The organism is Streptomyces sp. 4N124 (assembly GCF_052245395.1).
Lineage (GTDB): Bacteria > Actinomycetota > Actinomycetes > Streptomycetales > Streptomycetaceae > Streptomyces.
The window spans coordinates 1-56,364 of sequence record NZ_JBQQBS010000064.1; the positions used below are offsets into that span (position 1 = coordinate 1).

Consider the following 56,364-nt stretch of genomic DNA (forward strand, 5'->3'; position numbering starts at 1 on the left):
CGCATGCGCGGCCGCGACCTCGGACGGGTTCCCGCCGCCAACACCGGGGAATGACCAACATCAACTGAGAACACGAGGTCCACTTTTCATCTGCTGCCCGTGGTCCACGATTCAGCCGTTACCGACATCGTTCGCCGCTCATAGACGACCCAACTTGGGGTCAAGGGGTCGCAGGTTCAAATCCTGTCGTCCCGACCAGCTTTGATGCAGGTCGGAGGCCGTTCTCTCGTTTGCGGGAGGACGGCTTTTCGTGTGTCTGGGGGCTGGTGGTCGCGGTGTGGTCGCAGGCCGGGTGCCGGACCGGTTCGCGGTGGTGCAGAGGCCGGGCGGGGTGGGGGAGCGGAGCCGGTTGAGAGCTTCGCGGAGTCGTTGGATGTGATCGCGTGGTGATCGCAGCTGCTTGAGCCGGCCTGGCGGCCGGCTCTCTGCTCGGCCCGGGTGAGCGTCTGTTCGATGGTGTCGACGGCTTCGCGGGCGGCCTGCCGGGTGAGGTGGCTGTAGATGTTGGCCGTGGTCGACAGGGTCGAGTGGCGCAGGGTCTTGGAGACCAGGGTGAGCGGCACTCCGGCGGTGATGGTGAGGGTGGCGGCCAGGTGCCGCAGATCGTGAACGGACACTCGGGGACGCCAACACCGGGGCCGGGGTATGGGGCGTTCGGAGCGTCGGAGAGGTTCTGGCGCTTGCCCAAGCGCCGCGGCTGGTGGAAGACATCGCGTATGGCTCGGGTGCCGGCTGAGCTCGGCGACTCACGCGGCGCCGACCTCCTCCATGTCCTCGCCCAGGCCCGGCCTTGTCCGTGTGCGGGCGGCCATAGCGTTGGCTGGGCTCGGTGACTCGCGTGGTGCCGACCTCCTGCACGCCGTCGCCGATGACACCACGGAAGCCAGCTATGACCCGGGCACCGGGCGGGCCGCGGCCACCACCAGGCGCATGTCCGTTAGCCGAAGATGAGCTCAACGTCCTTGTCCACGCAGAACCGCAGGACGGTGATCAACTGCCTGACGTCTTCGATGCGCCGCCGGAGGATGGGGTCGCTGTCGTCAGGCTGATGGTGGTCGAGAATCGCTTCCAGCCGGGGCAACATGGCCGCACATTGAGCGGGTGCGAGGTCGGGGCCATCGTCGTCTGGATGCTTGAGTAGTGGCGCCAGCGTGGTGGAGACGCCGCACCACTGACGATCTCCGCCGAAGCCGTCCATCTCGGTGAGGGTGATCCCCTCGACCTGGGCCAACCACTTCCTGAACATGCTGAAGCCGGTGTAGGACCAGGAGATCTCCGGGCTCGTCACGTCGTCGTCCCCTGGAAAGAGCATCAGTCCCAGGTGTCGGCAACTGAAATGATCTCCGGATGGCTGGCGTGATCACGGCGGCGGAGCCGTCCTGGACAGCCCCGTTCACCGGACTGAGCCCGCGCACCTTGAGCAAGCTGGTGACCCAGCTGCGTAGGGACGGTGTGGACGCGCCGGGTCGCGGGCGGCCGTGGAAGCTGCCGCTGGCGGACCGTGTGCTGCTGGTCGCCACGTACTGGCGGACCTACCTGACATCGCGGCAACTGGCGCCACTGTTCGGTGTGTCGAAGTCCGCAGCCAGTCGTGTGATTGACCACCAGGCCCGTGTGGTGAGGGAAGGCGTCATCGCCGTCATCCGAGCGGGTTCGTCGTACCAGCAGGGGACCCGCTCGGCCGGTCTGTACTGCGTATTTAGTAGTGCGAAGTGTCGGCAGGCGTATGACGACGGGATGGCCCGCTCCCGGAGAGCCTTGGGGAGACCGTTAGCGCCTGATGGGGAGACCTCCTGCCGTGGCTACTTTCCTTTACCAAGTGGGCCGTCTGGCCTTCCGACGACGTTGGTACGTCACGCTGGTCTGGGCGGCTGTCCTGGCTGTTGCCGGACTCGGTGCTCTGAAGGCCCCGGGGGCTTCGGACGAGGGGTTCTCGATGCCGGGAATCGAGTCCCAGAAGGCGTTCGACCTGCTGGAACAACGCTTCCCCGGCTTGACCGCCGACGGCGCGACCGCCCGCGTCGTGTTCGTCGCGGCAAGCGGTGAGAAGGTCACCGCCAGTGAGAACAGGCAGGCTATCGAGAGCGCCGTGGGCGAGGTGACCGAGGGGACGCAGGTCGCGAGTGCCGCGGACCCGTTCCAGTCGGAGTCGGTGAGCAAGGACGGCAGGACCGCATACGCGACCGTCACCTACGAGGTCGGTGCCAAGGAACTCACCGACGCCAGCAAGACCCAGCTGGAGCGCGCCCTCCACATGGCCCAGGATGCTGGGCTGACCGTCGAGGCGGGCGGGAGCGCGATGGACGAGGGCGGCGGGCCCGGCGGTGCGGCCGAGCTGATCGGTATATCGGTGGCCGCGCTCGTACTGCTGGTCACCTTCGGTTCGCTGGCTGCAGCCGGGCTGCCGCTGCTGACCGCCATCATCGGGGTCGGCGTGAGCATGGCCACCATCTTGGCCTTGGCCCACGCGCTGGGTCTGTCCACGACGACCGGGATCCTGGCGATGATGCTGGGCCTGGCGGTCGGCATCGACTACGCCCTGTTCGTCGTCTCCCGCTATCGCGAGGAGCGCGCCAAGGGCCATGAGCCCCAGGAAGCAGTGGGTCTGGCGGTCGGCACCGCCGGTTCCGCGGTGGTGTTCGCCGGACTGACCGTGGTCATCGCGTTGGCCGGACTCGCGGTAGTCGGCATCCCGATGCTCACCAAGATGGGCCTGGCGGCGGCCGGCGCGGTCATCATTGCCGTGCTGGTCGCCCTGACGCTGGTCCCGGCGTTCCTCGGCTTCTGGCCGAAGGCCGTGCTGGGGCGCAAGGCCCGCAAGAGCGGACAGATCAAGGAGGATGGCAGCCTGAACAACGGGGGCACCCGCTGGGCGCGGTTCGTGCTGCGGCGCCCGCTGCCGGTGCTGCTGCTGGGCGTGGTGGGCCTGGGTGCCCTCGCGGTGCCGGCCATGGGCCTGCAGCTCGGCAACCCCGGAGACGAGGCCAAACCGACCTCCACCACCGAGCGACGGGCTTACGACGCGCTCGTCGAGGCGTTCGGGCCCGGCTTCAACGGGCCGCTGACCGTCGTGGTGGACGCCAAGGGCAGCCCCGACGCGAAGAGTGCCGCCGAGACGGTCGCACAACGGATCGGCGGCACCGAGGGTGTCATCTCCGTATCTCCGGCCCGCTTCGACGAGGCCGGTGATACGGCCGTCTTCCAGGCCGTGCCGTCCACGGCGCCGACCGATGAGAAGACCAAGGACCTGGTCACGACCATCCGAGACGAGCGGTCCGCGGTCGAGGCCGAGACCGGGACGATGTTCAAGATCACCGGCACCACCGCAGTCAACATCGACGTCGCCGCCAAGGTGCAGTCCGCGCTGGTCCCCTACCTGATTGTCGTCGTGGGCCTGGCGATCGTGCTGCTGCTGCTGGTCTTCCGGTCCCTGCTCGTCCCGCTGAAGGCGGCCCTCGGCTACCTGCTGTCGGTGCTGGCCTCGCTCGGCGTAGTCGTTCTCGTTTTCCAGCAGGGCCACGGCGCCGGACTGGTGGGAGCGGAGCACACCGGCCCGATCATGAGCCTGATGCCGATCTTCCTGGCGGGCATCGTTTTCGGCCTGGCCATGGACTACGAGGTGTTCCTCGTCTCGCGGATGCGGGAAGCGTACGTGCACGGCGAGCGGGCCGGACAGGCGATCGTCTCCGGCTTCCGGCACAGCGCCCGCGTGGTGGTGGCCGCCGCGCTGATCATGATGGCGGTGTTCGGCGGGTTCATCGGCGAGAGCGACTCCATGATCAAAATGATCGGATTCGGACTCGCCTCGGCGGTCCTGTTCGACGCCTTCGTCGTGCGGATGGCGATCGTGCCCGCCGTGCTCGCCCTGCTCGGCGACAAAGCGTGGTGGCTGCCGAAGTGGCTGGACCGGCTGCTGCCCAACGTCGACGTGGAGGGCGAAGCACTCACCCGCCGACCCGAAACGGAACAAGCGGACCCGGAACCGGAAGCGGCCGATGCGACGACCTGCAAAGAAGTGGCCCGCACCTGAATGCGACCGCCCCACCCCCACCGGGGCCGTCCGTGGCGCACGACACGGGCGGCCCCGCCAGCCGTTCGCGCGGGAAACGGTCACGATGGTCCAAGAGCACCGACCGGAGAACCGGATGGCTACCCGACCTGAGCGTTACACCGATCGATTCGCGCGGTACGCCGACCGCCATCCCCACGTCGTCGACGGGGTGCTGGTCCTGGCCCTGATGGTCTGCGCGATCATCGGCAGCAATCTCACCCGGCCCGGCACGGCCCCGCCCCATCAGGACACGACTGCCCTCCTGCTGATGGCCGTCTCCTGCCTCGCCCTGCTCAAGCACCGCAGTCATCCGCGCGCCGTCACCGTCGTGGCCGCCCTGTGCACCGTGATCGTCACCGCACTGGGGTACCTGCTCACCCCCTTGCTGCTGGCCCCCCTCATGGCGGCGCTGTACTGGCTGACCACGCTGACCAGCCCCAAGACCACACGCCTCTACAGCGTCATCACCCTGGTCGCGCTGATGGTCACCTCGGCGGTCGCCGACTCCACGGACACGCTCTCCCTGGTACTGCGAACCATCGGCTACTGCTTCTGGCTGCTGCTGCCGCTCGCCGCCGGCAACATGACACGCCTGCGGCGCGCCTACCTGGCCTCCGTGCAGGCCCGCGCCGAACACGCCGAGCGCACCCGGGAGGAGGAAGCACGGCTGCGGGTCACCGAAGAACGCATGCGCATCGCCCGCGAGCTGCACGACGTCGTGGCCCACCACCTGGCGCTGGCCAACGCCCAGGCCGGAACGGCCGCCCACCTCGCGCTCACCAACCCACAGCAGACGAAGGAGATCCTCACCGACCTAACCGGCACCACGTCCGCCGCGCTGCGCGAACTGAAGGCCACGCTCGGACTGCTGCGCCACAACGACGACCCGGCCTCCCCACCATTGGAGCCGGCGCCCGGCCTCGCCCACCTGCCCGACCTGGTCTCGGCGTGCGCATCCGCAGGGCTCACCGTCACGGTCACCACAACAGGTGAGCCCTGCCCGCTGTCCCCCGGTGTGGACCTGACCGCGTTCCGGATCGTGCAGGAGGCGCTCACCAACGTCGCCAAGCACGCCGCCGCCGACTCCGCCCACGTGCACCTCGCCTATCTGGGATCACGCCTACTGATCACGGTCAGCAACGACGGCCCGGACGACGGCACCGCCAACGCGGTGAAGACTGAGCCGAGCCGAGGTTTCGGCATCATGGGAATGCGCGAACGCGCCCACAGCATCGGCGGCGAACTCCGCGCGGAACCCCGTCCGCACGGAGGCTTCGACGTCACCACCACACTGCCGCTCCAGCCCCCTGCACCCGAAGCGGGCACCGATGCCACAGACATTCCAGCAGGAGGAGAACAAGCATGACCATCAGGGTGCTGCTCGCCGACGACCAGGCCCTGCTGCGGGCCACCTTCCGGATCCTGATCGACTCCTGCGAGGACATGACGGTGGTAGGCGAAGCCGCAAACGGCGCGGAAGCACTGGACCTGACCCGCACCCACCACCCCGACATCGTCCTCATGGACATCCGGATGCCCGGCACCGACGGCCTCGCCGCCACCTCCGCCATCTGCGCCGACCCGGAACTGGCCGCCACCCGCGTCCTCATCCTGACCACCTTCGAGACCCATGACCACGTCGCCCAGGCGCTCCGCGCGGGCGCCAGCGGTTTCCTCGGCAAGGACGTCACCGCCGATATCCTGCTGGCCGGCCTGCGCACGGTGGCCTCCGGCGAAGCTCTCCTGTCGCCCACCGCAACCCGCACCCTCATCACGAACTTCCTCACGTCCCCCGCCCCCGAAGCCCACCTCGCGCCCCCGCACCTTCTCGCGGAACTCACCGCACGCGAACGCGAGGTGATGAGCCTGGCCGCCGAGGGCAAGTCCAACACCGAGATTGCCGAAGCCCTCACAGTCAGCCCGCTGACGGTACGCACCCACATCCACCGTGCGATGACGAAACTGGGCGCCCGCGACCGCGCCCAACTGGTCGTCATCGCCTACCAGTCCGGCCTGGTGCAGGCGACTCCGCCCACACAGTGACTGCGCCGCCACCGGAGCCCGCACTTCTGATCTGAGCAGAAAGATCCAGCGCACGACCCGGGATACCCTGCACGCTGTCGTCGGCGCTGGTGACGATGGTTGTCCCGTAACTGCCACAGAGCGAGCAAGGGCCCGCGGCAACGGGCAGCTTCAGGCTTCAGGGCCGCCCGGGTACATGGCTGATTGCCGCAGGGTTTCGCCCCACTCGTCCATCACATCTCGGGACTCATCCATGTCGGGATCGCGACTTCCGCCGGGTGCGTAGGCCGGGGACCGGTCCGCGCGGAGCGGCACATGGGCGCAGTACCGGGCCCGCTCGACGAACCAGCGGCAGAAGCTGGGGTCCGGGTCGCAGACGGCTGCGGCCATCAACGGAGCGAAGAACTCCTCGGGCAGAGTGGCGCGTTCGAGCAGTGGCTTGCGTGCCGCCTGGGCCAGATGCCGCGCGCGGCCGGCCTCTGGCACGCCGACCGTGTTCCCGAGGTTCAGCAGCCGCGCCACCTCGGTGGCGCATGACAGGAACGAGCGTGTATCTGCCTCGTTGTGCTCCATTTCGGCCATAGCGGCATTCTGGACCGGTTCAGGCCGAGAAGGTACGGGGCGAAGGCTGTTTCTCCCCGAGTGAAACGATCATGTTGTGGCTGGTCTGATCGCAGCCCGTCACTTCGCCACTTGTCACGGACGCCTCAACGGCTGACGGATAGCGTTCGCTGATCAGGGTCGGGCGGGGAAGGGCTCGCATCGACTGCGAAGACGCTGTTGCGGGCGGAGACGGCATACAGCCTGCCATTTACGACCATGACAGGGCTCAACGAACCCCTTGGGCGTTTGAGGGAGGCGGCACGCGGGTGGGTCTGCCATAGTCGCGCGCCCGTACTGGTGTCCACGGCGAACACCTCTCCGAAGCTAGTGGGATAGACCAGCTGTGTCCCAACGAGGGTCGGCATGCCAGTCGGGACGTTTGTTCCAGGGTCGCGGTGCCACCGGATGCGCTTGCTCTTGGTGTCAACGGCGATGGTGTCGCCGTTGTAAGCGACGAGGTAGAAGAAGTCGCGATCAGCTACTCCATGGTGGTCGTTGATCGATTGGGTGGTGTCTGGCGTCAGGTGAATCTCGAAACCTCCTGGAATGGGGACGCGGAGGTCGGTGCGCGTTCGGGTGTCGAGGCGGACGATTGCGGTGTTCCTGGCATCGTCGGTCAGCTCTTTGTTGCGCTCTGTTAGGTACAGGGCGCCGGGTGCGGAGGCGGCGAAGTCGAGTTTTCCTACCTTGGTGGTGGTCCACGCCGTGCGTCCGGTTGTTGGTTCGACTGCCGTGATCACAGTCTTGTTGGGTTGTTGAGCATGGTTCAGCGGGGTTCGGATGGCGTACAGCCCGTTCGATGTCGCGGCGAATACCTCTCGAGGGCCAAGCGGCCGTTTCCACCGGGTGCCGCGGGTGGCCACGTCGATCGCCCGGATCTCGTTTCTGGCCAGATCGGTGAGGTACAGGGTCTCTGTCTCCCGTACCAGCTGCGCTGCCTGAAATCCTGGGACGTCCACAGAGACGGTGTCGGGGAGGAGACGGGTCCACAGCGTCCTCCCGGTGCCGGCATCCAGCGCGTCGAGCCGGGAGGGCAGCAACGCCCAGCCGCCATCGGAATCCTGACGGGCACGGCCACGCACGATGAACACCATGCCGTGGGCGATGCCGAGCACGACGGTGCCGCCGTCAGGGGGTGTGAAGTTGCCGTACTGGTCGGCAGGGGCGCCGCTCGTCCAGACGATGCGGTCGTAGACGTAGGTGTTGATGCGGGCGATGGAGCCGTTGCCGGTGGCGCAGTAGATAACGTCGTCATACGCGGAACACCGCTGAATGTCGCCGTTTCCCGCGAGCGTTGTCTCCCCCGGGTGCGAGTCCGTCCGGGTAGGCCGGGTGGTCGGCGACGAGGGCAGGGCCGCCATGGTGCTGATACCCGTGGCCGCGGACGCCAGGACCGTGAGAGCCATCAGCCATACGGGCACCCGCCGATTCAGCCAGCGGACCGCGAGCGCACGGAATGTGCGGAGCCCCATGGCACGGGTGGTCTTGAGCGGCCGTTTGGAGGGAGTGAGGGCCAGCAGTAGTTCCTCCGGGGTGGCCCGCTCGGCCGGAGGCTTCCGCAGGCAGGCGGCGACCAGGCCGCGTAAGGACTCGGGCAGGTCGCTGAGGTCCGGCTCCTCGTGCATGCTCTGGTGTACCGACGCGTAGGGGCTGCCGGCTTCGAAGGGACTACGTCCGGTCGCGGCGAACACCAGCACGCACCCCAGGGAGAACACATCGGCCGCCGGTCCGGCTTCGGAGGGCATGGTGAACTGCTCGGGCGCCATGAAGGCGGGGGTGCCGACGATCTGGCCAGCGGCGGTGAGGGGTCTTCCGTCGACGGCTCGGGAGACGCCGAAGTCGATGATCAGCGGGCCGTGCTCGCTCAGCAGCACGTTGCCGGGTTTCAGGTCGCGATGCACTACCCCCGCCCGGTGAATGTCCCGCAGGCCACCGGCTAACGCTCGGGCCAGCGCACGGAGTTCTGGCTCGTCGAATGGTTCACACTTCCGTATGCGGGCAGCGAGGGACTCTCCCGAGACGTAGGGGGCGGCCATCCACGGGTCCGGTGCGTGTGGATCAGCGTCGATGATCGGCACACTGTGCTTGCTGTGGACCATTCGGGCGGCGGCGACCTCCAGTTCGAAGCGGGCCCGGAACTCCGGGTTCTCGGCCCACTGACGGCGTATCACCTTCAGCGCAACAACCTGACCGGACGCGGAGCACGCCCGGTACACCACCCCCATGCCGCCCGACCCGAGTCGGCTCTCCAAGCGGTAGCTGCCCACCCAGGTGGGATCGTCCTTCAGCAGCGTCACCCAAGCCCCCTTGTACGCGGCCTCTACCCGAGACAGCGAGTGAGCGTAGAGCCCTCGGACGGCCGTCGGTGGCGTGTTGCGCGGATCAGTCTCAGCGAAACGTCACTGCTGCGCAGTAATCAGAGGAATGGAGAACGGTGTTTCGAGGCCTGACGGTTGACACCCGGCCCGGGAACTGCGTCATGAAGGTGATGAGACGCGGGGCATCAGGATGGTGGGATACCACCTGCCAGTGACGCCGCTTCAAATGCCCCGTCTCATTAGATCTTGTAGAGACGGGGCTGTTGGCCTGGGGATGACAGGTCGAAATGTGGCCTGGCTGGGTCGAGGCGGGCCGACACTTGTTCGCTGGATTCGAGCTGGCCGTTCAGCGGCCCGCCTCGGTGGCGGTTTCCTCGTGGCCCTCACTGGCCCTTGTCCGGTTGTCACCGGCTGGGTTCGTCGTGGAGGATCAGCGGCGTTTGAGGCGCACGGAACCGCTGTGCGCGGTGGGGGTGCGAGGGGGCGACGATCTTTTCCGTTCTCGTCAATGTGCTGGTCGGTCTGGTGACCAGCCTCATCGGTGGTGGGTGCGTCTGGCTCTGGGAGCGAGGCAAGCGTGCCCGTGTGTTGCGGCGCAAGGCGGACTTCTTCGGCCTTGTTCCGGGGGAGACCTGTTTCATCGTCATCGGCAACAAGCACGACGCGCGGGGAGTCGCGACGCACAAGGAGATTCGAGCCATGATCGAGCTGGCGACCCTGGCCGGCCAGCTCGGCTGTGGCGTGGCCACCGAATCCGCCGACGACTTCCGTGGCAGTAACGACGACCGCACGGAGTTCTGCATCGGCGGTCCGCTCGGCGAGGCCAACCTCCGTACGGGCGGCCACCTCGCGGCCCATGTGCCCGGCGTCAGCATCCTGCCGTACGGTCCGGGCCCTGAATCGGTGGCGTTCGTCGTCGGCGGCAGGCGCTACCTCTTCCGGAAGAGCGAAGTGGAGTATGCGCTGGTGGCCAAGTTCATGCCGCCCCAGGCGACTCGCCCAGTCGTGCTGGTCTGCGGCCAGAGCTCCCTGGCGAACCAGGCCGCGATCCACTTTCTCAAAAGGAACCACCGCCAAGTGGCCGACACCATCGACTCGGTCGACCGCTATTGCCTGCTGATCAAGGTCGCGGATATCGGTACTTACGGCTTCCAGGGCGCGAGCCTCGAACGCGACGTGACTGGTGACGCGTTCACCGTGTCCTGATGTCAAGGGCGCGCCAAGCCCGGCCCTGTCTCAGGGTGGGGCGGCGCCTCGCCCAGCACGAGCGCGGCCGCGGCCGCCCAGGTCGCGCGTGCGGACAGGCGGCTGCGCACGTCGGCCGTCCGCCCCTGAACAGTCCCTCGGTTGATGAGTAAACGTTCGACCCGTTCGACGGCCACCATGGTGTTGTCAAGCCTTCTTCGGTCAGCAGTCGCATGGTGGCTCTGGTCGGCCAACCGGGTGTCCGCTATCGCACTCGAGCCTCGGCCACGTGCCGGTGGGCCTGAGGAAACCGTCGGAGGTACGGGAGTTGAAGGCCGTCGCAGTTGTCGGTGAAGTGGCAACCGACGCAGACCTGGAGCTTGGCGGCTACCTCGCCCCGCAGTATGGCGGAACTGACGAATGGAGACACGCCCAGCATCGATCGCCGCAGCGAGAGGGTGTAGGTGGGCGGAAGGCCGACAGCCGACGAGATACACGGGGGTGCGTTCGCAACGGAGACCCGGGGGCTGTCGGCTGCCCTCATCACCGCCGCGGACACTCGGTCCACGAAGGTTCTTAGGCTGGGCAGCGTCGACTCCGCGTTGTCGTGCGCGGCCCCTTCGACAATGGGGAGCGAATAGCGGACTGCAGCCTTCGGCGCGACATGGCGGATCAGGTCGAGGAAGTCCTCGGTCTCGTCCGCGTTCTGGGCGCAGACCACGAAGTTCACCTCGGTGACGACCCGGTCGTCGGTGGCCAACGTTGCCAGAGCGCGCAGTGCGAGGGCGAAGCTGTTCCTGCGTCTGGCGATGCCATCGTGAGTCTCCTGGCGTGCACCGTGTAGGGACAGCAGCACGTGCGTCACCCCCGACTCGACGAGGCCGTTCAGGTACCGCGGGTCGGCTGTCCGGTGGCCGTTCGTCTGCAGCCCGATGGACGCGAATCCCTTCGTCGAGGCGTAGCGGACGAGGTCGGGCAGGTCCTTCCGGAGAGTCGGTTCGCCCCCGGAGAAGACAACTCCTTCCACGGTTGCGATGGAGGCCGCCTCGTCGAGGGCACGCACCGCCTGGTCGTGGGTAAGCCTCGGTTCGTGCCGGATCCACTCGGTGAAGCAGAACACGCAGGCGCTGTCGCACTGGCCGCCGAGCGACAGGGACAGCCAGGTGGGATCAGCCAGGTTCCCGAACATAGGCGGGGCGTGCAGGTCCCCAGTCGGCATGGGACCAACTGCGGGCCGCAGCCCCGTCACCGCGAACTGCGTCAGCACCGCCGAGACCGCATCGTCGGGAAGCAGATATGGGCGGATCTCGTCCCGATTCACGTGGACGACCTGGCCGGACGGCAGCGCCGTGCAAGCCACCGTCGTCCGGCCGGGAACGTCGCCACCGGCGGCGAACAGGACGACGGACCGGAGCGCGTGAACCGGCACCAGGTGAAGTCGGCGGTCGGTGTGGGTCAGCAGCAGCAGTTCGGTCGTGGTCCTCGGTATTACAGCTGGCTCGGTGCCCACAACGGCTCCCTGTGATTCCCCACCAGCATCATGTGATCGCCGGACCGTAGTCCCGCCATAGTCAGACTGAGGCTCCCGGCGAGGTGCCTGCCGTTAGAGACCAAGGTCCAGTCGTACTCGTGGGTGTCGGTCGGAACCAGTCGTTCGGCCAGGACGCGCGCCGTACTCCCGACTGCCGAGAAGCGGTTCACCTCCACGACGAAGATAGCGTCCGACTGACGCATTCCGAGTTCGAGGAAGATGCGGTTCTCCTCATCCGCGTGCCGGTCCGGCAGGCGCATCGCCTCGTCGGGTAGCAACAGGAACTCGCAGCCGTCCTGCAGAAGTTGCCGGAGTCTCTCCGGAACCCGCGGGTCCTCCGCTCGCCGGATGGAGATCGCGGCATCTGATGCGCCTGCCAGAACCAGCTTGGCCGGATCGACGCCGGTGCGGTGGATCAGCTTCGGCACGTCTACGTCGGGCAAGCCATTGACCGTCAGCATCGCCACTCCTTGCGAGAACGCGTCCTCGACGGAGCGCCCGAAGCCGAGAGCGCGGTAGAAGCCGGCGGAGAACTCGATCGCCGCGGTGTCGCCGACCCGATCGGTCATTCCAATCACCGCATCCGCTTGCTCCGCCAGTGTTTCCGCCTGGGCGGCCGAGTAGCACGCGTTCAGCACGACCACCTGGAGCCACTGGCGGAAGTGGGAGAAGATCGTACCCAGCGCCTCCTGGCTCAGCGGCTGGCTCATTCCCGACGTCGTCTCAAGGACGATCTGATCCGCTTCGCCGTGGCCGACAAAGTGCACCACGTTCGGCTTGAAGGAGTTGAGCTGGTACAGGAGTTCGTCAACTGTGACGGCCCAGGCGGACCGGATAGTGAACCGGTGGGCGGCGTTGCTCTCCCGGATCCTCTCCTCGATCCTGCGGGTCTCCTCGCCAAGCCGCAGTGGATGGGTGTCACGTGGATTTGCAGCCAGGATCAGTAACTTGATCAACTCTTTTTTCTCCCCCGAGCACTACCTGCGCAGCTTCGACACTGTCCCCTCGGCTGACCTCGGATGGAGCGTGGCAACGAAGGCATGTGGCTGCCGCCTGCTCGCAACAGCGAACCGCCCTCGGACGACCCAATCCACACCGGCAGCTCTTTGGCATCTTGGTGGCCAGGGGTGCTGCGGGTGAGTGTAGCGGGCTGGTTGACGGCCAGTCATTGCCTTCCCAGCCTCCCCTCGATCTTGTGCTTCCGCGAGGGCGCCATCCGTAGCAAGCGCATCGCCACGACGGCGCCGTCCACGTGCACCGAGACGGGACCGCCCCACTCCGGGTCCCAGGTCCCGTCGGGCCACGATCCGCGGAGGGAATGGACGGCGCTGCGGGACTGCTCGACCTTTCCCGGGTCCGGCGCCCGTCGTCGTCCCTCGGAGAATGCAGTGGGAAGAGATCGGCCGCGACCCCGCAGAATGCCTCGACGCGCTTGTTGTTGGGCCGGAACAAGTGGTCTGTGCCGACGAAGGGGAAGCCGAGCAGCTCGTAGTCCGCGTCTTGGGTTGTGCTGGCGGCCGCGTGCGCGAAGCCGGTCGCGAAGCGCTCGCTTCCTTGGCGCGTGGTCAGGCACTGGGCGGCGGTGTCGCCGTTACTGGCGAAGGTCGTCACTCCGGCTGTCGCGGTCCGCGCCATGACGTGCTGGAACCACGCCTCGTACTGGGGTCCGACGTAGAAGCCAGGTGCGGGAGAAGGGACTTCGTCCCGTTCAGCGGGAGGCAGGAGTTCCCCGGCATGATCTTCTCGTTCTCGGCGACGCCGTCCAGGTTCCGTCGAGGGTGCTCCGAGGTGCCGAGCAGTACGCCGCCGGTTCCGCGGGCGTGGCGGGAATGGACGGTGACGGGCCTCCATCGGCACGAAAGTGTGATCTGCGTCACAAGCAGGCGGTGTGGGTGTTACGGCTGCGCACCCTCATGCGTTTCGGCCTTTGAGCGAGCCATGTCACTTCGGTGAAGCGGGTTCGTTTCCGATGCCGCACGCTGCCTGAGAGGACATGGCCGGATGGGTCGATTAGCTCGCCTGCTTGCCTGTGTGACCGCCACCGTGATTATCACCCCGGCCCTGCCGCAGGTGGCGTTCGCCGCCCCGTCGGAAGAAAAGCCCGACACCTGGCTGGCCGACGCTCAGGACTGGGCGCCCGCTGACGACTCCGTGCCACCCGCCATTCCAGCCGACTCGCTGCCGGAACTCGGTCGCACAGGCCAGTTCACCCTGGCCTCCGACCGCACGGGCGTGGCACTTCGCCAGCCGACCGACGTACGTGCCACCGGGGCCGAACTGTCCTGGAGCGCCTACACGGACCCCTCCCAAGCCCGTGCGGACGACATCACCGCCTACCAGGTGCACCGGGCCACCCGAGAGGACTTCACACCGTCGGCGGCCACCCTGGTCGCCACGCTGGGCAAGAGGCGTACGAGCTTCACCGACACCAGTGCCGAAACGACACCGGGGGACGGCCGCACCTACCACTACATGGTCGCCGTACGGACCCGGGACGGAAAGCTGGTCCCGGCCGCCACCCGCCGAGCCGTGCTTCCCGCGGCCGAGATGACGTACTTCGCGCCCGAGACACCGGCCAGAATGATCCCGGGGGACACGTACACCACGGATGTCACGCTCACCAACACCTCCGCCGAGACATGGCCGGCCGGCAAGCGGACGCTTTCGTACCACTGGTCGCTGCCGGACGGCAAGGACGTGTCGACGCTCCTCAACCAGGCGCACACGCGGCTGCCCGGGGACCTGGCGCCGGGCGACTCGGTCACCGTCGAGGCGGAGATCAAGACGCCGACGGCCCTCGACCTGGGAACCGAACGCGAGGACTATGTCCTGACCTGGGACGTGTACGACAAGGCGACCCTCAGCTGGCTGTCGAAGAGCGACGACATTCCCGGCCTCGCCCAGGGCGTCGTGGTGGAGGACCCGACCTCGGACCAGCTCGGTATGGAGAAGTTCTTCTCGTACACGGGCCGGAACACCGGTGCGGGTTCGTCGGTCATGGACAACCTGTACTCGGGCAACGCGGTCTGGCAGTACAACGCGTTCACCAACCCGGGCCGGGGGCTCGGCACCTTCGTGCGCTTCGCGTACAACTCGCTCGACACCTCGGACACCGTGCTGGGCCCGGGCTGGTCGGCGCAGACCTCCGGGCCGGTGCGGCTCGGAGCCTCGCTGGAGTTCCAGCCCAAGCTGCTCCCGCACAAGGTGATCCTGCCCGACGGTGACGGCACCTCCCACGTCTTCGAGAAGCGCAAGGACGGGACCTGGGAAGCCCCGGCCGGGGTCCACTACCTGCTGGAGGAGAAGAAGGGCAAGCACTGCCTGCCCCTGCACGAGGAGGACCTCGACGCCTGGTCGTTGACCCGCCCGGACCGGACCCGGTTCTTCTTCGACTGCCACGGCTACCTCAGCTCGATCGTCGACAAGAACGGCAACACCCTCACCTTCACCTACGACGAGCGCCCGTCCCTGGGGCGGAACACCAAGTTCCTGCGCTCGATCACCGATGCGGCGGGCCGCGAGACGTTGAGGATCGACTACTTCGACAAGGGTGAGTCGTATGAGTACATCGACGACAAGGGCGAGAAGCGGAGTGAGGACAAGCTCCTCAACCCCCACATCGTCAATCACGTCAGGTCGATGACGGACGTCTCCGGCCGTGAACTCACCTTCGTCTACACCGAGAAGGGTCGGCTGGCCGAACTCACCGACGGTGCCGGCTCCGCACAGCCGAAGGTGTTCGCGTTCGGCTACGACCAGCACGACCTCAAGCACAAGCTGGTCAAGGTCACCGACCCCCGCGGCCACGCCACCGAACTGGCGTACCGCGAGTGGAAGCCCGGCGAGGACCCCGACCTGCACGGGACGTTGAAGACCTTCACCGACCGGCTCGGCAACGACACGCGCTTCGCCTCCACCGATCCCGACGGCCACAAGGGGTCCGACCGGCAGACCGTGGTGACGGACTCCGAGGACAACCCGACCACGTACCGGATCGACGGCTACGGGCGCACCACCCGTGTGACCAACGCCAAGTCACAGGTGACGAAACTGAGTTGGGACGCCGACAACAACGTGAGCCGCCTGGAGGAGGACAACGGCGCGGTCACCACCTGGGCATACGACCCGAAGACCGGCTACCCCCTGGAGCAGAAGGACGCCGAGGCCCACAAGAACGACACCGAGCCACAGCGCCTCCAGTACCGGACGGGCCTGGACGGACACGTCGCCGACCTCTGGCGCAGAGTCTCACCCGAGGGGCGTACCTGGCAGTTCGGCCACGACGAGCGCGGCAACCTCACGTCCGTCACCGATCCGCGCGGCGTGGCGACGGAGGCCCCGGACGACTACACGAGCACGTACGCGTACGACGAGCACGGCCAGCAGACCGGGGTGACGGACGCGAACGGCCATACCACCAGGAACAGCGACTTCGGTCCGACCGGCTACCCCGGCACCATCACCGACCCGCTGGGCAACTCCTCGGCGTATGTCTACGACGAGCGCGGCAACGTCCTGGAGTTCGTCGACGAACTGGGCAAAAAGACCACGCAGACCTACGACGTGTACGGCCGCACACTGGTCGCCACCGTCCCCAAGGACCAGGACGCGGGCGACACGATCACCACTCCGGCCCCGGAGTACGACGAGAACGACAATGTCACCCGGCGGCAGGCGCCCAATGGCGCGGTGACGACGGCGGTCTACGACGCAGCCGACCGGATGACCGAGAGCACCGCGCCCAGGGACACGGACAGCTCCCCCGAACGCCGCTGGACGTACACCTACGACTCGGTCGGCAACCTGCTGAGAACGGTCGAGCCCAAGGGCAATCTGACCGCCGAGGACGGCGACTACACCACTACCAACGCCTACGACGAGATCTACCAGCTGATCCGCGTGACCAACGCCGAGGGCGACCGGATCGGCTACAGCTACGACGACGTCGGCAACGCGGTGAAGGTCGTCGACCCGAACAAGAACGCCACCGAGGACCCCGACGACTACGCCAGCAGGACCACCTACGACCTGAACCACCGGGTCACCGAGGTCCTCGACGCAACCGGCAGGATCACCGCCAAGTTCACCTACGACAAGGACTCGCTCACCCTCTCCCGGACGGACGCCGCCGGCGCCACCACGTACATGGCCTACGACGCGCGCTCCGCCCTGATCGAGACCCGCGTCCCGCACGCGCGCGGCGACGACGGCGAGATCACCCACCGGACGACGCGTCACGAGTACGACCAGGTCGGCAACCCCACCCGGACCGTCTCGCCGCGCGGTGTGGAAACCCCCGACGACGACAAGGACTTCGTCACCGAGACGGTCTACGACGAGCTGAACCGGCCCAAGCAGAACATCCAGCCGTACGACCCCGACGACCCGCGCCACAGCACACCCGTATCCACCTTCACTCGGTACGACAAGGCCGGCCGGGTCTCCCAGGTCTCCGCGCCGCCGTCCGAGGGCCAGTCGGTCCGCAACGACACCGACTACACGTACTACGACAACGGGTGGGTCCGGTCCGCCACCGACCCCTGGGACATCGCCACGCGCTACGACTACGACGAACTCGGCAACCAGAAGGCACGCAGCCTGACCTCGGCCGGAGGCTCCTCGTCCCGCACCATGGGCTGGACCTACTACCCCGACGGCAAGCTCCGGTCCCGCACGGACGACGGCGTCCCCGTCGGTCTGCACGTGGCGCTGGTCGACAACTCCGACAGCCAGCACACGGTGTCCACGGGCACCTGGGCCAGCGCCGACAAGCGGGGCCAGCAGGGCTACGACCACCGGGTCCACGCGGCGGGCGCGGGTGACGACAGTTTCACCTGGAACCTCACCATTCCGCAGGACGGCACGTACGAGGTCTACGCCAAGTACCCGGAGGTGGAGGACGCTTCGGACGCGGCGACGTACGAGATCACGCACCGCTCCGGCAGCTCGACCAAGACCATCGACCAGAGCAAGGACGCCGGGACCTGGGTGTCACTCGGCTCCTACGCGTTCACGCGGACCGAGGCCGCCCGGCTGAAGCTCGCGCAGAGCGAGGCGGGCGCGGTGGCCGCCGACGGCGTCAAGCTCGTACGCGACACCGGCGGCGAGACGGACGACGAGAAGAAGACATTCCGCTACACCTACGACGCCAACGGCAACATGACCGAGCTGAGCGACAACTCCGTCTCGGCGGCCATCGACACGTACCGTTCCGAGTTCACCGAGCTGAACCAGCTTCGGAAGCTGGACGAACTGGACTCGGGCGAGACCAAGAAGTCGATCAGCTACACGTACGACCCGAACGGCCAGACCCTGACGCAGGCCCACACGGACCAGCGCTCGGCCTACACCTACGACCCTCGCGGCTTGGTGACCCGTGTGTCGGTAGGCACCGGCCCCGACGACCCGGACCCCGAGGTCACCACGTTCACCCACACCGAGCGGGGCGAGACGCTGCGCGAGGTCAAGGCGAACGGCAACACCGTCGACCACGCCTACTTCCTCGACGGCGCGCTCAGGAGCCAGGTCGAGAAGAAGGCGGACGGCACGGTCGTCAGCGAGCACACGCTCGCCTATGACGCGAACGGCAACACGGCCCGGGACGCCACTCGGAAGATGAACGCCGACGATCACTCGGCGTACCTCGACTCCACCACGGAATACAGCTACGACCCCGCCAACCGCCTGTCCCGTTCCGTCAAGACCGGCACGGGCGCGGGCACCGAGACGTACGTCCACGACGACAACGCCAACGTCATCAGCCAGACCGTCAAGGGCGAGACGACCACCTACCGCTACGACCGCAACCGGCTGCAGTCCTCGGCCACTTCGGGGACGACGTTCGCATACAACTACGACCCCTACGGCCGCCAGAACACCGTCACCGCGGAGGGACGGGTCGTCGAGCGCACGGCGTACGACGGCTTCGACCACGTCGTGGAGAGCAGCCGGCTGAACGAGTCCGGATCGATGGACACCACCGAGTACGCCTTCGACCCGCTCGACCGGACCACGTCCAAGACCAGAGGCGGCGAGAAGACCGACTACCAATACCTCGGCCTGTCCGGCGAGGTGCTCAACGAGACCGTCGCCGGCGAGATCCAGCAGTCGTACCAGTACTCGCCGTGGGGCAGCAGGCTCTCCCAACTCAAGGAGACCGGCGACGACGCCGGGGAACTCACCACCTACAGCTACAACGCCCGCGGGGACGTGGAGACGATCGCCGACTCCGACGGCGACACCAAGGCGACCTACGGCTACACGGCCTACGGCAAGGACGACGAGTCCGAGTTCACCGGTATCGACAAGCCGGAGGCCGGCAACCCTGACAAGGAGGCGTACAACCCGTTCCGCTTCAGCGCCAAGCGATGGGACGCGGCCTCCCAGACGTACGACATGGGCTTCCGTGACTACAGCCCGGGCCTGAACCGGTTCGTCACGCGGGACACCTACAACGGCGCCCTTGAAGACCTCCAGCTCGCCACCGACCCGCTCACCGGCAACCGGTACGCGTTCACCGGCGGCAACCCGGTCAGCCGTGTCGAACTCGACGGGCATTTCTTCGGTGACCTGTTGGACGACGTAGCCGACGGCATCAAGGCGGCCGCCGAGTGGGCGCGGGAGCCCGCCAAGTTCGTCTCCAAACGGAACCCGGTGGGGCTGGGGCTCGACATCGTGGGGAGCATCTTCGGTTTCGAGTCCCCCACCGACATGGCGATCGACACGGTGGTCGACGCGATCACCGCGCCGTCGCTGGAGGAACAGTTACGGCCCGCGGTGGAAGCCCTCGGGCGGCTGAACCGGCTCAAGGAGCAGCAGGAGGAAAGGTGTTCCAAGGAAAGCTCCGCGGATTCCTGGATCATTTATTCCAACCTGGACAGCGAGAACCGGGCCACCGGAGCGGTGGCATGCCTCGCTCCGTATACCGCGGAAAAGCAGGATGAAAGGGCTCCCGTGGATCCGGTGGGCTGGGAAAAGGACGCGAACATGGAACGCTCTCATCTGATAGCTCGGGAGTTCGGCGGCAACAACCTGCGGCCGAATATCATCCCGATGCACAAGGAAGCCAATGATCCCGGTATGCGGGATGTCGAGAGGGATGTCCGTGCGCGCCTGGACAGGGGAGAACGCGTCTTCTACACCGTGGTCCCGATATACGCGCCGGGCAGGACCCGGCCGCTGGGTGTCCTCACGTACGTGAACAGCAGAAGTGGCAGCAGTACGTCTTTCGTTCCCAGTGGACTGGTCGGCTAGCCTGCCCCTGTGAGCGACGGACCGACATTCGTGGAAGCGCTGCTCAAGATCGTCGGGCCGGTGGGGGCGCCGGAGGAGGAGTACGACTGGAACGTCGTCGAATCCGAATTGGGCGCCCCGCTGCCGCCGGATTACAAGGCCATCGTGGACAGGTTCCCCAGGGGCCTGTTCCGTGGTCTGGTGAGAGTGAGCCGACCCGGCGATCCCAACCGTCCCAAGACCGATTTCCTGGGATTCAACAGGCACCGCCTCGACGACCTGCGCACCGCCCGTGAGAGCGGCCGTGCGCTCCTCCCGTACCCGGTCTTCCCCGAGCCGGGCGGACTGCTGCCGTGGGGTTTCGGCGTGCAGGACGAGCATTTCTTCTGGGCCACGGAAGACCGCGACCCCGCGCGCTGGCCGGTGGTCGTCTCGGACAGTTCGTTCACGCGGTGGAGCGAATTCGGCGGTGGCATCGGCGAGTTCCTGGTGGAGGTGGCGTCGGGACGGTGGGACGCTTCTCCGTTCGGGGCCAACTTGACGGGTGAGGCTCCGTTCATCGTCGAGGAACCGCCCGTGGCCCCCGACTCAGCCGAGGCCGAGGAGGCCGCCGCGGAGTTGAGCGGTCTCTTCTGGCGGCTGATGTCCACGGGCGGCCCCCGCCCCGAGGACAGGTTCGAGGAGTTGTCGCGGCGTATCGGGCAGCCGGCCTTCACCACCCCGCGCCCGCCCGTGGACTGGACGATGGCCGAGCAGGGGCTCGGGGCTGCCTTTCCCTCGGACTACAAGAGATTCATCGACTCCTACGGCCCCGGTGTCTTCGCCGACATCACCGTCTGCGCCCCCGGGGCACCCGGCCTCTTCGATCTGCGGAGATTGCTGGAACGCAAGGCCAGGGAAGGACGGGGCGGCTCGGACAGTCCTTTCCGGCCACCCGTTCACCCGGCGCCCGAGGGCCTGATCTGCTGGGGCGAGACCGAGGACGGCTGGTCGTGTGCCTGGGCCCCGGTCGGCTGCGATCCCGACCGGTGGGGCGTCGTTGTCGCACGCCCCGGAAGCCATCTCGAATCGGTGACATACACGGAATCAGAGTCCTTCTCCTCCTTCCTGTTGAGACATGCGGAACCGGAAGGCTCTCCGGGAATTTTCGTCGGCCGTGACCCGTGGCTGGGGGGTGCTGTTTTTCGCCCGGCCGTACTGTAATTCCGCCATCTCGTTCACCGGGTGAAGTATATGTGTTCGGCTTGCTTCGTACGGTGCCCAGAAGAAGCTTGAAGGGTAACCTTCCCCTGTAAAGGATGCGCAAAGGCGTGCGACGTGCAGGGGTGGGGGAATCTTATGCGCACTCGTGGTGTGCGCCGTTATCGACGGCCGGACGACGAGGAGTTAGGGGAAGCGGTCAGACGGGCGCAGGCCGGCGACGACACCGCGTTCGGCAGGGCTTACACACTCGTGCAACCTATGTTGCTGCGCTATATACGAGGCTTCGCCGGAAACGACGCCGAGGACCTGGCCTCGGAGGTCTGGTACGAGATCACCCGCGATATCGGACGGTTCAGCGGCGACGGTTCGGCGTTCCGGGGCTGGGCGGCCACGATCGCCCGTTCGCGTGTGGTGGACGCGGCCCGACGCCGACGGGCCAGGCCTCGTACCACGGTGCTCGACGGGGACCTCCTGGGCATCCCGGCACGGCACGACACCGCGCAGGAGGCCATGGATGCGCTGGCGACCCGTCAGGTGCTGGACATGATCGCCGCCCTCCCGCCGCATCAGGCCGAGGCGGTCCTGCTGCGTGTCGTGGCCGGTCTGGACGGCTCGACCGTAGCCAGGATGCTCGGCAAGCAGCCCAGCGCGGTGCGCATGGCGTCCTATCGAGGTCTGAAACGACTCGCCCGGGCATTGCCCCCGGCGGACATCTCTCGTGGCCTACAGCCGGGGTCGTTGCCGGCCGGCATCGCCCGCGATGCATCTGGATCCCGATCCAGCGACGGTGACCGGCCGTTGTGACTACGGATTAGGTTCGCCGGGTTGGTGGTAGAGGCGGGCAGTTGGATGCGCGGGGACGTCGAGAGTGGCGGGATCGCGATATCTGTCGGCGGATTGAGGCGTACCGAACGCTGGTGTGGCCGCTCTAAATTCGGCTCATGGAAGAGATCAGCTACCAGGCGGCCGACGACTGCACCCTGCACGCCACCGTCACTGGAGAGGGTCAGGCCCTGGTCCTTATGCATGCCGGCGGCCCTGACCACAAGAGCATGCTTCCCCTGGCCGAACGGCTTTCCGATCGCTTCATGGTCGTACTGCCCGACCTGCGAGGCTACGGCCGGTCGGTCTGCAAGGACCCGGCCCGCTATACCTGGGCCCAGTATGTCGAGGACGTAATGTGGCTCCTGGACCACATCGGTCTCTCCAGTGCCGTACTCGCCGGCGCAGGCTTGGGCTCCACGATCACCCTTCGGACGGCGGCCGCATACCCGGACCGGGTCCGGGCGGCGGTGCTCATCGGGGTTGAGGACATTGAGGACGACGAGGCGAAGAAGGCCGAGATCCGCTTCCTCGACTCGTTCGCCGCCCGCGTCGAGGCTGATGGCATCGAGGCGGGTTGGGAGCCCATCCTCGCCGGTTTCCCTCCCGTTGTCGGTGCCATGGTGCGCGACGCCATCCCTCGAGCGGACCCCGCCAGCATTGTGGCCGCAGCCGCTATCGGACATGACCGTTCTTTCCGGAGCGTCGACGAACTCGCGACGATCGGCGTGCCGACCCTCATCTTCCCGGGCACCGACCCACGCCACCCCAGCGCTCTTGCCGAAGAGGCCGCCGACACCCTCCCCAACGGACAACTGGCCATGATCCCGATCGGCGACGACCTCCAGACTGCCGTGGACCTCGCCCGCGCCACCGCTCCCGCCATCCGTGAATTCCTGACCAGATTGGCCACATCCGTGAGCGGCACGGGGTGATCGTGGCGGTTGGATGTGTGGTGGCATCCGATCTGACCGCCGGCGGTGCGGTGGCCGAGCCTGTCCGTGTGCGCAGACTGACCGATCAGGAGGGGCAGAAGCTGCAGCAGATCGGGCGCAGGGGTAGCACCGACTCGGCGCGCGGGCCGACGAGGACACCGTGCCCGACGTGATCCACCGGTTCAGCGAGATCGGCCTGGCCTGTCCGGACCCTCAGTGGGCGGGAAGCCGTCCCCGCCGACTCAGCCCTGACGACGAGGACTTCGTCATCCAGACGGCCACCACCCGCCCACCAAGCTCGGCCAGCCCTTCACCCGCTGGTCCCCGCGCAAACCCGGGCTGCAGCCACATCCGGTCCGTGTACACGCGCAGCACGCCGACCTCCCGATTGCGGGACATCTTGACGTCCTTGACCTTGCCGGCAACGTTGCGCCGGCCCCAGATCTCGCCGAACGCCCGGTGGAGGCCGGGCAGGACGCGAAGCTCAGCTTCGAGGTTCAGCCCAACAGCCGGCTGAAGCTGAACGCCGACCGGTTCGGCGCGCTCGGTGAGAGCGAGTCCCTGAAGTGGCTGCGCAAGACAACCTCGAAGCTGCCGAGACACGGCCGGATGGCGTCGGGCGCTCCGGGCGCGCGCCGGCCCGTACTCCGGTTGACCGGTGCTCGTCGGGGTACGGGCCGGGTGCGACGGATCACGCCCGGCGCACTACGATTTCATTGCGTGCAGAGCCCGTTGCAGACGTACAGCCAGAACGCGCAGCAGTCGGTGATGAACGCGCAGTCGTGCAGCTTGTACGCGCAGTAGTCGCTGCCGGGGCAGTTGTCATGACACTGGTCGGAGCAGGTGCAGGTGACGAGCACGTCGTCCTCCTCCACCGGGAAGGGGACCGGGTCCTGCACGGGGCCGAGCGTGATGAGCAGCGCGTTGGCCTCGTCGCGGCCGAATTGCCGGATGGCCTCCTCCCGCAGTTCCCGCAGGGTCTGGTCGAACTGCGAGCCCGGTTCCGGTACGGAGGTGAAGGTGCACTCGTCCCGCACGATGGTCGTCGCCCGGTCCAGCACCGCGGTCCGGGCCGGGGTCAGCCGGGCGGCGGTCTCGCGGTACTGGCCGAGGTGGTCCAGCCACAGCTGCCGCTTTGTCTCGGGCGGGAGGTGCGGGTAGATCTGCCTGCGGTAGGTCATCGGGTAGGCGGAGAAGTCCGCGTACTGCCGGGGAAGTCGGTCCATGTTCGCCTCGACCCACGCCTGCGACTTGGACCGGCCGCTGTGCGCGAAGGCGGGGACCTGCCCGGTGACGGCCAGGCCGGCCACCACGGCGGCGCCGACGCCGAGTTGCAGGAAGCGCTTGCGCCCCATCACGTCGCCGGCCCCCTCGGCCGAACGGTCGGCGGGGTGACGGAGCCGCCCGAAGGCCCGGACCACCCGGACCGTCGAGCGCAGGCCTAATCGCCGCACCAGCGGTACGGCCATGGCCCGACCCACCCACGCGCGGACGTCGTCCCCTTCGATCCGGAGGAGGGTGGGTGCCCACGGTGCCCGCGCGCCCAGGGCCTGTTCCCGCCACTGCCGGACGTCCGGGTTGCCCAGGGGGCGGACTTCGAGTTTCCCCTCGCAGGCCTGCTCGACCAGTCGGGAGATCTGCCGGCACTGCCCGCAGGATCCGTCGAAGGCCAGGATCAAATGCGTTTTTGGCTCGTTCATGGTGCTTACTCCCTCATCGGCATTTCTCCTCGGCGCAGGGGAATACTCCGTGGCGCCCGTTCCTCCCCGCCTTTCACGGCAGGGGTGAGGCACAACCGCTGAATTCCCCCTGGAGCGGCAACCGTGCTTGCCGGAACAACATCGGCTGATCGGCGATCACTGCAACGAACCGACGTTTCACCGAGACCGCTTTCATCATTACTTCGCCGATCTTGATTTGTCCACAACAACTTCCTGATCACGTCGGGAATTCGTCAGCACATCGATCCGCGGGGGAACCGGCCCTCACTGGCCGACGTGGGTGGCCTGTCAAGGGGTGGAATCCAGCGGGCCGGGGGTGAGGCCTCGCAGTGGATGCGGTCGGCGGGCACGCCGCGGCGCACCAGGCCCGGGTGCACCTCCCGCATGAACGGCAGCGGCCCGCACGGTGGGCCGCCACACCCTCCGTCAGGGGGAGGCCGTCGACGTCGATCCGGCCGGGCTGCCCGCCCTCGCCGGTCTCGTACCAGGTGCGTGCCGGGCCGGAAGTGAACCGCACCCGATGCCGACTCCAAGATCAAGCCCCTCCGAGCCACACATAGGCGGAGGGCAGATTTGATACTGACCTGCCGGGAGCCAGCAAAATGTTCGTGCCCGTGCAATTCCTGCCGGTCCACATTCGCTGATATTCGAACGTCTGGTTTAGTGCTGACCTCGCGCCGAACCCCATCCACCTGCATTGCCCTGAATCAATCGGCCGGAACGTACCCTTGAGCCCGTTGAAAGTCGGCCCCGACCACGCGCAGAGGAAGCGCCGCACCGAGAGCGACGACAGACGTCAACGCGGCCCCAAGCCGTGGCCTTATGGATCCACTCATGATGTGTCCGCGACTACTGCGTCGCTGCTCATGTGCCGACCTAGTGACGGCGTGGCCAGGCAGGCTGCTCCAGGAACCGGCCATCGCAGCGCCCCTCGGCTGCGGTGCGCGATGGTGGGGTCGAGGGTGTGGGCCTGTTCGGTGGCGTAGGCACGCAGCAGGTCGTGGAGGGTGTAGCGGCCGGGGACCTGTTCGGTGATCAGGTGTGCGCGGGCCAGTTCGGCCAGCTGGGTCTGGACCCGGTGAGGCTGGCGGCGGCCGGGGCGGAGATGTCGGGGCCGGGGTGCACGCCCAGCAGGGCGAACAGCCGGGCCGCGCCCGGGGCGAGAGAGTGGTGGAACCAGGAGAACACCGTACGCGCATCCGTCATCGGGTCGTCGCCGTCGCCGGTGAATGCCGTCAGGCTGCCGTGGGCGGCGCTCATGGGCCAAGGACGGGGCACTGGCGGTGGCAGGATCTCCCTGACGCAGGGTGCGGAGCGTCTCCTTGGTGCGGCACGTCCCACCGATTCGGCTGGCGCATGATCTCGCCGATTTACCAGTAGGCGGATTCGGGGTGGTGGCAGATGTACCAGCCCAGCATCTTCGCCACCGGGATGGTCAGGCCGAGGTGGTATCAGGACGGGTCCTTCCGTGTCCCCTTCCTCGTGCTCTTGCCGTGCTCCTGCAGTCCGATGGACTCGGCGAAGTCGTTGAGGATCGTGCCTTCGACGGTGGGACCGAGGATGTCGGCGGGCAGGATGCGGAGGTTCAAGTCCGGCTCGGGTGTGCAGAGTTGGTCACTACCTCCTACCGTGTGACCGGCAGTGCGCGGGCTGCTGGAACCTGCTGATGGAACCGGGGGAAGTGCGTTGAAGGATTTCGTCGCGGCCTGTGCGGCTCAACTGGTGCAGCGCATGAGGGAAGATTCCTGGCCGCTTGTTCGCGAGGCGCTCGTGGCGTTCCTCGTCGACAACGAATCCGGCAGCGAGACGCGCGCGGACGAGGTCGGCCACGAGTTGGACCGGGCCCGCAGCGACCTGCACTTCGCCCTCGATCATGGAGAGGAGGACACCGCTGCCGATGTGGAAGCCGAATTGCGTATGCGGTTGCGCCGTGTCCTTCGCGGCAAGCCTGGTGCAAGCACCCCGCTGCGCCGTTTGGTAAGCCAATTCCTGCCGGCCACCCCGGATTCCGGCGCGCTCGGAGCACCCGGGCAGCGAACCGCCACGACCAGGGAGCCCTCCAGGCCGACGTCGCCAAAAGCCGCGACTTCCAGCTCCCCGGATGGCGTCGCCCGGGAGCTTTCCGGGCGACGCCGCAAGGAGATCGTCGCGGTGCTGCTGTTCAGCGGCGGCCCCGCCTTCGAGACCTCCATACCGCTGTCGGTGTTCGGAATCGACCGCCAGGATGCCGGCGTGCCGCGCTACCGCCTGCTGGTGTGCCGCGGTGAGGAAGGGCCCCTGCGGACCACGGGGGGCATGGAGCTCGCCCCGCCGTATGGCCTGGAAGCGATCTCCCGTGCCGGCACTGTCCTTGTGCCCGCTTGGCGTTCGATCACTTCCCCGCCGCCAGAGGAGGCGCTCGACGCACTGCGCCGGGCGCACGAGGAAGGCGCCCGCATCGTCGGACTCAGTACGGGAGTGTTCGCGCTGGCTGCCGCGGGCCTGCTGGACGGACGTCCCGCGACCACGCACTGGATGTACGCGCCGACGCTGGCCAAGCGCTACCCGTCGGTACACGTCGATCCACGGGAACTCTTCGTGGACGACAGCGACGTGCTGACCTCGGCCGGGACGGCCGCGGGCATCGACCTCTGCCTCCACATCGTGCGGACGGATCACGGCAACGAGGCGGCCGACGCGCTCGCCCGGCGCCTCGTGGTCCCGCCGCGCCGCAGCGGCGGTCAGGAGCCCTACCTCGATCGATCCTTACCAGAGAAGATCGGCGCCGACCCGCTCGCCGATGTCGTCGCCTGGGCGCTGGAGCACCTCCACGAACCGATCGACGTGGAAGACCTCGCCACGCGCGTCTACATGAGTCGGCGCACCTTCAGCCACCGCTTCCGTGAGCTCACCGGAAGTCCTCCAGTCCAGTGGCTGATCACCCAACGGGTTCTGAAGGCGCAGTACCTCCTGGAGACCTCGGACTACTCGCTGGACGAGATCGCCGAACTGTGCGGCTTCCGCTCACCGGTTGCCCTGCGCGGCCACTTCCGCCGCCAGCTGGGGGCGTCCCCGGCCAATTACCGCGCCGCCTACCGCGCTCGCCGCCCCTCGGACGGCGGGACCCTGCACACCTCACCTGGGCCCTCGCCTGCCCCAGACGACGATGAATGGCCACCCCCGCCGCCGCTCCCTCCAGCTGGGTCTCCCGTCCCGCCAGCAGTTCGCCGTACGGCCGCAGCCGACGCCGTGGCATCTCGGGCAGGGCGTGCGGCTGCAAATCGGCGCGCCGACACCGCTTCTGAACGCGACGCTGACGCCTGATGGGAGATATCGCCAAGGGGGCGCTGGGAGGCGCCTGGAGCCTGCTGGTCGGGTGGGTACTGCCCACCGCACTCAACCTCGCCGTGCTCACCACAACCCTGCTGCCCGGCCTTCGCACGATCCCGCCGTTCGAACACGCTGCAGGCCTGGCCGAAGGACGCGGCGCGCTGGCCTTTCTCACCGCCTCGCTGATGCTGGGCCTGGTCCTCAACGCTCTGCAGAACCCCCTCTACCGCATTCTGGAGGGCTATCTGCTGTGGCCGTCGGTCGTGTACGAATACGGGTGCCGCCGCCATCAGGCCATCAGGCGGTGCCTGACCGACCGGCTTCTGCTCATGCGCCTCGAACGCCGCGCCGCCGACGCCAACCTGACGGCCATCGACGGAGCAGACCTCACGCTCCTGCGCCACAGCCCCCACCTTGCCCGCCACCGAAAGCTCGATCAGCGCAGCACCGTCACCCGCCGGGCGCTGTTGCAAGAGCGTCTCGCCCGCTACCCCGTCGGCGACGGCCACCTCGCGCCAACCCGGCTCGGCAACGCAATCCGCCGATTTGAGGTCTATGGCCACGACCGCTATCAGCTCGACTCGCAGCTCTTGTGGAACGAGCTGACCGCCACCGCTCCGGAACAGGCGCGACGCCAGGTCGACACCGCACGGGCCAGCGTCGACTTCTTCGTCTGCCTGCTCTACGGCCACCTCGCCGTACTGCTCGCCGCGGGGGTGACCCTCACTTCCGCTGCCATCGGCTCGCCAGCCGCAGCAACTACTGCGGTTGTCCTCGCAGCCCTCGTTCCCGTGTGGTACCGCTGCGCTGTGCGCGCCACAGATGAATGGGCGGCTGCCGTGAGGGCTCTGGTCAACGTTGGACGGCACCCCCTTGCCGCATCGCTCGGATTGGATATCCCCAAGGAACTCGCCGCCGAGCGCACGATGTGGTCCCTGGTCTCCTGGCTCCCACGCATTCCGTACCACGAGCACGCTGCAGCCCTGGACCAATACCGTCGCTCACCTGCCCCCACCGGTGACGACACGACTGAAGGGGCGGTCAGGCCGACGGCGAGGCGGTGAGCAACTCCTGCTCGGTGGGCTGGTCCAGACACCCTGGGGGATCTGGCGGCCCATAACTCCGGCGTTCCTTCCCCTCAGCGCCGGCGCCCGCGATCGTAGCCGGTGCAACGGGTGTGGTGCGCTCGCTGGATCGGGTGGCGCCTCGCACATCTGGATCGACATGAGCCAGCAGTGTCCGTGGCGGCATCAACTTCGTGCTCCGGAAGGCCCTGTTCCCGGCCGCCGCACCTGACGCACATGGAACGCTGACACGATCCACCAACACACCGCTGCCCAACGGGGCGTGGCGGCGCCGTGCACCCGCACCGCTCCGGATCGCCCTGCAGCTCACGTGGGCGTTCTGGCCGCTGTGCTCGCGTACGCGGCGCCATAGGAAGAACGCCGCCGTCGGCTTGGCCGCAACTGCAGCCAGCATCGGCGCTACTGAGGGCAGCCGCCGGCGCAGAGGGTGGTGAACTCTCCGGCTTCGGCGGGGAGATGGGAGGCCTCCCAGGGCAGCGGCTTGGTGGGTGCGGTGCGGCCGGGCTCGGCTGCGGAGGCGCCGGATACGAAGCCCATGGTGAGTGCCACGGCGGCCAGCAGGCCGGCGGACAGACGAGTAACAGTGCGCATGAGTGTTTTCCCCCTTGGCTTGAAGCCGGGCGGCCAGGTCAGGCAGCCCTTGCGGCTATTCTCGCTTCCCGTCGTTCTCACTTGCCATACGCCGATGGTCTATTGGCGGCCGCCGAGAGTATGCGGCTGGTTCGAGCAGACAGAACTACTCACCGCGAGGTCGTGACACGGACGCCCACCGACAATTCGAGGTCACGGTCGATCCGCCGTCGTAGGGGGCGCCGTTGGGCTAGGCGTAGGCGGCTTCGGTGGTGGTGCGGCGCATCCGCAGATCAAGGAGCGCTCCAGCGATTGCCCTGCCAGGCCTCAGAAGCGGCATCGACGGCATCGGCCAGGCGCTCGAAGGAGAGGTCGCAGTCATCCATGTGCCACGAGTTCTCGGTGTCGATCTTCTGGGCATCGCCTTCTCCTCGTCCACGCGTTGGTGGGCTGAGTGTGCCGGGAATGAGTGGCGCGGGTGAAACCACGAAGGCATAGCGCCTGCATGCACTCAGGTATGGACGGCAACCGGGCAGGGGAGAACCTAACCGCGCCTGTCATGCGGCGAGTTGGCCGTGAGGGCATGGGATGCCGAGTGAAGGGTGACGACGTGCCGAGACGCGATTTGGCCCCAACGAAGTTGGTCGTCTGCCCCGAGTGCGGTGTACCGACGAAGGCGAGCCTGCGTAACGGTCACCTCTACGAGCACCCGGCGCCGGATCGCCCCGGCATCTGTCCGAAATCCGGGCAAGTGGTGGTGACCGGCAAAGAGCTGACGAACAGCTACGAGTGTGCCTGCGGCACCTGGGCCCGGATCACCCACAAGGACACCCTCGCCCAACACCTCATGCCGGAGGGGGAGCGCTGCCCGCTGTCTGGAGAGCCGATAAGGACTCCAGCCACTCCCCGCCCCGTCGTGAATGGGCTGCTGCGCATGGTGCCGCCCGCGCCGGCCCAAGGGTGGCGGGCGGAGCCGACCCCCAGCAGAGGCGGTTCCAGCGTGTACGCGATCCCGGCCGGCCTGCCCGGCCACGGCCGAAGGCGCCGCTGACGAGGGGGAGAAGGCCTACCTCGTGGATTCGTAGCGGCGCCCTGAAGGCCGGCGCCGGTGATCAGCACGTGAAAGGCCCCGGCTGGACGGGGGAGACCAGCCGGGGCCGTGTGCGGTGGGTCTGCGGAGGGCGGTCGCCTCTCGGCGGAGGGCTCCATGGGGCTTCAGCCGGACGATCGTCCCCATGGGCTGTAGGTGAGGCCCGGGGACACTGTCCCCTCCGCAGCCACATATGGGTGAACGGTCAACCGCTTCGGGTTGTTCCACGTGCCGCCCGGGTTCCGCTGTGAGGTGGGGCACCCGCCGTCACGGGGCTATTCGAGGAAGTCGGCGATGAGGGTGGCGAATTCGTCGGGACTGGCCAGTCGGATACCGAGGGTTTCGGCTTTGGCCCGCTTGGATCCGGCGCCGTCTCCGGCGACGACCAGGGTGGTCGTCTTGGAGACGCTGGAGGAGGAGCGGCCGCCGGCACGTTCGATGAGCTCGTTCATCTGGTTACGGCTGAGCTTCTCCAAGGGGCCGGTCATCGCACCGGTCACGACCACCGTCATCCCGGCCAGCGGCCCGTCCGCCGCCTCCGCCCTCCCCGGGCTGCTGTCGGCGTCGCCAGCAGCGGGCGGGGTGGCGCCAGGCTCGGTCATGTTCACCCCGGCGGCGGCGAGTTTGTCGATCAGCGGGGCAAGTTCGGCGAGTTCGGCGACGATGGACGGGGCCTTCTCGGTGCCGATGCCCTCGACCTGCTGCATCGTTTCGGCGTCGGCGGCGCGGATGTTGTCCATGGTGGCGAAGTGCCGGGCGATCCGGCGGGACATGGAGCGTCCGGTGCCGCGCACCCCGAGCGCGCACAGCACCCGCGACAGCGGCTGGTCCTTGGCCGCGGCGATCGCGGTGAGGAGGTTGTCGGTGCTGGTTGCGCCCATACGTTCCAGGCTCAGGAGCTGCTCGCGGGTGAGGGTGAACAGGTCGGCGAGGTCGGCGACGAGGTCGGCGTCGACGAGCTGGACGACGCGGGTGGCGCCGAGGCCTTCGATGTCGAGCTGGTCGCGGCCGGCGGCGTAGGACAGGGCGGCGACCAGGTGACAGTTACGCCCGTTCTCGCAGCGCCAGCGCTGCTCGCTGGTGTCGATGACGGCCCCGCAGCGCGGGCACGCCTCGGGGAAGGCGATGGGCTGTTCCTCGCCGGTGCGCAGGTGGGCGACGGGGGCTTCGATACGGGGGATGACGTCGCCGGCCCGGTGGACCATGACGTGGTCGCCCAGGCGCAGGTCGCGGCGGGTGATGTCGGCCGGGTTGTGGAGGGTGGCGTAGGTGATGGTGGCGCCGTCGATCTCGACCGGCTCCAGCACGCCGCGCGGGGCGATGATGCCGGTACGCCCGACGTTCCACTCCACCTCCAGCAGCCGCGTGATCTTCTCGACGGCGGGCAGCTTGTAGGCGATCGCCCAGCGCGGGGCGCGCGTCCCGGATCCGGCCGCCTGCTGGTCGGCGGCCAGGTCGGCCTTGATGACGATCCCGTCGATCCCGAACGGCAGCTCCGCCCGCAGGGCGGCGATCTCCTGCACCCGGGCCAGCACCTGCTGGACCGTGTCGGCGGTGGTGCCGGGCACCGCGGTTGTGGCGGTGGTGTTGACCCCGAGCTCGCCGGCCTTCGCCATGAGGGCGCTGTGCGCGCTCTCGCCCAGCTGCGCGGAGAGCGCCGGCCCGGTGTCGGCCAGGGGCAGCAGGCCATAGCCGAAGAACGTCATCGGCACGGTGTAGGCGCGCTCCTTGGCGCGCAGGGTGCCCGCCGCGGCGCCTCGCGGGTTGGCGAACGGCTGCCCGCCATGCGCCGTGCGCACCTCGTTGCCGTGCTCGAACTGGGCCGTGGTCATCAGGACCTCGCCCCGGACTTCCACGGTGACCGGCTCGGCGAGCTCGTCCGGCAGGCCCTCAATGGTGCCGATCGCGTGCGAGACGTCCTCGCCCGCCGTCCCGTCACCGCGGGTGATCAACTGTCTCAGACGGCCGTGGGTGTAGCGGGCGGCTATCGCGAGCCCGTCCAGCTTCGGCTCGACACTGAACTGCGCCACGTCGTGGCCGATCCGGCGGGACAGCGAGGCGGTCCAGGCGGTGAATTCCTCCGGGGAGAACACGTTGTCCAGGCTCAGCATCGCCACCGTGTGCGGGACATCGCCCTCCACGGCGCCGCCGGCGACCTTCCCGGTCGGCGAGTCGGGCAGCACCTGGTCGGGATGGTCGGCCTCCCATGCGGCGATGCCGCGTACCAGCCGGTCGTAGGCGTCGTCGTCCAGCGCCGAGGTACCGCCCTGGTAGTAGGCGCCCGACGCCTTCACGGCGTCCTCGACCGCCTGCGCGTAGGCGGCGGCATCCACGATCACTGCAGCTGGTGTCGTCATGTCGGCCATCCTGCCTGCCACCACTGACAACACCCCCGCACACCGTCCGCATCTGCCGCTTCGCAGACGCCGATTTTCGGTGAGCCGGACGGTTCTCACTCCCAGCCAGGGACAGGCGGGCGGGCTCGTGCATATATGCGCCCTATACCACTGCGTGAAAGGGGTTGCGCTTCCTTATGGCTAATTGATCTCGGGATCCAGGCAAGTAGCCACCAGGCGCCCATCGAGTAATCACCGGTGGTGTGCACCCGGGGCGGAGGCCAGCCTTAACGTGCAACTTTCGGAGAGCACGAGTCGCCTGGATTTCTACCCGGTACTACAGGGAACGCGGACGGTGTCACCGGCGCCTTGGTAGCCCTTTCCCCCTCGACATGGGACGTGATCAGCCGCCGAACCACGGGCGGGTCAGCACTGCACGTGCTTGGCCTGGGTGGTGGTCAGGCCAAGGTTGACCACGGCGGACGCCGCTTGCGGAGCGGCAACGGACGGTGCGGGGACCGCGTATGCGGCACCGGAGGCGCCCACGGTGGTCAGGGCGGCGACGGCGACGGCGGTGGCAAGGGCCTTCGCCAGGGAGCTGTGACGTATGAAAGTCCGTCGCCGATCACGACCTGCACCTGCCCTGGGGGCGGAGTGGATCCGCCCCCAGGGCAGGTGCGATCAGAAGAACATCTGGCAGTAGTAGCTGCCCGCGCGGGCGAAGGCCGCCTGCGTTCCTTCCCCCGCGATGCCGTCGAGCCGGCCGGTGTAGCCCCCGGTCCTCCTTCAGCCATCTCTGCAGGGCGACAATGGTCTTCGGGCCCGGAACGCCGTCGAGGGCGCCGTCGTAGCCGTGGAACCACTTGAGCATCTGCTGCATGGCCTTCGAGCTGTCGGGGCCGAGAGCCCCGTCATTGACCATGCTGCTGTCGAGGTCGTAGGCGATCAGCATCGCCTGCATGCCCTTGGCCTGCTTGGTGCTCAGACCCAGGTTGACCACGGCGGTGGTGGCGGTGGTGACCACGGTGGACGGCCTTCCCCCAACTGAGGGAAGGCTCGTGATGGGGGTGTGTGACACAAGTGGACGGGGGAGGAGATGCCGCCGAGAGCCGCCGGCCAGGCCCGCGGGGTGTGCGGTGCTGCCGCGCGAGCCGTAACGCCAGTGGCCCCGACGGCAGTTGACCGTGCAGGTGGAACAAGGCCAGCCCCGCCGGGGGCACTGAGAGGGCTGTCAACCAGTCCAGCCTGCAGCTGTCCACGGCCACCTTGACCCTCGTCAGCGACCCGGTGCGCGGCCATCTGCAGATGATCCGCTCACGGTGGCGCAAGCAGGGAGCGTCGCTACGAGGAAGTGGACGACCTGACGCCGACGATTCGGTAGTAGTACTCGTTACCGTCGGCCTCCTCCCACCTGACGCCGACGTTGAGGCTGCTGTAGCCGATGTCGGCACTCGGATTGAGGGCGGAGTAGAGGCGGTTGTCGCCCGCATAGAAGCCGACGTGGCCGTGATAGAAGACGAGATCGCCGACCTGCCGGTCGGACGGGTCGACCCTCAGGACGTCGAGGGGTTTGAGGTTGCTGTTGTCGGACTCGTTGTTCGCGGCCTCGTCCCTCGCCCAGTAGAAGTAGTCATTCGCTGACTTGCGGGTCCAGTCCGAGGGGAGGTCGGGCACCCGGTTGTACGAGTGGAACACCAGGCCGGAGCAGTCGAAGGTGTCCGGCCCTTCGGTAGTGAGCACGTACTGCTTGTCGATCTGGTCGAGCGAGTAGTGGTAAGCCACGCGGGAGAAGTTGTACACACTCTTGGTCGTCGAGCACTCGACGCCCGACGCCGTGTTGCCGTTCTGGGTGATGATCTGCAGGCGCCGGAACTGGGCGATGTTCGAGGGGTTCCAGGTGTCCTCGCCGCCCGAGACGGTATCGCCATGGAGAACGGCCGCGGTTTCCCCGTTGACGAACTGGAACGGCTGGGAGCCGTCGGCGCCGACCGCGTTCATCCTGAGGACGGGCGGCTTGCCGTCGCCCCGGTCGGTGTCGGTCAGTTTCCAGTGGATGCTGGCCTCGTTCGAGCTGTGCCAGTAGATCTGGACCAGGGACCGCGCTCCGGCGCAGCCGCCGGTCACGGTGGTGCTGGGGTTGGCGATCGGCTCGTTCGCGGAGGCCGACGGTGCGGTAGCCAGGCTCAGCGCACCTGCCGCTATGAGCAGTGCACCTGTCGTTAACGTGTTCCTGAGTCTTGCGAGGACTCTCAAGCGGACTCCCAGGATCGTCGGCACGCCACGTGCCGGATGTGTCAGGTCGGTGGGAAGGCTGGCGGTGAAAGGAGTTGCAAGTGAGGTCAGGCGCGTCGCCAGCGTCGCCCTGTACGACGGGCACGGTAGCCCGGCCTGGTCGCTGGGTGTGCCGGTCGTTTGCCCCACAAGAAACGGCCGCCGCATGCACGGGACAGCGGACGAGGCCGCCTCTGGTACGACGATGTACCTCGGCCTGTGGGCAGGATCGGCCTCGCGGTCTGCGGTCGTTGCCACCCTCTTTGCCGCCAACGTGCGGGCGCTGATCCAAGTGCGGCGTGTCGGCGGCATCCCACCGAAGCACAGCCCGTCCTCCCCTCGGCAGCGCGCGTCTGTGGACCCTGGCCGTTGAGGCCGCCGACCGCGTACACGCTCCGCGGCCGACGCGTGTGTGGCTCACCGCAGAGGCCAACGCACTCGTCTACGCGCCGTTCCGACGGGCGGCGTGGGGCAGCAGGTGGCCGTAGGGATTGACGGTGGTGGACAGCGTTGAGTGGCGCAGCTCGGTGAGGACGCCCTGCGGGCGCAGCGGACAGTCGTCCGGCTGGCAGAACACCAGCCCTTCCAGGGGAGTGCCCGGAGGCTGACCGGCCCGAGCGAGGGCGGCCCGACGCTCCAGCGCAGCGGTGACACGGGGGTTCAGGCTCACCCAGTTCCGGCTCGCCTTGGTCTTGGGGTGACTGAGGTCGCGCCGACTGTTGTGACGGCCGTGAGATTCCACCGCACCAGCAGCGTCTTCTCGGCAAGGTGCACGTCGGTCCAGCGCAGGCCCAGGCCCTCGCCGCGGCGCACGCCGGTGCCGAGCAGCAGCTCGAAAAGGTCGGCCAGTTGGCCGCCGTAGCGGGTGCGGTTGTGCCGCAGGAGCGCGGCCGCCTGGGAGTGGTTCCAGCAGATCCGCTCCTGCGCCGCCGGCCGGGATGTCGTCGCATACCGGCTCGGGTTGTCCGCGATCAACCGGGCGCGCATCGCGGCGCCGAGCGCGCTGGAGACAGTGGCACCGATCCGGTAGACGATGGTGCGCCCCCGCCCGCGGGCGAGCTCGGCCTCCTGCCAGGCGGGTGATGTGCCGCGGCCGCAGATCCTGGAGGGCGATGCGCCCGGAGGCCGGCCGAGGCCGACGATCATGGTCATGTCTCCACAGCTACGTCACTGCTAATATAGAAGCCAGGTCAGGTGTGAAAGTGGGCCACGGAGAGGGCGGAGGCCATGGCGGCCAGAGTCAGGCTGGAGGACAGGGAGTGTCCCCTGTCGAAGACGGTGCAGCATGTCGGTGAGTGGTGGACTCTTCTGATCCTGCACGATGCTTTTGACGGTTTCACGCGCTTCGACCAGTTCCAGGAGAACCTGCGGATCTCGTCGAGCATGCTCACCAGCCGCCTGAAGACGCTCGTTGCCGAAGGCCTGCTGGAGCGTCGCCCGTATCAGACCAACCCTACGCGCCATGAGTACGTCCTTACCGAGTACGGACGCTCCCTGCGGCCGGTGATTGTCGCTCTGGCCGCCTGGGGCAACTCCCGCCTCGACCCGGGCAAGCGCAGCATGATTCTGGTGGACCGTGAGTCGGGCGAGGAGGTCGACCCTGTGGTGGTCGACCGCACCACCGGCCGGCGCGTCGACACGGACGAGTTCGTCTTCACCCACGGGCCCGCCGCAAGCGAGGCCATGCGTGCCCGCTATGCCGGCGCGCATGGTCAGGAGTCATGAGGACAGCGCCAGGTCGAACTCCGTCTGGCCCTGGGCCACGCCGTTGATCTGCAACTCCAGGGCATGTCGTCCGGGGTGGAAGACGCGGGTCGTGATCTTCCTGAAGGAATGGCGGCGGCTGATGGCCAGTCGTTCCCCCGCGCCGAGCGTCTTGGTCGTCAGTTTGAAAACCTTCGGCGCCGTACGGCCGTTGGCCTTCTGGTAGTGAATGACGTAGTCGATCGCCAACTTGGCCGGGGTGTCACCGGTGTTCTCCAACTCGAAGGTGAAGACGAGCTCTTCGCCGACCCTCACGCGTGTTCCGCTCAATTCGACTCCGGTGACGGTGACATGGGCGGCGGGCTCGAACCCCATCAGGGCCAGGGCGCCCGGATGTCCCTTCTTGATGGCGGTGCGCAGTGCATGACGGATCAACCGAGGCGTGTTGTCATCGGGGCTCTCCGCCCAGCGCGTGACGATGTCGACGGCGAGGTCGGGGTCTGCGTGGCTGATGTCGTTGACGTGGTTGGCCACTGAGCGCCGTACGTATTCGGAGGGGTCGCGGTAGAGGGCGTCCAGGATGGGCAGGGTGGCGTCGGGGCGGTCGAGTATCGCCGGGACGCGGATCGCCCAGGGCAGTCGGGGACGGGTTCCTTCCGTTGCGAGACGCCGGACATGCTCGTCCGGGTGGTCCACCCACTGGCTCACGATCTTGAGGGAGCGCTCAAGATCGGCGAAGAGCACGCGGCGGATGGCGAATTCCGCTGTCAGTCGCGGAGTGGTCCGCAAGCAGGACCAGGGCCGACTCGAAAGTGTCGGGCTCGCTCGCCTCCAGGGCGCGGGAGACGACCGCCTCGGTGACGGGCCAGATCATCCACCCGGTGAATTCCGGATCCTTGAGCGCGGTGCGTACGACCGCCTCCACAGGGAGGTACCCCGCGGGCAGGTCCTTGAGCAATGCGTCGCGCAGCAGGTCGCTGCGTTCCCGCAGAGCCAGCCCGTCGAGCCGGACGGTGCTTGAGCGCACCGCGGTCGCACCCCTGGTCCGATTGGCCCTTTCCATGCATGCGGCAAGCCCCTCCGCGGCCGCGCGACCCAGCAGTTGTTCAGCGAGAGGCACAGGAGGGTTCCTTTCCGGTTTCTCCCAGCCCCGCGTGCGTGAGCGAAGGGGAGCGAGTTCCCATGGAGTTTCGCGTTCTGGCCTGCTGGTGAGGCGAGAAGGGCTTGGCGTGGCGGCGTCAGTGGCAGCGCAAGAGTAACTTTTATTTTCGAAGCTTGTCAGTGCTAAGTTGGAAGTAACTCGAGCGCCGAGCGACTCCGGCGCTATGGACTGGGTCTGCCCGTCCGTGGGGTCGTTCGACCCTGCCCATCGAAGGAGACACCCATGCCCGTCAAACCCGCCGGCCTGCCCGAGGTCATCGGCAAGTTCTTCGACGCCAAGAACGTCCACGACGCCGACGCCGTGGCCCGCACCTTCGCCGAAGGGGCCCACGTCGAGGACGACGGCAAGACCTACCGCGGCCGCCAGGAGATCCGAGACTGGAGTGCCAAGGAGTCCGGAGGCGTCCAGATCGTCCTGACGGTCACCGAGGCCACACACCATGGCAGGGAAGCAGTCGTCATCGCCGACGCCAGCGGCAACTTCCCGGGCAGTCCCCTGGCTTTCGTCTTCCGATTCCAGGGCACTCACGACGACTTCAGCGAGATCAACCACCTCGCCATCGAGCTCAAGCAGTAAGCACGCCGCGACAGGTGGCAACCGAGCCTCGCGCGATGCAAGTCACCGGGCAACTGCCAGCGGAGACACGGCAGTTGGCAACGCCGACCATGGCCGGACGGACAGGACAGTCACCGAGCACGAGCGCTCACGCATTCCCACAGATCACTGATGTCATCTCTTACAGACTGCGAGGAATCTTGAAGACCTGGTTCATCACAGGCGGCACCCCCGGCGGATTCGGCATGGTCTACGCCGACGTCGCCCTGGAGCGTGGCGACAATGTCGTTCTTACCGCCCGCCGCCCACATCTGCTTCAGAAATGGGCCGATCGCCATCGCGACCGAGCACTTGTCCTGCCTCTGGACGTCACCGACGCCCAGCAGGTCCGCGACGCCGTCCGTGCCGCCGAGGAGGGCTTCGGTGGCATCGACATCGTCGTCAACAATGCCGGGCGGGGCTGGTACGGCTCAGTCGAAGGCACGTCCGACGCGGATGTCAGGCGATCCTTCGAGCTGAACTTCTTCTCCGTCACGGAGGTCCTGCGTGCTGTTCTGCCGGGCATGAGAGCACGCCGCAGCGGATGGGTCATCAACATGTCCTCGGTCGCGGGCTTGCGGGGGGAGCCGGGCTTCGGCTACTACAGCGCCGCGAAGTTCGCTCTTGAGGGCCTCACCGAGACGCTACGTCATGAGGTGGCACCTTTCGGCATCAATGTGCTGGCCGTCGAACCTGGCGCCTTCCGGACCAACGCCTACGCCTCCTTCGCCGACGAACCCCTGTCCGAGACGGTGGACGCCTACGTTCCGTTCGTCGAGTCGGTCCGCGCCGTCATGGTGAGCCACGACGGCCGACAGCCTGGTGATCCTCGCCGCGGCGTTCAGGCCGTCGTGGATGCGATGGCCAGCGACAAGCCTCCACACCGCCTTGTCCTGGGAACTGCCGGCTACGACGCCGTCCACAGCCGGCTGGAGAACATGCTCGACGAGCTGCGGGCCAACGAAGTCGCCTCGCGCAGTGCTGACTTCCCTCCCGGACAGTAAGGGCGACCCGTCAAACGCCTTTGCGCCCGAGGCCGCAGCAACCCCGCGCGGTGACGAGGACAACCTCTGTGGCCGCTGGGTGGAGGGCACGATTGTCGTCATCACGGGCTGATCGGCGGGCATCGGGTTCGCTGCGGCACAAAGCCTGGCAGAGCACGGGGCGCACGTCGTGATCGCGGCCAACCCGCGGTACACGGCCGCGCGGACCACGGAGGGCGGCACCGCGCTGTACGCCCGGACCGCGCAGAGCGAGACGGAGGAGACGCTCACAGGGCTGAGCCCCGAGGGCACCTTTCCTTCTCTCCCGCGTTCCCCATGAATGCCCTGCGTCGGGACTCCGTCCCACCCATGGTGGACATGGCGGAGCCCTTCGCGGGCAACGGCCGAGTGGTCCTGACCGCCTCGACGGCTCTCCCGTACGCCTACGAGGGTGAGCGCGATGTCCGCCACAGCAGTGGACGAGCTCTACGACTACGTCCGCAGCGTCCCCTGCCCGAACGGCAAGGCCACCGGGAACTGGGGCAAGACCCCCGCGATGGCCCCGGTACGTCGTGGCACACCTCAGCGTCGAGCGGACGGGTCTTGTCCAACTGGGAAACCAATCTGGCGCTGAGCTTCTCGCTCGGCGACCTGATCGACCCGTGGACAGAACATGCCAGGTCAGAGGATGGTGGGCGGCATGGTGGACGTGCTACTGCCCCTGGTCACGCTTGTCCTCGGCTTCGTCGCGAGTTTCCTGCTCGAGCTGTTCCGCAACCGCTGGACGACGCAGAACGTGCAGGACGTTCGCAATGCCGAACGTCAACAAGTCGCTCACCTGGAGCGAGTGGCGTTTGAACGTGATGGCCTCCGCGCTGTCCACGCGACCATTCACGACCTTCTGAGCAAGGTGAACGCAATCGCCATACACCTGGCGAAGGCCGAAGCTGCGGGTCAGGACTGGCGCGAGAGCGATGATGGGAAGGAACTGAAGGCGGCGGCCATGCACGCGACCGTGAGGTGCAGTCATGAGTCCGCTCTGCTGCTGCATCCTCCGGTGATCGAAGCGGTGGACCGTCTGACAGCTGCCGCTTACCCGATGTACTGGACGCGCGAGTCTGGAAGCGATCCGAGTCATCGGCGCGGGTTCTTCGAAGCCGAGCAGGCTGCAACAAGAGCAATCGCCGCCCGGATCCGCGAACTCTACGGCTTCGAGACGGGCGGGTGACGCGGCGGTTCGCCTGACGCCCGCAGGCTGGTGCCGGTAGTTCTCGGTCCATCGGCGGTAGCGGTCCTCGGCAGGCCAAATCCCCTCGGCGCCCGCCGGACAGGGCGGTACCTTGCCGCCATGTGCATCTCGACAGGTGAGGCCGCATTCTTCGGCACGATCGTGTACTGCGGGCGGCAGCACCACCCCGTGCACGGCCTCATCCACGTGCTGGGCTATCAGAACACCGCCGCCAACCTGACGGCGGGCCCGAACGCCATGCTGCTGCACCTGCCCACCAGGCAGCTCACCCCACGGCACTTCCTCTCGGCCGGACGCACCGGCGACGTCCTGCACCGCATGGTCGCTGCCGTCGAATCCGCCGCTGCAACAGCCGACGACTTCGCATGGATGAGCGCGGAACCCCAGCCCGTCCAAGTCTTCGACCACGACATCTACACGGTGCTCCTGGCCGCCGACCCCACCGCAGTTCCTGCCGCGCTGCGGCAGGTGCCGCCGCACCGGCGCCCCGACCTGGACCCGGACCTCCTGCGCTTCTACGCCGACCACTTTCCCGACCACACCATCGCCGTGTGCTGCTTCGACAACGCCGACGCGCAACGCGCCAAGCCCCTGCTGCTGTGGTACTCGCCCCTCGACCCCGACCGACTGACCGTGCCGGCTCTGGACAGCCACACCGGAGCTGCGCCGGACCTCGACGCCGCCGTGCCCGTCGACCACTGGGTCCTGCTCTCCACCGACCAAGCCCCCTCCGACTGGGGCGCACCCGTCGTGTACCCCAAGGACATGCGCCACAGCCTGCGCGCCTTCCTCCCTGCCGCTGTTTTGGGCCGGCACTACGGCCCCGGGCAGACCCTGCCCAACGGAGACTTCACCATCAGCCACCGCGACCTGCTCACCGGCGACCTCGACCGCATCGAGCGCCTGCAACCGCCCGCGGCTGAAAGCGCAGGACGGGCGAGAGGTCGCAGGTGAGCCGAACCCGTCCCTGGAACGCGGCCTCGTGAACGGGGCGCTCGGGTTGCTGTGGGTTCGGGCGCTGGAGCGGGCCCGGCGCTGGCGGGCACGTGGACGTGTGGGCCGTACTGACATCAGGCCTTCGCAGGTGCGTCGGCGGTTCGGTCCCAGGTGGCGGCGGTGACGCCGCGTTCACGCAGCACCGCTTTGCGGACCTTGCCGGTCTCGGTGAGCGGCAGGGACGGGACCGTCTCGATGTACCGGGGCACGGCGAAAGCGGGCAGCTCTCGCGCGCAGTGCCGGGTCAGGTCCTCCGGGTCCAGCACGCTGCCGGGCCGTACGACGATCGCGACCATGACCTCGTCCTCGGCCAGCTCCGAGGCCACGGGGAAGGCCGCGGCTTCGGCGACGGCCGGATGGGAGCGGACGGCCGACTCCACCTCGTACGAGGAGATGTTCTCGCCGCGCCGCCGGATGACGTCCTTGATGCGGTCGACGAAGCGGAACCAGCCGTCCGGCTCACGGATCACGCGGTCGCCGGTCCTGCGCCAGGAGTGGGGCGGTGGTGTCGGCTCGCCCAAGTAGCCGGTGCAGAAGGCGAACGGCCGGTGACTGCGGACGACCAGTTCGCCGGGCGTGCCGTCCGGGACGGGAACGAGGGCCTCGTCGACCACGCGTGCGGAGAAGCCGTCGCGCACGGTGCCGATGAGGCCGGGCCGCTGCCGCGCCGGGGTGGAACCGATGACGAGGTTCGTCTCCGTGGAGCCGAAGCCGTCGACGAGAGTGACGCCGAAGCGCTCGCGGAAGGGCCCCCAGGCGGGGCCCGGAGTGGCGGGGGAGAGGCCCCGCCAGGCCCGGTGCCCGCGGTCCCGCTCACCGGGCGGCTGGGCCAGCAGCATGGGCACCATCGCCCCGAGCAGATGGATGACCGTGGCGTCGGTCTCCGCCACCCTCGCCCAGTACTTCGAGGCGGAGAAACGCTCGTCGAGCGCGTAGGCGGCACCGGTCACCATGGCCTGCGCCAGTGCGTTCAGGGCGTTGGTGTGGAAGAGCGGAAGGCAGGTGTAGAGCACGTCGTCCGAGGTGAGCCGCAGCGAGTCCGCGACGTTGCGGCCCCACCAGGCGAACTGCGCGTGCGGGCAGCGCACCCCTCGTGGTGTCCCCGTGGTGCCCGAGGTGAACAGGATCGAGGCGGTGTCGTGCGGCCGTACCGCGGCCGGTGGCAGAGGCTCGGCCTCTCCCGGCCGGGGGGCGTCGTTCTCGCCCACGGTCCAGAGCGTGCCGCGGTAACCCGACTCGACCACCCGGCCCGCCGACTCCGCCTCGCTGAGCAGGAAGGACGGCGCCGCCTCCCGCAGGACGTGGCGCAGACTCCGGCCGCGCAGGCCGGTGTTGAGCGGCACCAGCACCGCGCCGAGCCAGGCGCAGCCGAGGATCAGGTCGACGAACTCGATCCGGTTCGACAGCAGGGCCGCGACCCGGTCGCCTGGCCGGCAGCCGCGTGCGGCGAGCGCTCCCGCCGTCGTCGCCGCGGCCTGACGGGTCTGCCGGTACGTGCGCTCCGTCCGGCCCACGCGCAGGAAGACGCGGTCGCCGTACTCCTCCGCCGAGGCGTCCAACAACTGCGGGATCGTCATGGCGTTCGGCGGGATGGTCATGGCGTTCACCGGAGCACTCCGGCCTCCCGCAGTCGGCCGAGCCGCTCGGCCGGGATCCCGGCCCACTCGCTCAGCACCTCGTCGGTGTCGGCGCCGAGCAGGGGCGCGGGCTTGCGAATGCCGCCCGGTGTGCCGGTGAGGCGGACGGGCACGCCCTCGTGGAGGAAGGCGCCCGCGGCCGGGTGCTCAAGACGGACGTAGAAGCCACGTGCCCTCAACTGCGGGTCGTGCTCGACGAGTTCGCGGCCGTCCTGCACGGCACCGGCCGGAATCCCGCGCTCCTGCAGCAGCTCGGCGGCGGCGTCGGCGGGCAGACTGCGCGCCCAGTCGCCGAGTACGCCGTCGACCAGCGTGCTCTCTCGCCTGCGGCCGTCGGCGGTCGACAGCCGTGCGTCCTCGGCCAGTTCGGGTTGCCCGATGGCGTGACACAGAGCCGTCCACTCCTCGTCCGAGCGGACGCTGACGGCGAGCCAGCGGTCGGCGCCCAGGCAGCGGTACACACCCTGGGGGCTCCACCGAGGGTGTGCGTTGCCCATCGGCGACCGTGCCGACGTGAGGAGACTCGTCCCCATGTGGGCGGCGATGGCCTCGAGTTGGGACAGGTCGACGTGCTGTCCGCGGCCCGTCTCCGCACGGTGTTCCAGCGCGGCCACCGTCGCCAGCGCGGCCTGGAGTCCCGCGACGATGTCGCCGTGGCCGTAGATCACGCCCACCACGTCGTCCGGGCCCCAGCCGGTGAGCCCGGTCAGCCCGCCACTGGCCGAGACGGTGTCCGCGTACGACACCCAGCCGGACCGCGGGCCGGTGTGACCCATGCCCGACATGCTCACGTAGACCAGACCCGGGTTGATCTCGCGCAGCGCCTCGTAGCCGAGGCCGAGCCCGGTCATGACCGTGGCGCTGAAGTTCTCCACGAGGACATCGCAGGAGGCGATGAGTTCGCGCAGCACCGCGACGCCCTCCTCGGTCCGCGTGTCGAGCGCGATGCTGCGCTTGTTCCGGTTGACCTCGTTGAAGTAGCCGTTGGTGTTCGGGTCCGTGTGCTCGCCCCGGGACAGGTGCATGAAGGGCGCGAACCGGGTCGGGTCGGGGCGGCGGACGGACTCGACCTTGATGACGTCGGCGCCGTGGTCCGCGAGGACCTTTGTGCAGTACGGGCCCGCGAGCACCCAGGTCAGGTCGAGGACGCGTACGCCGTCCAGGGCGGGCAGGCCGGGGGAGTCGCCGTCGACCGGGCGCGCCGCACGCGGTTCGTCGAGCAGCGTCTGGTCGGCACCGGGCCCGGGCACGGTGAGCGAGGTGACGCGGCGGCCCTCGGGGAACGCGAAGGGGAAGCCGAGGTCGGTCCGGTCTCCCTGCTCCGTACGGACCTGGGTGAAGAAGCCGCGCGCGGTGAGCTGCGGGTTGTCCGGCAGTTCGTCGGGCAGGTCGACGGCGGCCCACGGCAGCTTCCTGGCCTGCGCCCGCTCCGCGAACTCGGCCTTCGGCCAGGCACCCACGAAGTCCTGCACGACCTTGAACACATGCTTCTGATGCTTCTTGCGCTCAACGGGGTCCTGCCACCGGGGCTCCGCCAGATCGGCCTCCGCGCCTTCCTCGCGCAGCCAGGCGAGCAGCGCGTCCCACATGCGAGGGCTGCCGCCGAGCCCACCGCCCAGATAGCCGTCCTTGGCCCTGAACAGGCCGTGCGGGACCAGCGGATGCACCCGTCCCGGGCGCGGCGGGACGCGGTCCTCGTGCAGGTAGGCGAGAGTTCCCGCCTCCAGCGCGGCGGCCACGCACGCCTGCGCGGACACGTCGATGAGCTGTCCCGGGCCGTGGCGCCGGGCGCGCAGACCGAGCAGGACGGCGATCGCCGCGTTGACGCCGGCGAGTTGCTCGGCCTGGTTCTCCGGCAACCGCAGGGGCGGGCCGTCCGGATCGCCGACCTGCGCCAGCATGCCGCCGAGCGCGGCGACCACCAGATCCGTGCCCTGCCAGTAGCTGCGCGGGCCGACGAGACCGAACGGTGTGACCCGTACGTGTATGAGGTGGTCGAGACCGGCGGCGACCGGCTCGGCGCCCGCCGTGCTCCCGTCGAGCAGCGCGTCCGCGCCCTCAAGGAGACGGTGCAGTTCAGCAGCACCTTCGGGCGTGCCCGTATCGAGCGTGACCGAGCGTTTCCCGGCGTTCCAGTGGGCGAAGGCGTCGCCGTCGAGTTCGTGCCGGGTCTCATCGCCTCCCGGCGGTTCGACGAGCACCACCTCGTGACCGAGGCCCACCAGGAGCCTGCCCGCGAAACGGGCGAAGGGACTGGACAGTTCGACGACGCGCACCACGGATCCACTCACTGTCGCTCCTCGGCAGTCAGTCGTGCTGTTGGTTCAGGAAACCGGTGACGACGGTGTAGTAGTCGTGCGGTCGCTCCTCCTGGAGATGATGAGACGTCCGGCTCATTACGTGAAGGTTGCCCCGGGGAACCATTCGCGCAAGCATCAGCGGGTAGTCCGGGGTCAGGAACGCGTCGTACATGCCCCACATGAACAACGACGGCGCCTCGATCCGGCCCAGTTCTCCGGTGAGGTCCTGCCAGTCGCCACGCGGATTGTCCGAGGCGGCGGCGAGCGCCATCTCCTCGGGGTCCAGGCTCTGTTCGTGGCGCAGCTTCACCGTGCCCTCGGGGATGGTGTCCGCGTCGTACCACTCCAGGCGGGCCATCAGCTCGCGCATCTTCTCCGGCGAGGGGCCGTCGCCGCCGTAGTACACATCCCGGGCGTTGCGACCGCGACGGGCGCCCTCGGGAAGCGGCGCGAGGGGCCCGTAGAAGACCGGCATGCTGCCGGTGATGACGAGGGAGCGCACCCGCTCGGGGTACTTGGCGGCCAGGTTGAGGGCGATGGTCCCGCCCCACGAGTTGCAGACGAAGTCGGCGCGTGCCACGCCCAGCGAGTCGAGCAGCGCCACGGTCTTGGCGGCGTGGTAGTCCCACATGGGGCCCTTGATGACCGGCTTCGCGGACTTCCCGTACTGCAGGATGTCGACGAGGAAGCACCGGCGGTCCTCGGCGAACAGCCGCGCCACCTGCCCGAAGTCCGACCAGCCCGTGCACCCCGGGCCGCCGCCGTGCAGGAAGACCGTGGGGCTTCCCTCGCCCATCTCGATGTAGTGGTACGTGACGCCGTCCGCCTCCGCGTAGGCGCCCTGCGGAGGCGGCTGTATGTCCATGAGGTTCATGCCCCGCATGGTGTCCGGCGGCGGCAGCCCGCCCAAGCGGAGCGGTCCGCTGAGCGGGCCGGTTCCATGGTGACCTGGGATGTCCTTGGCTAGCGTCCGGTCATCCGAGTGTGGGGGCGGCACATGGCGAACGGGCTGGATCTGGCCGAGGAGCGGGCACGGGCGTTGATCGGGCGGTGGGAGCGGCGGCCGCTGGGTGTCGTACGGGCCGAGGACGCCGCGGAGTTCGCCCGGGCGGCCGGTGAGACCGCGCCGCACCTGGTCGATCCGGGCTGTTCCCGGTTCACCGTCCACCCCATGTACGTGGTCAGCCTGCTGCGCGGGGCGCCCGGAGCCGGCCCGGACGAGGTCCGGCCTGACGGCATGTACCGCGACGAGGTCCCCGGCACCGACGGGCTCGACGTCCGGCTGATGGCGGGTGGTCAGCAGGTGCGCTGGACAGGGGAGGTGCGGCCCGGGGACCCGATCGAACTGCTCCGGGTTCTCACGGCGGTTGAGCGCAAAGGGGCGGGGGACGGGTTCCTGTTGCTCACGGTCGAGAAGACGTACAGCGCGGCGCGCGGAACGCTCGTCGAGGTCACGGAGAGGTTCATCGTCAGGTGAGTCAGGTCAGCAGGTACCTCGATTCCGTCACCGTCGGGCAGCCCGTACCGCCCGTCGAGTTCACGCCCGACGCGGTCGCCCTGCTGCGTTTCGGCGCCGTCACACGCAACACTCACCGCATCCACTACGACACCGCCTTCGCCCAGTCCGAAGGGCTGGCCGGCCCGGTCGTCATGGCGCAGTTGCACGGCTGCCTCTTCCACCGGGCCGCGGCGGGATTCGCCGGCGAGACCGGGCGGGTACGCGAGGTCGCTTGGCAGAACCGGGCGCTCGCCCACACGGGGGACCGGCTCGTGGTCACCGGCACGGTACGAGCCGTCGATCCCGCACGCGGTGAGGTCACGCTCGACCTCGTGGAGCGGTGTGCGGCCCCGGACGGCGAAGGCCCCGGCACCATCTGCTGTCGGGGCCATGCCGTGGTCGTGCTCGCCTGACGCGCATCAGGACAAGTCCAGCGCCACCTTCCCCACCGCCTCCCCGGTACGCAGCCTCTCCACGGCCTCCGCCAGCCCCTCGAACCCGTACCGTTCGATCGGCAACGTCAGCTCCCCCGACGCCAGCTCGCTCAACATCCGCTCGGCGTCCTCGGCGACCTCCCTGCCCCGTGACATCAGATTGACGGGCAGCAGTGCCACGTCGGCGAGCAGGAAGTCCGCGAGGTCCACGGTGAATGCGCGCCCGGCGGTGTAGCCGACCAGTGCGACACGCCCGCGTGGACGGACGAGCCCGAGCGCGTCCCGCAGCACCGGCCCGCCGACGGTGTCGATGAGCGCGTCCACCGGCCCGCCCACCGCATCAGGTGACAACTCGGCCGCCAGGACCGGCTTCCCGGGCGCCGGCACATGGCCGAGCTTGGCCGGGCGGCCCACCACGCCGATCACCTCCGCTCCGGCACGCGCGGCGACCTGGACGGTCAGCGCGCCGACCGCGCCCGCCGCGCCGGTCACCATGACCCGCTCGCCGGGCCGTATCGCCGCGACCGAGTGCACCGCGGCCCAGGCCGTGCCCGCCGGTGAGAAGAAGCTGCATGCCAGGGCGGGGTCCGTGCCCTCGGGCACGGGGATCGCGGCGGCGTCCGGCACGATCGCGTGCTCGGCCCAGCAGCCGTCCCGGCGCAGTCCAAGACCCTTGCCGTTGATCCTGACCAGGCTGCCCTCGGCGTGCGTGTCCGAGGCCAGAACCACCCCGCACGCCGTGGTGCCCGGCACCGCGGGCAGATCCGGCAGGATGCCGAACTTGCCGTCCACGACGTTCAGATCGAGGTGGCCCACCTGCGCCGCCCCTACGCGTACGAGGGTCTGGCCGGGCTCCCGTACGGGCACCGGCCGCTGCACCAACCGGGGCAGGGTGCCGAACTCTTCCAGGACAAGGGCGCGCGAGGTCTCGCCACTCACAGCTTCACTCCGTATCGACGCAGGACCCGGGAGGCCACGATCCGCAGCACGCGGTCGAAGACGAACCCCAGGATGCCCAAGGTGATGATCCCGACGAAGACCCAGTCGATGCGGCCGTAGTTGCGGGACGTCCAGATCAGCGAGCCGAGCCCGACCTGGGCGGCGACGATCTCGGCGGAGACGATGGTCAGGAAGCTGTTGCCCATGGCGAGGCGGGCCCCGGTGACGATGTACGGCACGGTCGACGGCAGCACGATCCCCTGCAGGATCTGCCGGCGGCTCGCGCCCAGACTCGCCGCCGCGCGCAGCTTCGACTCGCTCACGGCCATCACGCCGGCGCTCGTGTTGAGCGTGACGATGAACACCGCCGTGTAGAAGATCAGCACGACTTTCGACGACTCGCCGATGCCCAGCCACACCACGGCCAGCGTCACGAACGCGACCGGCGGGATGAACCGGAAGAACTCGATGTAGGGGTCGAGGAGTTGGCGTACGAGCTTGATCTGCCCGATGAGCAGGCCGACCGGTACGCCCACGAGCAGACCGAGTCCCCAGCCGATCAGGATGCGGCGGCTGGAGGCGATGATCGAGTTGGTGAGCGTCCCGTCGCCCGCGAGTTCGCCCGCCGCGTCCAGGGTCGCGCTCGGGGAGGCGACCAGGGAGGCGCCGTACTGCATCGCCAGCAGCTGCCAGATCCCGATGCCGACGAGGACCGACACCACGGACACGAGGATCCCGCGCAGTCCTCGCGCGGCGTCCCGCAACGCACGCCGCTCGACCCGGGGCTCGGCGGCGGGTTTCGCCGTGACGATCGTCATGCGTCCACCTCCGTGTCGAGGCCCTGGTCGCGCAGGGCCTTGCGTACCTCTTCGCCGATGTCGTCCCGCAGGGCGCGGCGCAGTTCGAGGGCCGCGGGGTCGGTCTCGTCGCGCGGCCGGGGCAGGTCGACGGGGTAGACGGACTTGATCGAGGCCGCCGGTCCCGCCGTCATCACGGCGACGCGGTCGGCCAGCAGGATCGCCTCGTCGATGTCGTGGGTGACGAAGACGACGGTGCAGCCCGAGGCCCGCCAGATCCGGCCCATCTCCTCCTGCATCACCTGCCGGGTCTGTGCGTCGAGCGCGCCGAACGGCTCGTCCATCAGCACGACCCGAGGCTCGTTCGCCAGCACGCGAGCGATCTGCACCCGCTGGCGCATGCCGCCCGACAACTGGTCCGGGAAACGGTCGGCGCAGTGCCGCAGGCCCACCAGGGCGAGATACTCGTCGGCCAGCTTGTTCTGCTCGGCGCGGGACTTGCCGCGCATGCGGGGGCCGAAGGCGACGTTCTGGCGGACCGTCATCCAGTCGAAGAGCGCCTCGCTGCTCTGGAAGACCATGCCGAGGTCGGGATCGGGGCCGCCGATCGTGACGCCGTCGACGGTGAGGCCGCCCTGGTGCGGCCGTACGAACCCGGCCAGCGCGGACAGCAGGGTCGACTTGCCGCAGCCGCTCGGACCGAGCAGACAGAGGAATTCACCGGCGGCGATGTCCAGTGAGATGCCGCGTACGGCGTGGAAGGAGCCGAACCGGATGTCCACCCCGTCGACGGACACGGCCGCGCCGCGGCTTCCGTTGACGGGCGTCGAACCGGACGGCAGCCGGTCGGCCTGGATGGCCTTGGTCATCAGGATCCCTTCGTCTGTTGGGTGAACCAGCCCCGCAGCACGGCTTGCGCCACGTCCGGCTGTGACTTGACCTTGCCGGTGTCCACGAAGAACTTGGCGGTCGCCGCGTATGTCGTGAGGTCCTGCGAGGTGGTGTCGCGTACGCCGAAGTCGATCTCCTTGATCGCCTCCACCGTCTGGGCGGTGGGAATCTTCGTGGCCTTCTGGGTGGCACTCGCCGCCGCGTCCGGGTCGGCCTCGGTCTCCTTCGCCGCTTCCTGCAGCGCCTGGGCGACCTTGGCCGCTGTGCTCTCGTTGCCGCTCAGCCACTTGTTGTCGGCGATGAGCCACTGGGCGTACGACAGACCGTAGGCGCCGGTGGTTTCCAGGATCTTTCCGCCCAGTTCCGCTCCCTTGGTCGGCCAGGGCTCCCACAGGACGTAGGCGTCGACGTCGCCCTTCTGCAGCAGTGCCGGGATTTCCGGCGGATCGGCGGTGATGAACTCGATCGACTTCTTGTCGATCCCCTTCGACTCCAGGAACCGGGTTGCCGCGAGTTCCGAGAGCCCCGGCACGATGGCCATCTTCTTGATCTCCGAGGGATCGCCGACCTTGGAACCGAGGACGACCTTGAGATAGCGGCCGGACTCCTCGTACACGAGCAGCGACCGCAGGTTCGGGTTCTGCGGGAGCAGGCCGATGGTGGTGGTGTCCGAATTGCCGGCCAGCTGTACCTGACCGCCGGCGAGGGCGTCGACACCCTCGCCGCCCTTCCCGAACTGGACGAGTTGGACGTTCAGACCGTGCTTGGCCCACAGCCCCTGGGAGTCGGCGAGGAAGAAGGGCGCGAACGAGGGGTCGATACCGACGGCGATCCGGACCTCGGGGCCGGACGCCCCTTCCTTGCCGGAACCGCCCGCTGAGTCGGTGGTGGCCGCGCTGCACGCGGTCAGGGCAGTCAATGCGATGAGGAGGGCGACGACACCCGCAAGGGGGTGTCTCCTGCTGGCCCTTGTTTCCATGAGTACCTCGGTGGCTTGACGGAATACCGCCGGATTCGGCTGGTCATCGGGGGTGCGGCCCGGGAGTTGGCGAAACGTAGACCGCGGCGTCGCCGACAGACAAGGCCGATGGTCCGCTCAGCGGGCCACACATGTGCCGGCACCTCTCGCTCCGGGCGCGGTCTGCTCAGCGGAACGGGTCCGTAGGCGGATCCCCTGGGCCCCCCGATGCTCAATGCCATGTTCCGACGGCAGCAGGAGGTCACGCACGATGACGACGGGTGAGGGCTCGCTCGCCTCCAAGGGCACCGGCCGAGGCAGCCGCAGACCGGCGGGGCAGCCCGGCCGGCAGGACTGGTCGTCGTGGCCCCACTACGACGCGGCGGCGGCCGGCTTCCGCGGTTACTGGTATCCGGTCACCTGGTCCAGCCACATCACCGGCAAACCGCTCCCGTTCACGCTCTGCGGCGAGAAGATCACGCTGATCCGGGACGGCGGCACGGTGTACGCGCTGCACAACCGCTGCCCGCACCGCGGGGTTCCGCTGTCCGAGGGCAACCAGCAGTTCCCGGGCACGGTCAGCTGCCCGTACCACGGCTGGACGTTCGACCTGCCCACCGGCAAGCTCTGCGCGGTCATCACCGACGGCCCCGACTGCCGGCTGACCGGCAAGGTCGAGGTGAAGACGTACCCGGTCGGGGAACGCCTCGGCATGGTGTGGGTGTACATCCCCGTCGCCGACGAAGAGCCGCACCCGATCGACGAGCAGCTTCCCGAAGAGCTCGTCTCCAACGGCTTCGTCATGGGCGGCCGCATCGAACCCCGCGGCGGCAACTGGCGGTTCGCCTGCGAGAACGGCTTCGACGAGGGCCACGCCAAGTACCTGCACCGCACCGCGCTGTGGCGGCTGTTCAAGGCGATGCCCACCTGGAACATCACCAGGATCGTCCCCCAGGGGCGCTGGATCTTCCGGGTGCAGGACGAGGTCCACTGGGAGGCCGACTTCCCGGGCGTGGGCCGCTGGTCCAACAAGCGCTGGTGGAAGCAGCAGCCGCCCAAGGAGACCTTCAACCTCGGCAACACCGGCAAGGCGGACAAGGTCGACCCGGTCATCGAGGCACAGGAGTTCCCGGGCTTCGCGTCCCTGTCCATGCCGGGCGTGCTGCGCATCGCCTACCCCAACTTCATCCACTACGAGTTCTACGTCCCCATCGACGCGGACCACCACCGCTATGTCGGGGTGATGGTCAACTTCACCGAGGGCTGGAAGACCCTCGGCTTCTACGCCAAGTACCTGGGCGCCATCCGCTGGCTGTTCCACGGACAGTTCTCCGGCCAGGACGCCTGGATGGTCGACGTCACCGACGCGCCCCCGGAGAAGCTCTACCGCCCCGACATCTCGCTGACCGCCTGGCGGAACCTCAGCGAGGAGGAGTACGAGAAGAAGCTTGCCGCGGTCGGCGTCGCCGGACCCGTCAACGGAAAGAAGGGCTGACCATGGGCCGTACCCTGCTCACCCTGCTGGCCGGAGCCGCGCTGGCGCTCGCGCTCCCGCTGGCCAAGAAACGCTTCGAGCGCACCACCATGACCCAGGTCCACAGGATCAACCAATGAGCGGCCCTCAACCGGCGGGCCTGGCCGGGCTGGACGACCGACGAAGCGCCTGGGTCACCGAAGCCTGGCGGCACGTCACCCCCGACCGGCTGCGCGAACTCGTCGTCGGACTCGTCGACATCCCGAGCCCGACCGGCGACGAAGGGCCCCTCGCTCAGCACATCGCCGCCACTCTCTCGCACGCCGGATGCCGGGCCGAGGTGCAGCCGCTCGACGACCGCCAGGCCAACGCCTGGGCACGCCTCGAAGGCGACGGAACCGGCCCCGACCTCATGCTCTACGCCCCGATCGACACCCTGACCGTGGGCGAGGAGAGCGAGGATCTCCCCTGGATCGGGCCGGAGTTGAGGGACGACATGCGCCCGAAGGCCGTCGTCGACGGGGAGTTGGTGACCGGGCTCGGGGCGTCCAACCCGAAGGGGCACGCAGCCTGCGTGATGATGGCCGCCGAGGCGATAGCCCGGGCCGGGATCCCGCTCACCGGCGATCTGATCGCCGCGTTCGGCGCGGGCGGTATGCCCACCAACGCGCGTCCGGTCGGCGTCCGGTACAACACCGGCCAGGGAGTGGGCTGTTCGTTCCTGCTGGAGCAGGGCGTGTGGGCCGACTACGCGGTCATCGCCAAGCCCGGCTGGACCATCTCCTGGGACGAGGTCGGCCTCGTCTGGTTCGAGGTCACCGTCCGCGGCACCCACACCTACGTCGGCTCGCGCCACCGGCTCCCGTACGACAACGCCATCGCCCGTGCCGGGGAGGTCGCCCGGCACCTGGAGGAGTGGTTCGTCGAGTACGCCGACCGCCACACCGCCGGCACCGTCGCCCCGCAGGGCATCGTGTCGTCGGTACGCGGCGGCTGGCCGCGCATGGCAGCCGTGACCCCGGCCGCCTGCACCCTCATGGTGGACCTCCGCATCAGCCCGGACACCACCCCCATGCAGGCCAAGCGCGAGTTCCTCGCAGCCCTCGACAAGCTGCCGAAGACCGACGTGACCGCCGAGATGGTGCTGGCCATCCCCGGCACACGGACCGACCCCGACAGCTGGATCTCCCGTACCGCACAAGCGAGTTGGGAGGCCCTGGAGGGACGCGAACACGACGTCATTCGCGGCAACAGCGGCGCCACTGACGCCAACATCCTGCGCGGTCGCGGCATCCCCACCGTCCGCGTCGGCATGCCGAAGGTCACCGAGGCCCCGTTCGAGATCGACTTCGCGAAGGGCATGAACACCGTCGACGTACGGGCCATGGAGAAGCTGACGCGCCATCTGATCCGTACGGCCGTCGACACCGTCACCCGCTCCCGGACCGAGGTGGAAGCATGACCGAGATCGTCCTGGGCGTCGGCGCCTCGCACAGCACCCTGATGAACACCCACTGGGAGGAGACCCTCCACAAGGACCGTGCGGAGCGGTTCCGCGACGCGCTGAAGGAGGCGCGCGACGAGATCGCGGCGGCCCGCCCCGACACCGTGATCCTCGTCGGCTCCAACCACTTCCGGGGCTTCTGGCTGGACCTCATCCCCTCCTTCACCCTCGGCGTCGGCGAGTGCATCGCGAGCGGTGAGTCCGGCACCCCGAAGGGCCCACAGCCGGTGGACGTACCGCTCGCCCGGCACATCGCCAACTCCCTTGTGGAAGGCGGCCGTTTCGACCCCGCGTACTCGGCTCGGCTGCAGATCGACCACGGCCAGTCGCACGCCATCCAGTACCTGCTCGACGGCCTTGACGTGGAGATCGTCCCGCTCGTCGTCAACGTCTTCGCCCACCCGCTGCCCACCCTCGCGCGCTGCGAAGAACTGGGCAGCGCCATCAGGGACGCCGTGCTCGCCTTCCCCGGCGACCGCCGCGTCGCGGTGATCGGCTCCGGCGGACTCTCGCACCGGCTGCCCTGGCCCGACTGGCGCGAACCGCACGGCGAGGACGAGGAGTTCATGGTCGGCGCCTGGCTCAACGGCCGGGAGAACTGGCAGGACTACGACGTCCGGCGCCGCGAGATCATCCGGGCCGCCGAAGCCGCCCTCAACCCCGGGTTCGACGACGAGTTCCTGTCCCTCGTGGAGCACGGCAGGACCCACCGCATGACCGAGTACTCCACCGAGGAGCTGGAGAAGGCGGCGGGCAACGGCGCCCAGGAAGTACGCACCTGGCTGCTCATGGCGGCCCTGCTCGACCACGCCCCCGGCCGGCGGCTGGCCTACGAGCCGATGCCCGAGTGGCTGACGGGCATGGCCGTCGCCGTCCTCGACCCCGTACAGACCACCGAAAGGCAGCCATGAGCATCTGGAACGAACTGACCGGCGTCGACTACCGGCACGCGTACGTGGAGACCGGCGGCTTCAAGACCCGCGCCCTGCAGGCCGGTCCCGAGGACGGCGAGCACGTGGTGTTCCTGCACGGCACGACCGGTCACCTGGAGGCGTTCGTACGGAACATCCCCGCGCACGCCGAGCGCTACCGCTGCCACGCCATCGACATGCTCGGCCACGGCTACACCGGCAAGCCGGACCGCCCCGGCGAAATCCCCGCGTATGTCGAGCACTTGATGTCCTACCTGGACGCGGTCGGCGCCGAACGCGCGCACCTGGTCGGCGAGTCGCTGGGCGGCTGGGTCTCGTCCTGGGCGGCGAGCGAGTACCCCGACCGGGTCGCCTCGCTGCAACTGCTGTGCATGGGCGGTACGAAGGTCAACCCGAAGGTGATGGAGCGGCTGAAGACCTCGACGCGGGCCGCCGCCCTGGAGGACGACGTGACCTTCACCCGGGAGCGGCTGCGGCTGCTGTGGGCGGAATGGGACGAGGACCTCGGCGAGGAGCTGACCCAGGTCCGCTACGGCATCTATCACCACCCCGACTTCCAGCGGAACCTGCACAACCTGCTGGCCCTTCAGGAGCCCGAGGCGCGCGAGCGCAATCTGCTCCGCCCCGACCGGATGGCCCGTATCAAGGCCCCGACCCTGGTGGTCTGGGGCAACAAGAACCCGCTCGGGGACGTTCCGGAGGCCGAGGCCATCGCGGCCGCCATCCCCGGCGCCCGCCTGGAGGTCTTCAACGAGTGCGGGCACTGGCCGCAGCACGAGAAGGCCGACCTCTACAACCCGCTCAGCCTGGCGTTCCTCGCCGAGGCGCGGTAGCAACGCCTGTTCCAGGTCCACGGTCACGGCGAATTAACACCCCGACTCATAGCCATGATCAAGGCGGGCGTGGTTCCGTTGAGGGGCCAGATCCAGCCATGTACCGCGTTCTCCGGAAGGCAACGGATTGATCGGGAGGTTCTCCCCATGACGGTCACCTCGGTCGGCCGCACCGACATCCAACCCGTCGGGTCC

At 68.4% G+C, this 56,364-nt stretch carries 46 protein-coding genes and 3 pseudogenes; 24 read left to right on the plus strand and 25 right to left on the minus strand.

Features of this window, described 5'->3' with window-relative positions; all coding sequences use genetic code 11:
- Positions 1 to 176: 176 nt before the first annotated feature.
- Both ACTWQO_RS40610 and ACTWQO_RS40615 read right to left on the minus strand, forming a co-directional pair.
- Positions 177 to 617 (minus strand): tyrosine-type recombinase/integrase, encoded by a 441-nt coding sequence (locus tag ACTWQO_RS40610; RefSeq protein WP_443242396.1) that lies wholly within the window; start codon positions 615 to 617, stop codon positions 177 to 179.
- Between the two features lie 320 nt (positions 618 to 937).
- Complete coding sequence (locus ACTWQO_RS40615) at positions 938 to 1,288, minus strand: hypothetical protein (protein ID WP_443242397.1); 351 nt, start codon at positions 1,286 to 1,288, stop codon at positions 938 to 940.
- Positions 1,289 to 1,347: 59 nt separating this feature from the next.
- On the opposite strand from ACTWQO_RS40615, the pseudogene ACTWQO_RS40620 reads away from it, so the two are divergent.
- The 4 genes and pseudogenes from ACTWQO_RS40620 to ACTWQO_RS40635 all read left to right on the plus strand — a co-directional run.
- Positions 1,348 to 1,605 (plus strand): annotated as a pseudogene (locus ACTWQO_RS40620) (helix-turn-helix domain-containing protein); the annotation flags it as partial.
- Positions 1,606 to 1,798: 193 nt separating this feature from the next.
- Positions 1,799 to 4,030, plus strand: coding sequence for an MMPL family transporter (locus tag ACTWQO_RS40625; protein ID WP_443242398.1), 2,232 nt, complete (start codon positions 1,799 to 1,801; stop codon positions 4,028 to 4,030).
- 115 nt (positions 4,031 to 4,145) lie between these two features.
- Complete coding sequence (locus ACTWQO_RS40630; protein WP_443242399.1) at positions 4,146 to 5,417, plus strand: sensor histidine kinase; 1,272 nt, start codon at positions 4,146 to 4,148, stop codon at positions 5,415 to 5,417.
- The gene (locus ACTWQO_RS40635) at positions 5,414 to 6,094 is read left to right on the plus strand and encodes a response regulator transcription factor (RefSeq protein WP_443242400.1); all 681 of its coding nucleotides are present in this window, start codon (positions 5,414 to 5,416) and stop codon (positions 6,092 to 6,094) included. The genes ACTWQO_RS40630 and ACTWQO_RS40635 overlap by 4 nt, the downstream gene beginning before the upstream one ends.
- 150 nt (positions 6,095 to 6,244) lie before the next feature.
- Here ACTWQO_RS40635 and ACTWQO_RS40640 read toward each other — a convergent pair whose 3' ends face one another.
- The gene (locus ACTWQO_RS40640) at positions 6,245 to 6,655 is read right to left on the minus strand and encodes a hypothetical protein (protein ID WP_443242401.1); all 411 of its coding nucleotides are present in this window, start codon (positions 6,653 to 6,655) and stop codon (positions 6,245 to 6,247) included.
- Between the two features lie 125 nt (positions 6,656 to 6,780).
- The gene (locus ACTWQO_RS40645; RefSeq protein ID WP_443242402.1) at positions 6,781 to 8,973 is read right to left on the minus strand and encodes a protein kinase domain-containing protein; all 2,193 of its coding nucleotides are present in this window, start codon (positions 8,971 to 8,973) and stop codon (positions 6,781 to 6,783) included.
- A 531-nt stretch (positions 8,974 to 9,504) separates the two neighbouring features.
- On the opposite strand from ACTWQO_RS40645, the gene ACTWQO_RS40650 reads away from it, so the two are divergent.
- Positions 9,505 to 10,200: a hypothetical protein gene (locus tag ACTWQO_RS40650; RefSeq protein ID WP_443242403.1), complete on the plus strand. Its 696-nt coding sequence runs from the start codon at positions 9,505 to 9,507 to the stop codon at positions 10,198 to 10,200.
- Positions 10,201 to 10,444: 244 nt separating this feature from the next.
- On the opposite strand, the gene ACTWQO_RS40655 is transcribed toward ACTWQO_RS40650, so the two are convergent.
- Complete coding sequence (locus ACTWQO_RS40655) at positions 10,445 to 11,689, minus strand: radical SAM protein (protein WP_443242404.1); 1,245 nt, start codon at positions 11,687 to 11,689, stop codon at positions 10,445 to 10,447.
- Positions 11,668 to 12,666 (minus strand): CHAT domain-containing protein, encoded by a 999-nt coding sequence (locus ACTWQO_RS40660; protein ID WP_443242405.1) that lies wholly within the window; start codon positions 12,664 to 12,666, stop codon positions 11,668 to 11,670. The genes ACTWQO_RS40655 and ACTWQO_RS40660 overlap by 22 nt, the downstream gene beginning before the upstream one ends.
- A gap of 1,075 nt (positions 12,667 to 13,741) precedes the next feature.
- On the opposite strand from ACTWQO_RS40660, the gene ACTWQO_RS40665 reads away from it, so the two are divergent.
- From ACTWQO_RS40665 to ACTWQO_RS40685, 5 genes and pseudogenes are all read left to right on the plus strand, one after another.
- The gene (locus ACTWQO_RS40665) at positions 13,742 to 19,963 is read left to right on the plus strand and encodes a golvesin C-terminal-like domain-containing protein (protein WP_443242406.1); all 6,222 of its coding nucleotides are present in this window, start codon (positions 13,742 to 13,744) and stop codon (positions 19,961 to 19,963) included.
- Between the two features lie 9 nt (positions 19,964 to 19,972).
- Positions 19,973 to 21,145: a hypothetical protein gene (locus tag ACTWQO_RS40670; RefSeq protein WP_443242407.1), complete on the plus strand. Its 1,173-nt coding sequence runs from the start codon at positions 19,973 to 19,975 to the stop codon at positions 21,143 to 21,145.
- A 135-nt stretch (positions 21,146 to 21,280) separates the two neighbouring features.
- The gene (locus tag ACTWQO_RS40675; RefSeq protein WP_443242408.1) at positions 21,281 to 21,949 is read left to right on the plus strand and encodes an RNA polymerase sigma factor; all 669 of its coding nucleotides are present in this window, start codon (positions 21,281 to 21,283) and stop codon (positions 21,947 to 21,949) included.
- A gap of 137 nt (positions 21,950 to 22,086) precedes the next feature.
- Positions 22,087 to 22,902, plus strand: coding sequence for an alpha/beta fold hydrolase (locus ACTWQO_RS40680; protein ID WP_443242409.1), 816 nt, complete (start codon positions 22,087 to 22,089; stop codon positions 22,900 to 22,902).
- A 50-nt stretch (positions 22,903 to 22,952) separates the two neighbouring features.
- Positions 22,953 to 23,235: pseudogene (locus ACTWQO_RS40685) on the plus strand (helix-turn-helix domain-containing protein); the annotation flags it as partial.
- Positions 23,236 to 23,615: 380 nt separating this feature from the next.
- Here ACTWQO_RS40685 and ACTWQO_RS40690 read toward each other — a convergent pair.
- The 4 genes from ACTWQO_RS40690 to ACTWQO_RS40705 form a co-directional block, all read right to left on the minus strand.
- A complete protein-coding gene (locus ACTWQO_RS40690) occupies positions 23,616 to 24,602 on the minus strand; it encodes a bacteriocin fulvocin C-related protein (RefSeq protein WP_443242410.1) in 987 nt (328 codons plus the stop codon).
- Positions 24,603 to 25,158: 556 nt separating this feature from the next.
- Positions 25,159 to 25,401: a peptidase inhibitor family I36 protein gene (locus tag ACTWQO_RS40695; protein ID WP_443242411.1), complete on the minus strand. Its 243-nt coding sequence runs from the start codon at positions 25,399 to 25,401 to the stop codon at positions 25,159 to 25,161.
- A gap of 257 nt (positions 25,402 to 25,658) precedes the next feature.
- The gene (locus ACTWQO_RS40700; protein WP_443242412.1) at positions 25,659 to 25,883 is read right to left on the minus strand and encodes a hypothetical protein; all 225 of its coding nucleotides are present in this window, start codon (positions 25,881 to 25,883) and stop codon (positions 25,659 to 25,661) included.
- Between the two features lie 191 nt (positions 25,884 to 26,074).
- The gene (locus tag ACTWQO_RS40705) at positions 26,075 to 26,212 is read right to left on the minus strand and encodes a hypothetical protein (protein WP_443242413.1); all 138 of its coding nucleotides are present in this window, start codon (positions 26,210 to 26,212) and stop codon (positions 26,075 to 26,077) included.
- A gap of 514 nt (positions 26,213 to 26,726) precedes the next feature.
- Between ACTWQO_RS40705 and ACTWQO_RS40710 the strand changes: the two are divergent.
- Both ACTWQO_RS40710 and ACTWQO_RS40715 read left to right on the plus strand, forming a co-directional pair.
- Positions 26,727 to 27,926, plus strand: a pseudogene (locus ACTWQO_RS40710) (GlxA family transcriptional regulator); the annotation flags it as partial.
- Entirely contained in the window at positions 27,926 to 28,996 is a 1,071-nt protein-coding gene (locus ACTWQO_RS40715) for a hypothetical protein (RefSeq protein ID WP_443242414.1), read from the plus strand. The pseudogene ACTWQO_RS40710 and the gene ACTWQO_RS40715, both read left to right, overlap by 1 nt.
- Before the next feature lie 420 nt (positions 28,997 to 29,416).
- Here the strand turns inward: ACTWQO_RS40715 and ACTWQO_RS40720 are convergent, their stop codons facing one another.
- From ACTWQO_RS40720 to ACTWQO_RS40745, 6 genes are all read right to left on the minus strand, one after another.
- Positions 29,417 to 29,608 carry a hypothetical protein gene (locus ACTWQO_RS40720; protein ID WP_443242415.1) on the minus strand — a complete coding sequence of 64 codons (192 nt, stop codon included), beginning with the start codon at positions 29,606 to 29,608 and terminating at the stop codon, positions 29,417 to 29,419.
- 1,344 nt (positions 29,609 to 30,952) lie between these two features.
- Entirely contained in the window at positions 30,953 to 33,034 is a 2,082-nt protein-coding gene (ligA, locus tag ACTWQO_RS40725; protein WP_443242416.1) for an NAD-dependent DNA ligase LigA, read from the minus strand.
- Positions 33,035 to 33,638: 604 nt separating this feature from the next.
- Complete coding sequence (locus tag ACTWQO_RS40730; protein ID WP_443242417.1) at positions 33,639 to 34,037, minus strand: hypothetical protein; 399 nt, start codon at positions 34,035 to 34,037, stop codon at positions 33,639 to 33,641.
- A 317-nt stretch (positions 34,038 to 34,354) separates the two neighbouring features.
- A complete protein-coding gene (locus ACTWQO_RS40735; RefSeq protein ID WP_443242418.1) occupies positions 34,355 to 35,266 on the minus strand; it encodes an NlpC/P60 family protein in 912 nt (303 codons plus the stop codon).
- 460 nt (positions 35,267 to 35,726) lie between these two features.
- Positions 35,727 to 35,954 carry a hypothetical protein gene (locus ACTWQO_RS40740; RefSeq protein WP_443242419.1) on the minus strand — a complete coding sequence of 76 codons (228 nt, stop codon included), beginning with the start codon at positions 35,952 to 35,954 and terminating at the stop codon, positions 35,727 to 35,729.
- Positions 35,951 to 36,436, minus strand: coding sequence for a hypothetical protein (locus tag ACTWQO_RS40745; RefSeq protein ID WP_443242420.1), 486 nt, complete (start codon positions 36,434 to 36,436; stop codon positions 35,951 to 35,953). The genes ACTWQO_RS40740 and ACTWQO_RS40745 overlap by 4 nt, the downstream gene beginning before the upstream one ends.
- Positions 36,437 to 36,511: 75 nt before the next feature.
- Between ACTWQO_RS40745 and ACTWQO_RS40750 the strand changes: the two genes are divergently transcribed.
- Positions 36,512 to 37,009, plus strand: coding sequence for a winged helix-turn-helix transcriptional regulator (locus tag ACTWQO_RS40750; protein WP_443242421.1), 498 nt, complete (start codon positions 36,512 to 36,514; stop codon positions 37,007 to 37,009).
- Here ACTWQO_RS40750 and ACTWQO_RS40755 read toward each other — a convergent pair.
- Both ACTWQO_RS40755 and ACTWQO_RS40760 read right to left on the minus strand, forming a co-directional pair.
- Positions 37,004 to 37,732, minus strand: a complete 729-nt coding sequence (locus ACTWQO_RS40755; RefSeq protein ID WP_443242422.1) for a DNA alkylation repair protein — start codon at positions 37,730 to 37,732, stop codon at positions 37,004 to 37,006. The two genes, ACTWQO_RS40750 and ACTWQO_RS40755, sit on opposite strands and share 6 nt — an antisense overlap.
- Positions 37,713 to 38,015: a hypothetical protein gene (locus tag ACTWQO_RS40760; protein WP_443242423.1), complete on the minus strand. Its 303-nt coding sequence runs from the start codon at positions 38,013 to 38,015 to the stop codon at positions 37,713 to 37,715. Before ACTWQO_RS40760 ends, ACTWQO_RS40755 begins: the two co-directional genes overlap by 20 nt.
- Positions 38,016 to 38,372: 357 nt before the next feature.
- On the opposite strand from ACTWQO_RS40760, the gene ACTWQO_RS40765 reads away from it, so the two are divergent.
- The 5 genes from ACTWQO_RS40765 (at position 38,373) to ACTWQO_RS40785 (ending at position 41,930) form a co-directional block, all read left to right on the plus strand.
- Positions 38,373 to 38,726, plus strand: coding sequence for a nuclear transport factor 2 family protein (locus tag ACTWQO_RS40765; RefSeq protein WP_443242424.1), 354 nt, complete (start codon positions 38,373 to 38,375; stop codon positions 38,724 to 38,726).
- 179 nt (positions 38,727 to 38,905) lie between these two features.
- Positions 38,906 to 39,748, plus strand: a complete 843-nt coding sequence (locus tag ACTWQO_RS40770; protein ID WP_443242425.1) for an SDR family NAD(P)-dependent oxidoreductase — start codon at positions 38,906 to 38,908, stop codon at positions 39,746 to 39,748.
- A gap of 169 nt (positions 39,749 to 39,917) precedes the next feature.
- Positions 39,918 to 40,067, plus strand: a complete 150-nt coding sequence (locus tag ACTWQO_RS40775; protein ID WP_443242426.1) for a hypothetical protein — start codon at positions 39,918 to 39,920, stop codon at positions 40,065 to 40,067.
- A gap of 360 nt (positions 40,068 to 40,427) precedes the next feature.
- The gene (locus ACTWQO_RS40780) at positions 40,428 to 40,955 is read left to right on the plus strand and encodes a hypothetical protein (RefSeq protein WP_443242427.1); all 528 of its coding nucleotides are present in this window, start codon (positions 40,428 to 40,430) and stop codon (positions 40,953 to 40,955) included.
- 120 nt (positions 40,956 to 41,075) lie between these two features.
- On the plus strand, positions 41,076 to 41,930 hold the full coding sequence (locus tag ACTWQO_RS40785; RefSeq protein WP_443242428.1) for a hypothetical protein: 855 nt from the start codon (positions 41,076 to 41,078) through the stop codon (positions 41,928 to 41,930).
- Between the two features lie 116 nt (positions 41,931 to 42,046).
- Here ACTWQO_RS40785 and ACTWQO_RS40790 read toward each other — a convergent pair whose 3' ends face one another.
- Genes ACTWQO_RS40790 through ACTWQO_RS40800 form a run of 3 tightly spaced genes read right to left on the minus strand, consistent with a single transcriptional unit; the run spans position 42,047 to position 46,783 of the window.
- Entirely contained in the window at positions 42,047 to 43,570 is a 1,524-nt protein-coding gene (locus tag ACTWQO_RS40790) for an AMP-binding protein (RefSeq protein WP_443242429.1), read from the minus strand.
- A gap of 5 nt (positions 43,571 to 43,575) precedes the next feature.
- Entirely contained in the window at positions 43,576 to 45,900 is a 2,325-nt protein-coding gene (locus ACTWQO_RS40795) for a CoA transferase (RefSeq protein WP_443242430.1), read from the minus strand.
- Between the two features lie 16 nt (positions 45,901 to 45,916).
- Positions 45,917 to 46,783 (minus strand): alpha/beta fold hydrolase, encoded by an 867-nt coding sequence (locus ACTWQO_RS40800; protein ID WP_443242431.1) that lies wholly within the window; start codon positions 46,781 to 46,783, stop codon positions 45,917 to 45,919.
- A gap of 123 nt (positions 46,784 to 46,906) precedes the next feature.
- Here ACTWQO_RS40800 and ACTWQO_RS40805 point away from each other — a divergent pair, with 123 nt between their 5' ends.
- Positions 46,907 to 47,386, plus strand: a complete 480-nt coding sequence (locus ACTWQO_RS40805) for an FAS1-like dehydratase domain-containing protein (RefSeq protein WP_443242432.1) — start codon at positions 46,907 to 46,909, stop codon at positions 47,384 to 47,386.
- A complete protein-coding gene (locus ACTWQO_RS40810) occupies positions 47,383 to 47,820 on the plus strand; it encodes an acyl dehydratase (protein ID WP_443242433.1) in 438 nt (145 codons plus the stop codon). The genes ACTWQO_RS40805 and ACTWQO_RS40810 overlap by 4 nt, the downstream gene beginning before the upstream one ends.
- A gap of 6 nt (positions 47,821 to 47,826) precedes the next feature.
- Here ACTWQO_RS40810 and ACTWQO_RS40815 read toward each other — a convergent pair whose 3' ends face one another.
- The 4 genes from ACTWQO_RS40815 to ACTWQO_RS40830 are packed head-to-tail and all read right to left on the minus strand — an operon-like array spanning position 47,827 to position 51,387.
- Positions 47,827 to 48,780, minus strand: coding sequence for a quinone oxidoreductase family protein (locus ACTWQO_RS40815; protein ID WP_443242434.1), 954 nt, complete (start codon positions 48,778 to 48,780; stop codon positions 47,827 to 47,829).
- Entirely contained in the window at positions 48,777 to 49,598 is an 822-nt protein-coding gene (locus ACTWQO_RS40820; protein ID WP_443242435.1) for an ABC transporter permease, read from the minus strand. The genes ACTWQO_RS40815 and ACTWQO_RS40820 overlap by 4 nt, the downstream gene beginning before the upstream one ends.
- Complete coding sequence (locus tag ACTWQO_RS40825; protein ID WP_443242436.1) at positions 49,595 to 50,446, minus strand: ABC transporter ATP-binding protein; 852 nt, start codon at positions 50,444 to 50,446, stop codon at positions 49,595 to 49,597. The genes ACTWQO_RS40820 and ACTWQO_RS40825 overlap by 4 nt, the downstream gene beginning before the upstream one ends.
- On the minus strand, positions 50,446 to 51,387 hold the full coding sequence (locus ACTWQO_RS40830; RefSeq protein WP_443242437.1) for an ABC transporter substrate-binding protein: 942 nt from the start codon (positions 51,385 to 51,387) through the stop codon (positions 50,446 to 50,448). Before ACTWQO_RS40830 ends, ACTWQO_RS40825 begins: the two co-directional genes overlap by 1 nt.
- A 310-nt stretch (positions 51,388 to 51,697) precedes the next feature.
- Between ACTWQO_RS40830 and ACTWQO_RS40835 the strand changes: the two genes are divergently transcribed.
- The 4 genes from ACTWQO_RS40835 to ACTWQO_RS40850 all read left to right on the plus strand — a co-directional run bounded on the left by ACTWQO_RS40835 (position 51,698) and on the right by ACTWQO_RS40850 (position 56,169).
- Positions 51,698 to 52,921, plus strand: coding sequence for a Rieske 2Fe-2S domain-containing protein (locus tag ACTWQO_RS40835; RefSeq protein WP_443242438.1), 1,224 nt, complete (start codon positions 51,698 to 51,700; stop codon positions 52,919 to 52,921).
- Between the two features lie 115 nt (positions 52,922 to 53,036).
- Positions 53,037 to 54,362 (plus strand): M20 family metallopeptidase, encoded by a 1,326-nt coding sequence (locus ACTWQO_RS40840; protein WP_443242439.1) that lies wholly within the window; start codon positions 53,037 to 53,039, stop codon positions 54,360 to 54,362.
- Positions 54,359 to 55,315: a catechol 1,2-dioxygenase gene (locus ACTWQO_RS40845; RefSeq protein WP_443242440.1), complete on the plus strand. Its 957-nt coding sequence runs from the start codon at positions 54,359 to 54,361 to the stop codon at positions 55,313 to 55,315. Before ACTWQO_RS40840 ends, ACTWQO_RS40845 begins: the two co-directional genes overlap by 4 nt.
- A complete protein-coding gene (locus ACTWQO_RS40850; RefSeq protein WP_443242441.1) occupies positions 55,312 to 56,169 on the plus strand; it encodes an alpha/beta fold hydrolase in 858 nt (285 codons plus the stop codon). The genes ACTWQO_RS40845 and ACTWQO_RS40850 overlap by 4 nt, the downstream gene beginning before the upstream one ends.
- Positions 56,170 to 56,364: the final 195 nt, after the last annotated feature.

Coding starts and splice junctions, on each gene's coding strand:
- ACTWQO_RS40790 (WP_443242429.1), bottom strand. CDS start 43,570: ATGACCATCCCGCCGAACGCCATGACGATCCCGCAGTTGTTGGACGCC.
- ACTWQO_RS40825 (WP_443242436.1), bottom strand. CDS start 50,446: ATGACCAAGGCCATCCAGGCCGACCGGCTGCCGTCCGGTTCGACGCCC.
- ACTWQO_RS40820 (WP_443242435.1), bottom strand. CDS start 49,598: ATGACGATCGTCACGGCGAAACCCGCCGCCGAGCCCCGGGTCGAGCGG.
- ACTWQO_RS40700 (WP_443242412.1), bottom strand. CDS start 25,883: ATGAGCGCCGCCCACGGCAGCCTGACGGCATTCACCGGCGACGGCGAC.
- ACTWQO_RS40720 (WP_443242415.1), bottom strand. CDS start 29,608: ATGCGCACTGTTACTCGTCTGTCCGCCGGCCTGCTGGCCGCCGTGGCA.
- ACTWQO_RS40680 (WP_443242409.1), top strand. CDS start 22,087: ATGGAAGAGATCAGCTACCAGGCGGCCGACGACTGCACCCTGCACGCC.
- ACTWQO_RS40690 (WP_443242410.1), bottom strand. CDS start 24,602: ATGAACGAGCCAAAAACGCATTTGATCCTGGCCTTCGACGGATCCTGC.
- ACTWQO_RS40715 (WP_443242414.1), top strand. CDS start 27,926: ATGGGAGATATCGCCAAGGGGGCGCTGGGAGGCGCCTGGAGCCTGCTG.
- ACTWQO_RS40765 (WP_443242424.1), top strand. CDS start 38,373: ATGCCCGTCAAACCCGCCGGCCTGCCCGAGGTCATCGGCAAGTTCTTC.
- ACTWQO_RS40640 (WP_443242401.1), bottom strand. CDS start 6,655: ATGGCCGAAATGGAGCACAACGAGGCAGATACACGCTCGTTCCTGTCA.
- ACTWQO_RS40800 (WP_443242431.1), bottom strand. CDS start 46,783: ATGAACCTCATGGACATACAGCCGCCTCCGCAGGGCGCCTACGCGGAG.
- ACTWQO_RS40630 (WP_443242399.1), top strand. CDS start 4,146: ATGGCTACCCGACCTGAGCGTTACACCGATCGATTCGCGCGGTACGCC.
- ACTWQO_RS40675 (WP_443242408.1), top strand. CDS start 21,281: ATGCGCACTCGTGGTGTGCGCCGTTATCGACGGCCGGACGACGAGGAG.
- ACTWQO_RS40745 (WP_443242420.1), bottom strand. CDS start 36,436: ATGACCATGATCGTCGGCCTCGGCCGGCCTCCGGGCGCATCGCCCTCC.
- ligA (WP_443242416.1), bottom strand. CDS start 33,034: ATGACGACACCAGCTGCAGTGATCGTGGATGCCGCCGCCTACGCGCAG.
- ACTWQO_RS40845 (WP_443242440.1), top strand. CDS start 54,359: ATGACCGAGATCGTCCTGGGCGTCGGCGCCTCGCACAGCACCCTGATG.
- ACTWQO_RS40780 (WP_443242427.1), top strand. CDS start 40,428: ATGGTGGACGTGCTACTGCCCCTGGTCACGCTTGTCCTCGGCTTCGTC.
- ACTWQO_RS40785 (WP_443242428.1), top strand. CDS start 41,076: ATGTGCATCTCGACAGGTGAGGCCGCATTCTTCGGCACGATCGTGTAC.
- ACTWQO_RS40835 (WP_443242438.1), top strand. CDS start 51,698: ATGACGACGGGTGAGGGCTCGCTCGCCTCCAAGGGCACCGGCCGAGGC.
- ACTWQO_RS40850 (WP_443242441.1), top strand. CDS start 55,312: ATGAGCATCTGGAACGAACTGACCGGCGTCGACTACCGGCACGCGTAC.
- ACTWQO_RS40840 (WP_443242439.1), top strand. CDS start 53,037: ATGAGCGGCCCTCAACCGGCGGGCCTGGCCGGGCTGGACGACCGACGA.
- ACTWQO_RS40635 (WP_443242400.1), top strand. CDS start 5,414: ATGACCATCAGGGTGCTGCTCGCCGACGACCAGGCCCTGCTGCGGGCC.
- ACTWQO_RS40750 (WP_443242421.1), top strand. CDS start 36,512: ATGGCGGCCAGAGTCAGGCTGGAGGACAGGGAGTGTCCCCTGTCGAAG.
- ACTWQO_RS40805 (WP_443242432.1), top strand. CDS start 46,907: ATGGCGAACGGGCTGGATCTGGCCGAGGAGCGGGCACGGGCGTTGATC.